Here is a 57,671-nt window from a genome sequence, read left to right as displayed (position 1 = left end):
AATGTCTTTGTTCGTCAACCATTAAACCTTAATAATGAAAATCGTTATGGTTTTGAATTTACGGCTAACTATAATCCTCTAAAAACAATACAGTTTTCGGGAAGTTTCAATTTTTTTAGATTTAAAACTGATGCTTTTTCATTTGACTACTTACCTCCAGATGGAAGTACTCAGACTATTAGTTTAGAAGAAGTAAATGAAAGTACTTGGTTTGCTCGTTTTAATTCACGTGTTACCCTTCCATGGAAAATACAATGGCAAACACGTTTAATGTATAGAGGGCCTAGAGTTTCGGCTCAGTCTGATCGTAAAGAAATGTTCATAACTAACTTAGCCTTTAGTAAGGATTTATTTAAAGATAAGGCAACATTAGTATTTAATATAAGTGACTTATTCAATTCTCGTAAACGCGAAAGTACAACATATAACCCCAGTCGATCAGCACCAACAAATATAGCTGAGCAATCTTTCCAATGGAGGGAACGTCAAATATCATTAAGTTTTGTATATAGGTTTAATCAAAAGAAAAAACGTCAACGGCAAGGAGGAGAAAATAACCGTGATGAAGGTGGTGAAGAATTTGGTAGTTAACATTAAAAATAAGTTAATTTATTTTTCGTTACTCTAATACTATGCAAGAATTCTTATTTTTGCAGTTTCATTTAAATTTCTAATGAAAAGAGAAGTAAGAGTACAAAAAAAATCAAGATTAAAATTACTACACCAGTATTATAGCTATACTGGTTTTTATAGTTTTATTGGTAAAAGCCTAAAAAAGGCTGTACTTCCAGTTGTTGGTATCATTACAGTTTTGATCCTATTTAACAACTACGTTTATGACATCAACAATGGATTGCAAAAGATTACTGAGATTTATCCTACAAATGGTATTTTGAGTATTTTCTTTGTCTCAGAATCTTTTCTTGGTTTAATACCTCCAGAAATTTTTATTGCCTGGTCTAAAAAAACTTCCAATCCCGTTTTTTATCTATCTATATTGGCCTTATTATCATATACAGGCGGTATTATTTCTTTTTTTATTGGTAAGGCTGTTTTGCGAATTCGCTCTGTTAAGAATTACTTAGAAACTAAAATGGCTAAACACCTAAAAAACACCAAAAAGTGGGGTGGTTTTTTAATATTAACAGGTGCTCTTTTACCTATTCCTTTTTCAATTACCTGTATTGCCGCCGGCATGATAAAATATCCGTTAAGAGGTGTTATGACCTTTGGTTTATTTCGATTCTTACGATTTGCAATTTATGCCCTTGCAATTTTTCAATTCGTACAGTAAAGCTGGCATGTTTCAATAGCTATTTTGTAACTTTGTGTTCCTTAAAAACAAAGCACAAATCATGGAATACAGAATAGAAAAAGACACAATGGGCGAAGTCAAAGTGCCTGCTGATAAATACTGGGGAGCCCAAACTGAAAGATCTCGTAATAATTTTAAAATTGGCGCTGCTGCTTCTATGCCTTTAGAGGTTGTATACGGATTTGCTTATTTAAAAAAAGCTGCAGCTTATACCAATTGCAAACTAGGTGTTTTAGCGGAAGAAAAACGTGATTTAATTGCTAAGGTATGTGATGAAATACTTGCCGGAAAACATGATGACCAATTTCCGTTGGTAATTTGGCAAACAGGTTCAGGTACGCAAAGTAACATGAATGTAAATGAGGTTATAGCCAATAGAGCTCATGAAATTGCAGGAAAGAAAATTGGAGAAGGTGAAAAAACCATTCAACCAAATGATGATGTAAACAAGTCACAATCTTCTAACGACACTTTTCCTACCGGAATGCATATTGCTTGTTATAAGATGCTAGTTGAAACTACAATACCAGGAGTAGAAAAGTTAAGAGATACTTTAAAAAAGAAGTCTGAAGAGTTCAAGAATGTTGTAAAAATTGGACGTACGCATTTAATGGATGCAACACCGCTAACGGTAGGTCAAGAATTTTCAGGTTATGTTTCGCAATTAGATCATGGATTGAAAGCTTTGAAAAACACTTTAGCACATTTATCAGAATTAGCTTTGGGGGGTACTGCTGTTGGTACAGGGTTAAACACGCCTCAAGATTATGATATAACTGTTGCCAACTATATAGCCGAATTTACCGGATTACCTTTTATTACAGCTGAGAATAAATTTGAAGCTTTGGCAGCTCATGATGCCATTGTAGAATCTCATGGAGCTTTAAAGCAGCTAGCAGTTTCGTTAAATAAAATTGCAAATGATATTCGTATGATGGCTTCTGGCCCACGTTCAGGAATTGGAGAATTAATTATTCCTGCCAATGAACCAGGTTCTTCTATTATGCCTGGCAAGGTGAATCCTACTCAAGCGGAAGCATTGACTATGGTATGTGCGCAAGTAATGGGTAATGATGTAGCTATTACCATAGGAGGCACACAAGGGCATTATGAACTCAATGTATTTAAGCCTATGATGGCGGCTAATTTATTGCAATCAGCAAGATTGCTAGGTGACGCTTGTGTTTCTTTTAATGACAATTGCGCCGAAGGTATTGAACCAAATCATGCTACCATTAAAGAATTATTAAACAACTCTTTAATGTTGGTTACGGCTCTAAACACCAAAATAGGATATTACAAGGCTGCTGAAATTGCGAATACGGCTCATGCCAATGGAACTACTTTAAAAGAAGAGGCAATTAGGTTAGGTTATGTTACTGAAGAGCAATATGATGCATGGGTAAAGCCCGAAGATATGACGGGCTCGCTAAAATAATCTTTGATACTTACTTAATTCTTTATTAAACTATAGGATTGTTTGGCAATCTCCAATTCTTCATTAGTAGGAATCACTAAGAGTTTTACTTTAGAAGCATCAGCCTGTATTTCAGTTAACCGATCAATTTTAGTATTATTCTTTTCTTCATTTAAGTGAATACCAAGAAAATCAATATCAGCGCATATAAGCTTTCTCATATTTGATGAGTTCTCCCCTATTCCAGCCGTAAATACAATGGCATCTAAACCATTCATAGCTGTTGTGTAAGCACCAATATACTTTTTAATTCTATAGACATTCATATCTATAGCAAGTTTACACACTTTATTTCCTTCATTTGCCTTTGCCTCTATATCACGTAGATCATTATAGCCAGTTAAACCTAGCATACCACTTTCTTTTTGAAGCAAAGTATTTACTTCCTCTAACGTGTAATCTAAATTATTGACCATATGAAAAATGATGGCATGATCTATATCTCCACTTCTGGTACCCATAATCAATCCGGTAGCGGGTCCAAAACCTAAAGAATGATCAATACTTTTTCCATTTTTAATGGCTGTTATGCTACAACCATTTCCCAAATGAATTGTAATAACCTTAGAGTTGTTGATATTTAGGTGCTCAATAGCTTTTTCTGAAACATACTTATGGCTAGTACCATGAAATCCGTATAATCTTATCTTGTGATCATTCAATAAAGAATTTGGTATGGCATATTTATATGCTTTTGCCGGAATAGTTTGATGAAAGGCGGTATCAAAAACAGCTACTTGCTTGGCCTTAGAAAAGATTTTTTCAGCTACAACAATGCCCTCATAATTGGCTGGATTATGCAAAGGTGCTAATGAAAATAATTTTTTGATCTGTTGTGTGACTTCTTGATCAATAACTGTTGTTTCAGAAAAAATACTTCCACCATGTACTACCCTATGCCCTACTATCTGAATCTCTTTTGTACTTTGTATCACTCCAATCTTTGCATCTAGTATAGAATCAACCATTTTTTGCAACCCAACATTATGATCTGGAATAGGCAATACTTCTTCATGAGTGTTTGAGGCAGATTTATAAACAAATTTTGCATTTTGACCGCCAATACGCTCTACCAAACCTTTACAAAGAACTTCTTGCTCAGGCATTTGAAACAATTGAAATTTAATAGAAGAGCTACCCGAGTTTAAAACTAGAATTTTCAATTTTATTTAGAATAAAAATTAGTATTAAGTGGTCATTTCCTGAGCCTGAATCGCCGTGAGGATTACTGTATTAAAAATATCATCGGTTGTACATCCACGACTTAAATCATTTACAGGCTTGTTTAATCCTTGTAGCATAGGGCCTATGGCCAAAGCTCCTGTTTCTCTTTGAACTGCTTTATATGTATTATTTCCCGTATTTAAATCAGGGAAAATCAAAACATTCGCTTGACCAGCAACTTCAGAGTTGGGTAATTTACTTTTACCAACTGACATATCTACTGCCGCATCATATTGTATAGGTCCTTCTACTTTTAGATCAGGTCTCTTCTCTTTCACAATTTGAGTTGCTTTTTTTACAATCTCTACATCTGCTCCTTTACCCGATGTACCTGAAGAGTAAGAAAGCATTGCTATTCTGGGTTCTATTCCAAAATTTGCGCTAGATTCAGCTGAAGATATAGCTATTTCTGCTAACTGCTCGGCTGTTGGGTTTGGATTAATTGCGCAATCGCCAAACACCGAAACCCTATCTTCTAAACACATAAAAAAGATTGAAGAAACTACTGATACTCCTGGCTTTGTTTTTATGAATTGTAATGCAGGCTTGATTGTATGCTGTGTAGTATGCACAGCTCCAGAAACCATACCATCGGCTATTCCCTTGTGAATCATCATCGTTCCAAAGTAAGAAACATCTGCTATTAAATCTTTAGCCATAGCAGTAGTTAGACCTTTATGTTTCCGCAACTCATAAAGTGTTTCGAAAAAGTCTTCATAATAATCAGATTCAATGGGGTTAATAATGGTTATTTTATTTACATCCAAATTTAGTCCTAAACTCGCAATAGTGCTTATAATCTCATCTCTATTCCCCAGTAAGGTAATATCAACAATTTCGATGTCAATCAACCTACTAACAGCGGCCAAAATACGTGTATCATTACCTTCTGGAAGTACTATATGCTTTCGCTCTTTTCTTGCTCTCTTTAATAAATTGTATTGAAACATTTTAGGAGTAATATGATTACTCTCAAAGGTTACAAGTTTTTCATTAAGCTTATTTATTTCAATATAATTATCAAAAACCTGCAGTGATTTTTCAATCTTTTGCTTATTATCAGCATACATGTGCGAACGAACGGCGGCTATTTTAGATGTAATATCAAAAGTAGCGTCATCAACCAACATGATTGGAATCACTTGAGACAGACCTTCTATTAGTTTAAGAATAGGAGCCTCAGGAAGAATACCTCCGGTAAGTACAATACCAGAAATTGAAGGGTAATTGGAAGAAATATTAGCTTGAAGCGCCGCCAAAATAATATCAGATCGATCACCGGGTGTAATAATCAAGCAATTTTCGTCTAAATAAGTCAAGTGATTATGCATCTGCATGGCACCTACTTTAAAGCTTGCCGTTTGGTTGTTTATATGCTCCTTACCAAATAAAATTTTAGCTTGAATTTTTTTTGCTATTTCTTTGATAGTAGGATTATTTAGAGAGGACATGAATGGCAATACATTTACCAATACATCTTTGGGTAGGCTATCTTCCAAACCTGTCTTTACCAGATTAATACTTTTCTCTTGTACCTTGTTGGCAATGATAGCCAAGACTTCAACCTCTTTTTCTTTAAAAGTGTCATAAGCCAGATACAAACCACCAATAAATTTATCTAAAGTTTTGTCAACTCCACTAGAAACTATGATTGTAGGTATGCCTAAATTTTTAGCAATCAATATATTAACATCTAATTCAATGGCTGTGCCTTCACCAGAAAAATCAGTTCCTTCAACAAGCACGAAATCATTTTCTTCTTCTAAAGACTTATACTTCTCAATAATCTTATCAAAAATCTCACTTTCCTTTCCTTTATTCCTTTTCTTAATAAATTCACTTCTAGTAAAAGCATAGGCATCATTATGTGCAATATTCAAATCAAAGTGTGATATCACTGTATGAATATGATTGTCTTTTTCTCCTTCTTTTAAGTCATCAATAATTGGTCTAAAGTAGCCTACTCTTGCAGTTTTACCCAATAATGTAGCCATAAGACCCAAAGTAACTATTGACTTACCGCTATTGGCTTCACTCGTTGCAATATATATTGCTTTGTTCATCATCATAATTTTATGCAAAATTACTCTATTTGTAATCAAAAAAATAGTAAAACAAATAAGCAATAATTATATTTATAATGCCGATGATATTTATCAATAGTTCGTTTAAATTTCCTTACATTTAATTCAGTTTATCCTTAATTCAAAGAACACAAATACTATATAATGAAAACACATCAGGAATATATGAGTGAAGCAGTAAAAGCCGCTTTAAAAGGTATGCATTCGGACGAAGGGGGGCCATTTGGTTGCATTGTGGTAAAAGAAGGGGAAATTGTTGGGCGTGGTAATAACAAAGTAACTTCAACCAATGACCCAACTGCGCATGCCGAAGTAACCGCTATTAGAGATGCCTGTAAAAATCTTAGTACGTTTCAATTAGATGGTTGTATTGTATACACATCTTGCGAACCTTGCCCTATGTGTTTAGGAGCCATTTACTGGGCCCGCCCAGATAAAGTATACTATGGAAGCAGCCAAGAAGATGCAGCGGCTATAGGATTTGATGATGCATTTATTTATAAGGAAATTCCTCTGCCTTATGAAAAGAGAAGTATTCCTTTTGAGCAATGCGCGCGTGAAACTGCTTTACAAGCATTTAAACAATGGCAGGAAAAAGAAGATAAAATAGAATATTAATATTCTAAATTTCCTTGCGCTCTAACTGATTCTAAATACTCTAAATAGTTTTTGTACTCTTTTAATTTAGAAATAGTGTACTTATCTTTTTTGTAAGGACTAAATCGTTTTTTTCTTTTCTTTTTCTTAGGCTGAGATTCTGTTGAGTCAAAGTCTCTTTTCATGTTTAGCTGGTTTGATTAACAGTATAATAACGTGTTAAAAATGTGATTTAGTATGATTCATATACCAAATGCAATTCGTTACCTTTACCACAAATTGATCAATGAAAACATTAATTACCAATATAAAAGAGTTACTTCAGGTTCGTGAGCCTCATATTTTAAAGGTTTCCGGAAAGGAAATGAATCAACTTCCAACTATAAAAAATGCCTTTTTAGAAATAGAAGATGATTTGATTGTTGACTTTGGCAGGATGGAAGATCTTAATACTAAAACTGGAGATTCAGTTATTGACGTTTCAGGAAAAATAGTGCTTCCTAGTTGGTGTGATAGTCATACGCATCTGGTATATGCTGGTAATAGAGAGGGTGAGTTTGTTGACAGGATTAATGGACTGTCTTATGAAGAGATTGCTGAAAAGGGAGGCGGTATTTTAAATTCGGCAAAAATACTGCAACGGACTAGTGAAGATGATTTGTATATGCAATCAGCCAAGCGTTTAAAAGAAGTTATGGCATTGGGCACAGGTGCCATTGAGATCAAATCAGGTTATGGGCTTACAATTGATTCCGAATTAAAAATGTTACGTGTAATTAAGCGTCTGGCAGAAAATTTTCCTATTGAGATAAAAGCTACCTTCTTGGGTGCGCATGCCTTTCCTGCTGAATATAAAAATAATCAGGATCTATATATTGATTTACTCATTGAAGAAATGCTGCCTAAAGTGGCAGAAGAAAACTTAGCTGAATTTATAGATGTTTTTTGTGAGAAAGGATATTTTTCGAATCAACAGACAGATAGAATTCTAGAAGCTGGTGTAAAACACGGATTGACACCTAAAATCCATGTAAATCAATTTAGTATTAGCGGTGGTATTCAAATAGCTGTTAAACACAATGCATTGTCTGTTGATCATTTAGAAGTTTTAGACACCAATGATATATTTTCTTTACAAAAAGGCAAAACAATACCTGTTGCACTTCCTTCCTGTTCTTACTTTTTAGGAATTCCTTATACACCTGCAAGAAAAATTATAGAAGCCGGCCTTCCTCTTGCTTTAGCTACCGATTATAACCCAGGTTCCACGCCAAGTGGGAACATGAATTTTGTGGTAAGTACTGCCTGTATCAAAATGAATATGACACCAAATGAAGCTATCAATGCTGCCACTATTAATGGTGCCTATGCCATGAACTTATCAAAAACACATGGCAGCATTACAAAAGGAAAAAAGGCGAATCTTATTATCACTAAAGAAATTCCTTCTTACAATTTCTTACCTTATGCTTTTGGTTCTAATCATATTGATGCCGTTTACCTTAATGGAAAGATTCTAAACTAAAGAACCAGATAGTTTTTGTAATAACTACCTGGTTCTTCTGGAGGAGAAAGCATCCTCTTTAAGATTTTTTTTGTGGAAAAAATGCCCTCTACTATTAAAACGAGTAGAAAACTTTATTTTCTATAGAAAAATGATCTTACTTTTTTTCAATATCTAATAACTCTACTTCAAACACCAAAGCATCAAAAGGTCTTATCTTACCTCCTTGCCTTGGAAAAGCTCCATATGCTAATTCTTGAGGGATAAAGAATTTGTACTTTGAACCAACAGGCATCAACTGTAAACCTTCTGTCCAACCTTTAATCACTCTATTGGCTAAAAATTCCTGTGGAGTACCTCTATCAACTGAACTGTCAAAAACGGTACCATCGGTTAACATACCATGGTAATGCACCTTTACTTTATCAGTTGCAACAGGCTTAGCGCCATTACCTTCTTTTAGTACTATGTACTGCAGGCCGCTATCTGTAGTTTGAACGCCATCTTTTGTTTTATTTTCAGCCAAAAATGCTTCTCCGGCTTTCTTCACTTCGCTAAATTCTTCTTCGGCTTTCTTTAAAGCCTCAGCTTGTTGCGCTTCACGTTGCTTAGCTTGCTTCTCCATCATATAACTTCTGATAACATTCATCACCTCTGCATCCTCTATCATTAAGTTGCTAGAATCTAAACCGTTTCTAAAACCCTGAACGTATAAATCTTTATCTATTTCATTAAAGTTAGCTTTAAATTGCTTTGCAGTACTTAAACCCATGGCATAGCTTACAGAATCTAATTCTGTTGTTAACTCTTTTTTCGCAACTCCTTGTCCATTACATGAACTCAATACTGCAATTACTAAAACTGCAGCTAAAACTTGTAATCCTTTCATTTAATTTGTTTTTAATAAGCGCCAAAAATAGAAAAATAAAAGTGATTGATTTCATAAAACAATTTTAAATTTGAACAACAATTTTTTGACTATGCAAAAACAACTGATAGAGTGCGTCCCAAATATTAGTGAAGGGCGTGATACTGATAAAATACAGGAAATAGCTTCAATGGTTGAAACTGTTGAAGGTGTAAAATTATTAGATGTAGATCCCGGTAAAGCAACAAATAGAACAGTGATTACTTTCGTTGGAGAACCTGAACCTGTTATAGAAGCAGCATTTCGGTTGATCGAAAGAGCTGCAGAGCTTATTGATATGAGCAAACATTCGGGTGAGCACCCACGTTTTGGTGCTACTGATGTGTGTCCATTAGTTCCAATTTCAGGCATTACTTTAGAGGAGACAGCAAAATATGCTCATAAATTAGGGGAACGCATAGGAAGTGAATTAGGCATTCCAGGTTATTTTTATGAAAATGCCGCTAAAGAAGAAAAGCGAAAAAATTTAGCCAATTGTAGATCAGGAGAATATGAAGGTTTACCTAAGAAATTGTCAAGCTCCGAATGGAAGCCAGATTTCGGCCCTGTAGAGTTTAATGAATCTGTTGCTAAAACTGGAGCAATTGCAATTTCAGCACGTGATTTTTTAATAGCCTATAACATCAACTTAAATACTACTTCAACGCGTCGTGCTAATGCTATTGCATTTGATATTCGTGAAGCAGGGCGCATCAAACGTGAAGGGAATCCAATTACCGGGAAAAAATTAATGGATGAGCATGGAGAGCCCGTTCGTATACCAGGTAAGTTAAAAGCAGTAAAAGGTATTGGATGGTATATTGAAGAGTATGGCATTGCTCAAATTTCATATAACTTGACTAATATTTCAGTTACCCCCATGCATGTGGCATTTGATGAAAGTTGTAAAGCAGCCGAGGAGCGTGGTCTGCGTGTAACTGGTTCTGAATTAGTAGGGTTGGTCCCGTTAAAAGCAATGTTAGACGCTGCTGATTTCTTCTTAAACAAACAAGGACGTTCTTTAGGTATAGCGGAAAGTGAGAAAATAAAAATTGCTATAAAATCATTAGGGCTAGATGATCTAAAACCTTTTAATCCAAGTGAAAAGATCATAGAGTATATGTTAGAATCTGATTCTAAAAGGCTTGTTGATTTTAAACTTGATGATTTTGCAGATGAAACGGCTAGTGAATCTATGGCACCTGGTGGTGGATCAATCTCGGCTTATGTTGGTGCATTAGGTGTTTCATTGGGTACTATGGTTGCCAATCTTTCAGCTCATAAACCAGGATGGGATGATAAATGGAAATTTTACTCTGAATGGGCCAAAAAAGGACAGGTATATAAAAACAAGCTACTCTTTTTAGTAGATGAAGATACTAATGCATTCAATCAAATCATTCAAGGATTTAGAATGCCAAAAAGTACGGATTCAGAAAAGAAAATAAGATTAGAAGTTATAGAAAGTGCTACAAAATATGCAACTGAAGTTCCATTTCAAGTGATGCAAACAGCACATGATTCTATGGAAGTTATGGAAACCATGGCAAAAGAAGGCTTGCAAAATTCACTTTCAGATGCAGGTGTTGGTGCTTTATGCGCCAGATCAGCTGTTATTGGCGCATATTTTAATGTACGTATTAATGCAAAAGATATTAAAGATAGAGCATTTGCAGAAGATGTACTTCAAAAGGCTAAAGCAGTTTATGAATCTGCACTTTCTAGAGAAAAAGAAATCATTGATTTTATAGATAGCAAAATGTAATTATCACTACTCTCTTTGATAATATTCAAACATTTTGTATATTTACATAAGTACTTATATAAATATTTATGTTATGAATGTACAAGACCAATTAGTTGCATATAAAGAATTAGCAATGGGCTCACGCTTGAAGCGATTAAGCGATCTATTAATGAAAGAAACATCCATTGCATATAACAAGTTAAACATAGATTTTGACCCTTACCATATGCCAATTTTTAAATTGGTAAGTGAATATGAAAACTTAACTATAGGCGAAATAAGCACTATTCTTAATGTTACTCAACCAGCTGTTACACAGTATGTTAATTCGTTAATAAAAAAAGAGTTAATAATATCAAGTATAGGAAAAATAGACAAACGAAAGCGAAAAATAGCCTTATCAACTAAAGGGCGTGAAATGTTAAAACGATTGCTTCCTTTTTGGGAAGTTGTAAACAAGGAGGTGCTAAAAATGACCCGTAACCCTAACAATAAAACCTTGCTGGATCACATAACACATGTAGAAATGGAACTCAAAAAAAAATCTCTAAGCAAGAGAATTCTTGAAAATTTTCAGGAAAATGCCATGGTAGAAATCGTATCTTTTAAGGAAAAATATGCTGAAGCCTTTCATGACTTAAACATTGAGTGGTTAGAAAAGTATTTTTATGTGGAGGCACATGATAGAGAAGTATTAGAAAATGCTAAAACTTATATTATTAATAATGGAGGTTATATCTTTTTCGCACTATATAATGGTGAGGTAGCAGGAACCGTTGCCTTAATAAATGAACCGGAAGGTTATGAACTTAGTAAAATGGCTGTTTCACCCAGATTTCAAGGAAAAAAAATTGGACAGCTACTTATGCAATACTGTATAGATTTTGCCAAAGAAAAAAAGTGGGACAAGCTTCTTCTCTACTCTAGTACGGTTTTAGAAAATGCCATTTATATTTACAGAAAGTACGGTTTTAAGGAAGTATCAATGGAAGAAGACAAACCCTACGAAAGAGGCGATATAAAGATGATTTTAGAGCTTTAGCCGATAAAATAGCCAATAGCCAATTCATAGCCTTTTAACCCAGCACCTACAATAATGCCAGCAGCATGAGGAGATACATATGAATGATGTCTAAACTCTTCACGAGCATATACATTTGAAATATGCACTTCTATAACTGGAGTTTCAATGGCCTTAACCGCATCACCTATACCAACGGATGTATGTGTATATGCGGCCGCATTCAGAATAATGCCATCATACCCAAACCCTACTTCATGTAACTTATCAATGATTTCACCTTCTATATTTGATTGGTAGTATGTCAATTCAATATTAGGAAACGCTCCTTGAAGTTGTTTAAAATAATCTACAAAAGTGATATTTCCATATATTTCAGGCTCGCGCTTACCTAATAAGTTTAAGTTTGGTCCATTGATGATGAGTAACTTCATAAAATAAAAAGCAGAAGCATCTATGCTTCTGCCTCCAAATGTAAAAAATATATTATTAATTAAATTTATATCCCACACCTAGTTGAAAGGTGCCTAGGTTGGTGTCAAAAAAGTTACGATCAGATAAATTGGCAAAACCAAGGTTATATCTACTTGTAAAAAACAAACCTATATCAACCAGTTCATATTCTGCACCTAGAGCAGCGCCAAAATCAAATGACTTAGTCGTATCTTCAATGAACTGATCGCCAGAAACACGAATACCAAGTTGCGGGCCAGCCTGTAGGCTTAAACCTTCAATAATATAATATTTACCTACTCCTACAACCCTAATAAAATTAGCTTCAAGATCCTCAGAACCTTCTCCAGAAAATATGATTTCTGGCTGAATATGAATATCATCTGTAATTGGTATATCGGCTATGCCTCCAACGTAAAAACTGACTCTTGGATCAGCATCAAAATCTTGTCCGAATTTTGAAATATTAAGTCCAGTCTTAACTCCAAAAGTAATGCCTTGAGCAGAAATATTAACACAAAACAATGCAATAGCTGCCGCTAAAATTAATTTTTTCATGGTAATTTAGAATTTAAGTTATACTGCAATTTAGGTAAAACTTCCAAATCTGACACTTAGTTAAATTTATAAATTAAACCTAATTGCAACATGTTTGTGCGTAGGCTAGGGTCAAGTGTTGGCAGGCTTTCCGTAATAGCTTCATCAATCCTGTTGTTCAACCCTATATTATATCTAGCCTCTATACCAAGCTTATTACTTATATCGTATCCAGCTCCAAATCCTAAACTATAACCTGCGCTATCTACAAAATCTTCAATATCATCTGGTATATCAAATACTAGGTCAAACTGAGGGCCTAATTGTACATTAAAACTATCAGCAACATAATATTTGAGCATCAATGGAACAATCAAAACACTTTCCCCCGCTCCATTGGCATATAATACTTCTGGTTGCACATTTAAACCATCAATAATCCTTACATCAACTAAAAAGCCAATATAAAAACCACCACCATCTAGAACCTCTAGGGCATTCTCATCAAAACCAAATACTTGCAAAACTGTACTTATATCTGCTCCATCTAAGGAGACGTTGGCATTCCCATAAAAAAGACCTCCGGCAACACCAAAACTTACCCTCTTTTGTGCTTCTACATTTGATAATCCGAAAAGGATAAAAACAAGAATGAGATATAATTTTTTCATGCGTTTAAATTTTAACTATTTTAACGGCAATATACCAAATAAGGCATTAAAGAATAGATGAACTGGCAGCAGACACTTAAAGAGTACCAATTATATTTGAAGATAGAACGAGGGTTATCACAAAATTCTATAGATAATTACAGTAGAGATGTGCAGAAGTTAATTAATTATCTTGAAGAAAATGAGATTAGCTTTAACCCCAAAAATATTGTTTCAGATACCATTCATCAATTCATTTATGAAGTGGCAAAACAGGTGAATGCCAGATCGCAATCTAGAATCATATCAGGTTTACGAAGCTTCTTTGACTACTTGATTTTTGAAGATATAAGAAGTGATAATCCCACTCAATTGATAGAAGCGCCAAAGATTGGTAGAAAACTTCCTGATACTTTGTCGCAAAAGGAAATAGATCAAATTATTAACCACATAGATTTAAGTCATCCTCAAGGGCAACGCAATAAAACAATTTTAGAAACTTTATATAGTTGTGGATTGCGAGTTACTGAATTAATTACACTGCAATTGTCTGATCTCTTTTTTGATGAAGGATTCATTCGCGTACTTGGCAAAGGAGATAAGCAACGTTTTGTGCCTATTAATTCACAAACGCAAAAATTGATTTTAATTTATATCAATCAGGTAAGAAATCACATTAGACCTCAAAAAGGTTTTGAAGACACCTTATTTTTGAATAGAAGAGGAAAACAGTTAACCCGCAATATGATCTTTTTGATTATTAAAGGCTTTACAGAAAAAGCGGGCATAAAAAAGAAGGTAAGTCCACATACCTTTCGGCATTCGTTTGCTACCCATTTACTGGAAAACGGTGCTGACCTACGTTCTATTCAACAAATGTTAGGTCATGAAAGTATTACAACAACTGAGATTTACATGCACTTAGATAAGGCCTTTTTAAAGGAAGTTGTAGAAAAATATCACCCTAGAAGCTAAGTACTATTTAGCAATATTAACAGCTCTCGTTTCGCGAATAACTGTAACACGTACCTGGCCTGGGTAGGTCATGTCATTCTGTATCTTTTGTGATATATTGAATGAAAGTTCTGCAGCTTTGATATCATCTATTTTTTCACTTTCAACTATCACACGTAATTCTCTACCTGCTTGAATAGCATAAGCTTTTTGAACACCAGTGAACCCAAAAGCAACATTTTCTAAATCCTTCAATCGTTGAATATAAGAATCTAATACCTGTCTTCTCGCTCCAGGTCTAGCTCCAGAAATGGCGTCGCAGACCTGAACAATAGGTGATATTAATGATTTCATTTCTATTTCATCATGATGAGCGCCAATGGCATTGCATACATCAGCCTTTTCTCCATATTTCTTAGCCCACTCCATGCCTAATAAAGCATGAGGTAATTCACTTTCCGTTTCAGGTACTTTACCTATATCATGCAATAAACCAGCACGTTTTGCCACTTTTGGATTTAACCCTAATTCAGCAGCCATTAATGCACATAAATTAGCCACCTCACGAGAGTGTTGCAGTAGATTTTGCCCATAAGAAGAACGGTATTTCATTCTTCCAACAACTTTGATCAGTTCAGGGTGTAGACCATGAATACCCAAGTCTATAACGGTACGCTTCCCAACTTCAATAATCTCTTGATTAATCTCTTTTTTTGTCTTGGCTACTACTTCCTCAATCCTTGCCGGGTGTATTCTACCATCCGTTACAAGCTTATGCATAGATAATCGTGCAATTTCCCTACGAATAGGGTCAAAACAAGAAAGGATAATCGCCTCAGGAGTATCATCCACAATAATCTCAACGCCCGTTGCTGACTCCAAAGCACGAATATTACGCCCTTCTCTACCAATGATTCGCCCTTTCACATCGTCAGACTCCAAATTAAATACCGACACGCAATTCTCAATAGTTTGTTCAACCCCTACTCTCTGTATCGTGTTTAAAACAATTTTTTTAGCCTCCTGTTGTGCAGTTAAGGTAGCCTCTTCCATTGTTTCTTGAATAAAAGCCATAGCATCAGTCTTAGCTTCCTCTTTAAGAGACTCTACTAACTCCTTTTTTGCATCTTCAGCAGAATAGCCAGAGATAACTTCTAACTGCTCCACCTGCTTTTTATGCATTTTTTCTGATTCTATACGCTTCTTTTCTAAAAACTCAAGCCTGTAATTATAGTCGTCTTCTTTCGCTTTAAGTGACTTATTAAGTTTGGTATTTTTATCTAGTTCTTGTGAAACCTTAGACTCTTTATCACGTATACGTTTTTCAGCATCAGAAGCTTTCTTATCTCTACTTAAAATTACTTTCTCGTGCTCAGCTTTAAGTTCAATAAATTTCTCTTTGGCTTGTAAGATTTTATCTTTTTTTAAGGCTTCACCTTCGGCTTTTGCTTCTCTCAAAATAGTAGAAGCTTGTTTTTTGGCTTCCTTCAGCATCATAGATGCTTTGTTTTTTTCAAGTATTTTTGCAATAACAAAACCAATTGCTGCACCTGCAACAATACTTATAATTATTGGCAGTATATATCCGTCCATCATTCAAATTTTATATATAAAAAAAGCCCACATTAGTTTGGGGTTTTATAAACTCCGAAATAACAAGTTTAGGGCTAACTAGTTGGTCAATAATCCGCACAATGCGGCACGCTTTAACAACTAAAACTCACCCTTTTTAATGAAATAATGTTGAGTTTATTAAACAAATAACTAATGTAGGCAGTAATTGTTTTTATTTTAAAGAACTTACTTGAGATGCGTATCTAAAATAGTATTCATCTCTTTTAATTTATGCTCAATTTTCGTTGCGTCTTGCGAATTAAATACACTTTTCACCTCCTGTAAAGATGCAAACTGCAAGGCACACATAGCTAACACATCTTGCTTGTCTCTTACCTCATAATTCTCTTCAAACCTTTTTATAAGGTCGTTTATCTTCTTTACCGCTTTACGAACACCTTCTTCTTCACCTTCACTTTTTATGGTTAGAGGGTAAACTCGATCTCCAATTGTAACTTTTATTCTAAGCTTTTCGTCCATCTAAAGTTTACTCTCCTAAGTGAGCTATGCATTTATCAATTTCACGTATTAACGCATTAATTTTTAACTTGGTTAAGTGTTTATCATCTTTGCTGCCTACAATTGCATTTGCAACTTTTAATGACTCGTATTCTTGTTGTATTTGAGTACTCGATTCTTTTTGAGATGACAACTCATTTAACAAATGATTACTTTTTTCTAACAATTGTTGATTTTCTATTTGCAACAATTCATATTTAGAAAGTAATTTACTTAGTTTATCCTGCAGAGAATCAACTATTTCTAAAACATTACTCATCAATACAAAGATTCTAAACCTTTTCAACAAATTTAAGATTACTGAGGCAATTAAACAACTGTTTTACTAATTTATGTTAATAACTCATTACAAATATTTGATTGTTAATGGCTTAATTTTTGATTTTAAATATTTAATTGCAATCATTAATTTATCGCGTATTATGGGGAGAATACTGGTACTTTTTCTATTTTTTTCAACACATTTTTATTCACATGCACAGGCTTCTTATCCAGCTGATTATTTTGAAAAACCGTTAGACATTCCTTTAATTCTGTCGGGCACTTTTGGCGAGTTGCGAAGCAATCATTTTCATTCAGGTCTTGATATTAAAACTCAAAAGAGAGAGGGGTTAAATGTCTATGCTTCTGCGGAAGGCTATGTGTCAAGAATAAAAGTATCACACTGGGGATACGGTAAGGCTCTATACATAACACATCCTAACGGATATGTTACGGTATATGGTCATTTAAAAAAGTTTGCTCCTAAGATAGAAGCCTATGTAAAAAAACACCAGTACCAAAAGGAAAGTTTTGAGATTCAGCTCTTTCCGGAAAAGGATGAACTTCAAGTTGAAAAGCAAGAAATTATAGCCTATAGTGGTAATACAGGCGGCTCTGGAGGTCCACATTTACATTATGAAATTAGAGATGCCAATGCAAAGCCCATAAACCCCATGTATTTTGGTATTGAAGTAGCTGACACCAAAGCACCTCAAATACGAGCTGCGGTGGCCTATTCTTTTGGCGATACATCTCATGTAAACAGGTCTAACAAAGTAAAAGAATTAATATTTAAAGTTCAAAAAGACGGAAGCTTACTGGCTAATACTATTGAAGCATATGGAACTATAGGCCTTGGCATTAATACCGTAGACAAACAGGATGCTGCACTTAACAATAATGGTATTTTTGATCTGAAAATGGAAGTAAATGGAACTACTGTTTATCAGCACACAGTAAACACGTTTAGCTTCAATGAAACGCGCTATCTAAATACACTTATTGATTTTGGAAGATATCGTAAAAAAAGACAGCGCATCCAAAAAACTTTTGTAGAGCCCGCAAATAAATTGAGCATATACAAGAACTTAAAACAGAAAGGTTTTCTTACTATAGAAGATGGTGCTTCTTATAATGTGAAGATTACAGCTACAGACTTTAAAGGCAATAGCAAAAGTTTAACGATACCAGTAAAAGGAAAGAAAGATTCTATTTATATTAAAAATGAGGTGAAAAAAACGCCTTATTATTTTAAAAGAAATGAGTTTAACAAAATTAATGATGGTAACGTTACAATTGCCTTTCCAAAGAATAGCTTTTATAACGATTTATATTTTGATTTCAAGCAAGAAAAGAATGTAGCAATTTTACATGATGACAGTGTGCCCTTACATAAAAGCTTTACGCTCACTTTTGATGTAACGGATTATCCAGCGGAAGACCTAGAGAAATTATTTATTGGCAGAATAAACAAAAAAGGTAGACCTATTTATTCAAGAACTAAAAGAAAAGAGAAGAAATTATATACATTAAATAAAACATTAGGTAATTACGGTTTATTTTCTGACAATCAGAGTCCTAAAATACGACCAATCAATTTTAAAGATAAGCAGTGGTTATCAAAATACAGATATCTTAAAGTAAGATTATCTGATGATCTTTCCGGCATCAAGTCTTATAGAGCAGAAATTGATGGGCAATGGATTCTAATGGAATACGATGCTAAAAATAGATTGTTACAATATGATTTTAACGACAAGGAGCTATCTGGCAATGAACACACACTAAAAATAATTGCAGTTGACAATGTTAACAATTCTAATACGTATATTGCGACATTTTTCAGAAAAGACTAAGTACTGAATTGTTGAAAACCCAGATTGCAATATTTTTCTTTCTCTTCTCAAGCTATTTAATTGCACAAACAGGAACTGTAAAAGGAGTAGTAAAGGATGAAAAAGGCCTACCTATTGAAAATGTAAATATTACTACAAGCGGTAAAGGCACAGTGACCAATAAAAACGGTGAATATCTCATGGTAATTGCGGCTGGAAAAAATCAAACCATTACATTCAGCCATATATCCTATAAGACTTACAATAAGCGCCTTAGAGTAGGTAAAAAAAGGGTAATACTTTTCTCGCCTACTTTATTCCTCAAAACTGAAAAAATTGACAGTGTAATCATAGAGAATAACCGTGATAAAGCTGAAGGGATAGATAAAATAGATATAAAAACCACTCAAAAATTGCCTAGTGCTAATGCCGGTATTGAGGGTGTATTAAAAAATATTGGTTTAGGTGTAAGTAGCAATAACGAATTAAGCACCCAGTACAATGTACGCGGTGGTAATTATGATGAAAATCTGGTTTATATAAACGGTATTGAAGTTTATAGACCCTTTTTAGTTCGATCTGGACAACAAGAAGGCTTAAGTTTTGTAAATCCAGATCTTACAAAGAATGTGAAATTTTCTGCTGGTGGTTTTCAAGCTAAATATGGTGACAAACTATCTTCTGTGCTGGATATTACTTACAGAAAACCTCAAGAGTTTAGTATTACTGCTAATGCCAGTTTTTTAGGTGCTAGCCTCACTATAGAAGATCTACTCTTTAACAAAAAACTCTCTGCGGTTATTGGCGGGCGTTATAGGAACAACACTTTGTTTGTTAATAGTAAAGATATTGAGACCAATTTTAAACCCAATTTTACAGATGTTCAAAGTTATTTATCTTATGAATTTTCCGAAAGATTTAGTTTAGATTTTTTAGGCAATTTTTCTTTAAATAATTATGAATATACACCTGTTACCAGACGAACTAATTTTGGTACCGTGGCAGATGCACAGGCGTTAGTGGTTGATTATGACGGTAGAGAAAAAGATCAATATCTAACATTGTTTGGAGCCCTTAAAGCAACTTATAGAGTAAATGATAATTTAGCATTTTCGTTCACTACCTCTACATATAATGCCCAAGAAGAAGAGTATTTTGATATTTTAGCCCAATATAGCATTGGAGAAGTGAATGCTGATTTTGGTAGTGACAACTTTGGCGATATTGAGTTTACACAAGCTATCGGCTCTCAGTTAGATCATGCTAGAAATGATCTAGATGCTTTAATTTCTAATGTGCAACTCAGGTCGGTCATTAGAAAAGATGAAAACCTTTTTGAAGTAGGAGTAAAATATCAAATAGAAGATATTAAAGACCGAATTATTGAGTGGCAAGTCATAGATTCTGCTGGTTTTTCAATAAGACCTCCTAATTTACTACCTCGTAATGATGAACCTTACGAGCCCTTTACCGGCCCTATTGTACCGTTTATAAGCACCCGTGGGTTTAATGAAGTAAAGACGAACAGAATTTCTGGATATGCGCAATGGAGTAGAAATTTCTTTATCAAAGATCATAAACTATGGGTCAATGCTGGTGTGCGAGCTCAAAACTGGGAAGTAACCGGAGATAATATTCAATCAGAAAGCCAAACTGTCGTAAGCCCAAGGTTTCAATTGGCCATTAAACCTGATTGGAAGCGAGAGATGCTTTTTAGAGCATCAGGCGGATATTATTATCAACCTCCGTTTTATAGAGAACTTAGAGATTCGTTGGGCATTGTGCGTCCTGAAGTCAAGGCACAAAAGTCTATTCATTTTGTTTTGGGTAATGACTATAGCTTTAAGCTATGGGGAAGGCCTTTTAAACTTGTTTCTGAACTCTATTATAAAAAACTGACTGATGTAAATCCGTTTACTATAAACAACGTGCAAATACGCTACCGAGCTAGGAACAATGCCGAAGCTTATGCTTTTGGCTTTGATAGTAGAATTAATGGAGAATTTGTACCTGGAACAGAATCTTATTTTACATTTGGGTACTTACAAACTAAAGAGAATATAGATAATAGAGGATATATCTCACGCCCTACTGATCAGCGCTTAAAGTTTGCCATCTTATTTCAAGATTATGTACCTAGTAATCCTAATTTAAAAATGTACTTAAACATGGTCTACAATACAGGGGTACCAGGAGGATCTCCTTCATATGCGGACCCCTATATTTTCCAAAATAGGTTAAAAGATTATTTTAGGTCAGATATAGGTTTAAGTTATGTACTTGTTGATCAAAAAAAGAAAGCTAAAGCTGACTGGCTCAAAAAATTTAAAGAACTTTCTTTTGGTATTGAACTCTTTAATATGTTTGATGTACAGAATACCATTACCAATACCTGGGTTCGCGATGTTTCCTCGCAAAACTCACTAGCGGTACCTAATTTTTTATCAGGTCGCGTCTTAAATGTAAGATTAAGTGCCAAATTCTAAAGCACTATTAAACCTTTTCTTTCGTTTATAGTCTTAGATTAAAAATTGCCGAATTAAGTGACTGAGGAATATGTACTTATTGCACAATTAAAGAATGCTAAAACGCAAGATCTGGCATTTAGAGAGCTTATGTCTCAATATAAAGAGCGTTTATATTGGCATATCCGCAAAATTGTGATCTCACATGATGATACTGACGATGTTCTTCAAAACACATTTGTAAAAGTGTATAGAAATATTGGCAATTTTAAGGCTGAGAGTAAATTGTATTCTTGGATGTATCGCATTGCCACCAATGAAGCTATAACATTTATTAAAAAACGCGCCAAAGAGCAACATGCTGATGTGAGCGAAATACAATATAAAATGGCAGAAAATTTAGAAGCTGATGTTTATTTTGATGGCGATGAAATCCAATTAAAATTGCAAAAGGCTATTGCAGCATTACCACAAAAACAACAGTTGGTTTTTAATATGAAATATTTTGATAATATGAAATATCAAGATATATCAGAAATACTGGAAACATCGGTAGGAGCATTAAAAGCTTCCTACCATCATGCAGTTAAAAAAATTGAAGTTATACTAACACAAACCTAGTTTAAACCTTTTAGTACTTTTACAGTCAAATGGATGAATGAAAGATAATAGTTTAGACATATTAAAAGAGAAAGGAAGCGGTTTTAAAGCTCCTGAAGGATACTTTAACACTGTTGAAGAGGATGTATTTGCCAAGCTAAAGACAGAAGCGTTTCCCAAAAGTGGTGGATTTAATATCCCTGAAGGTTATCTTGAGTCTATTGAAGGCTATGTAATCAATCAACTTGATGTAAAACCGAAAAAGGAATCCAATTTTGGTGTACCAGAAGCGTACTTCGATAACTTTGAGGATACAGTTTTTGAGCGCTTAAAAGCGGAAGAAGAAATTAATACACCTAAGGTAATCAACTTTAGAGAACGAATTTTAAAAATTGTAATACCAACAGCTGTTGCTGCATCATTACTATTATTTTTCTTCTTTCAATATTCAAATACTACTACTGAAAGTATAGACTGGAATACATTGGCAGACACTGAAGTTGAAAACTGGATAAATGACGATCTTATCTCTTTTAGTTCTTATGATATTGCGGAAATATTTGAAGATGTGAACTTAGAAGAAACCATTAATAATGACTTAGATTTTGAAAGTGAAGATGTAGAAGACTATTTAGATGGCACGGATGTTGAAAGTATATTACTAAATGATGAATATTAGTAGCATGAAAAAGATATTGACAATGATCATTTTTCTGTGTCTTATGTCTGCTCAGACCTTTGCACAAAAAAATGACAATGAGCGTATAAAGGCCTTTAAAACAGCTTTTATCACTAATGCGTTGGAGCTAACAGCTAAAGAAGCTGAAAAATTTTGGCCTATCTATAATCAATATGATGAAACTATACATAATGAACGTATAGTAAAGAGAAGACAATTAAACAGAAGAGCTCGTGCCAAAGGTGGTTTAGAAGGATTAAGTGAAGGTGATGCCAAACAATTATTAGAAGAATTGATTGAAATAGATTTCAATATAGCGAACGCAAAAAAACAATTACTTAAAGATTTAGAAGGTATTATTTCTTCAAAGAAAGTTTTTAAATTATTTAGAGCTGAGCAGAACTTTAATAAAGAATTATTGAAGCGTCTTAGAGCCAATAAACGAAAATAGTCTTTCTACTACAACAAAATAAATTGCTAAAATTTTCGTTCTTTCAGAAAGACCAAAAAATACCGAAATGAAAATGAAGAAGTTGATTTTAAGTTTTTTAGGCTTCGGAGCTTTGTTTAGCACCGCTAGCTTACAAGCACAAAAAGTTTCAGATAAGAGCAAGATTACCAAGTCTGAAACCATACAAACCAAAGAAAAAGAGATTAAAGAAGTTACACATAAAGGTGTTACATACTATATTTTTAATGGTATGTGGCATACCAAGTTAAAAAACAGATATGTGTTTAGAACCCCTCCAAAAGGTGTTGAAATAGACTTCAAACCCGAAGGTGGTCAATATGTTACTATGCACGGCAAAAAGTACTACAAATGCGCTGGTGTATTCTATAAAGAACTTAAAGATAATAACTACCGTGTAGTTAGAATCTAGTGATTATTTAAATGATTAAAGAACCTGCTTAAGGCAGGTTTTTTTGTATATACATATTTGTTATTTTTGTAAAATTCAAAAAATCAACACCTTGGAAAATTTTTTACTCTTTTTTGAACAAATGCCTTCTTGGCAAAAGCTGTTATGGATATTTGCATGCCTAAGTGTAAGTTGGGTATTTGAAGGAAGTTTTCCTTTGTTTAAGTTTGATTATAAAAAATGGCGGCATGATGGTGTTAACCTTATTTTTCTATCTACCAGTCTAATTATAAATATATTGTTTGGCTTAGCCACAGTAGGAGTTTTTGCATTTATTGCCACAAATAAATTAGGACTATTGCACTTATTTGAGTTGCCTATCTGGGTTGAACTTATAATAGCTATCCTTTTTTTAGATTTTGTAGCCCAATATATTGTACATTACTTACTACACCGAGTAAAGTGGATGTGGAAATTTCATATGATACACCACAGTGACACCAAAGTAGATGCAACAACGGGTACACGCCATCATCCTGGAGATTATGTGATACGAGAGCTATTTGCACTATTGGCGATTATTATTTTAGGAGCTCCATTTGCTTTCTATGTAGTATATAAAATAGCCACTATCTTTTTTACCTATTTCTCGCATGCTAATATCAATATGCCTGTATGGTTAGATAAGATATTAAGCACAGTATTTATTACACCAAATATGCATAAGTTTCATCATCATTTTGAACGCCCTTGGACGGACACAAACTTTGGTAATATTTTTTCTTTTTGGGATCGTATTTTTGGAACCATGGTGTATGATGATCCTAAGAAAGTAGTCTATGGTTTAGATGTGTTAGATGACAGTCTAGATGAAGATCTGGTCTATCAATTTAAAGTTCCTTTTGATAACACTATCAAAACTGACTACTAGTTATATTTTCTTTTTCTCTTTAGCTTCACGCTCTTCCCTCCTATTTGGAAAGTTTAATCCTGTACTATTGTACGTGCTACCATAGGTATATGCAGCTGTATAAACTTGTTGGATAGCATCTAATACCTGTGCTTTTTCAAGCTCCTTTAAAGGATGGATAAAAACAGACCACAATAAATCATCTGAAATAGCATATTTAACATCTAACGCAGTATGAAAATTAGCTTCCATCACTTTTAGCATATCTGTATAAGCTAGTTTCTTTTGCTCAACAATAGGTGACATTATGCGCATTCTGTTATTATTTTCATCTGTTATACAGATCAACAATCGGTCTTTGATCATAAATTGCCAATTTCCTTCCTTACCTCTTACGCTATCGGCAACAACATATATAATCTCATCAAGAATATTGTTATTCATATCTTGAGAAAAAACAGTTGATGAAGGAATAAATAACGATAAAACAACAGCAATTTTTAGCAATGTATTCATAATAGGATTTATAATTTTTGACTCAAAGTATGTGTATTCCTTACTAAGATACATTATTTTTAAATTCCTAATTTTTACTTCGCACATAAATTATTACTTTTGACAAATCTTAATTGAGCAATGCAATTCAAGCACCCGGAAATTCTTTATGCCTTATTTCTGCTCCTGATTCCACTCATTATCCATTTATTTCAATTACGAAGATTTGAGAAAGTAGCATTTACCAATGTTGACTTTTTAAAGAAGATAGAATTACAGACACGTAAAAGTTCAAAACTTAAAAAATTTTTAGTGCTTTTATCGCGATTATTATTATTTGCGACTCTAATTATTGCCTTTGCACAGCCTTATTTTAGTAATCTTTCAAAACATGAACAGCAAAATACCTATATCTATTTAGATAATTCATTTAGCATGCAGGCTAAAGGGCCCAGAGGCGAACTGTTTAAAAGGGCTGTGCAAGATATTATAGAAAGTAATCCTGATGCTACGAATATTAGCCTTTTTACCAATAATGCAGAATGGCATAATTTGGATGAAGAATTGTTAAAAAACAATCTGCTTTCTCTAGATTATTATCCTGTGCAACAGGATTTAAAATCTATTTTTCAAAAAATAAAAAACAAAACAGACAATTCTAAAAATGGTTTAAATACTGTTTTTTTAATATCTGACTTTCAGGATTATAAAATAAATAAAGAAATCCAAAAAGACACCTCACTTGCTTATAATATTGTACAATTGACTCCAAATAAGTTATCTAATGTTAGTATAGATAGTGTTTATATTGATAATCAAAATAATGAAACTATAACTGCAAAAGTTAAGGTTAAAAATCACTCAAAAAATGATGCCAATATTTCATTATCGTTATATAATGAAACGGTCCTTTTAGGCAAGTCTACTTTAGAAATTTTTAAAGAAGATAGTGCTGAAAGCACATTTTCTATTCCAAATAATGCTTTAATAAAGGGTAGGCTGATTATTTCAGAAGATAATATCACTTTTGATGATGAGTTGTTCTTTACAATTAATCAAGCTAAAAAAATAAATGTACTTAGTATTGGCAGTGACAATAGCTTTTTATCTAAAATTTTCACAGAAGATGAGTTCAATTTGAATGCTACAGAATTGAATACATTAGATTATAGTGTGCTTAGCAATCAAAACCTGATTATTCTTAATGAGCTTGAAAGCATTCCAAATTCATTAGTTAATACCCTGAAAGAAGCTCTGAAAAATGGGGTAGATCTTACTATTATTCCCCATAAGAATAGTCAAATTGCGTCATATAACAATTTGCTAAGTAGTCTAAATATTGGAGGTGTCACCGCTAAGGATGAGAACAAACTAAATATTACATCCATTAATTTTTCACATCCTTTTTTTAAAAATGTATTTGAAAAACAGATTGACAATTTTCAATACCCTTCAGTAAACACAAGCTTTAATACCACTTTACGAAATAGTTCACCTATCTTACAATTAGAAAATCAAGAACCTTTTGTCTCTCAAATAAATAGTAGTAATAATATTTATTTATTTTCTTCTGCCATCAGTAAAGAAAATTCAAACTTTAAAAATTCTCCCTTAGTAGTTCCTTTATTCTATAATTTTGGAAAATTAAGCTATGCCAATACCGCTTTAAATTACACCATAGGTAATGTCAATGAAATTGAAGTCAAAGCTTCTCTTTCTAAAGATCAAATTTTAGAATTAGCTTATGACGAAGAAAGTTTTATTCCAATACAACAGGTGGGCAATACATCCGTTAAAATCACTACTGAAGAACAACCCTTAAAAAGTGGATTCTATGATGTAAAGAGTAAGGAAAAAGTTCTAGAAAATTTAGCTTACAACTACAATAGATCAGAGAGTAGTTTAGAGTATGCAGATGTTCAAAGTTTATTTCAAGGTAAAAATATAAAACACTTTAACAATACTAAAGATGCCTTTACCAACTCATATGACGAATATAAAACTAGTAGTTTTTGGCACATATTTTTGTTACTATCACTACTATTTTTACTCACTGAAATTGGTTTATTAAAATTTATGAAACCATGAATATCTTCATAAAATCAGCCACCATAATAGATGAACGAAGTAATCTAAATGGTAAAACAAGAGATATACTTATTGAAAATGGGAAAATTTCTAAAATAGCCGCCAGGATTGAAAATCCAAAGCACTATAAAGAAATAAAATTAGAGAATTTACATGTTTCTTGTGGATGGTTTGACACCAGTGTTTCATTTGGCGAGCCTGGGTATGAAGAGCGTGAAACTATTAAAAATGGACTCGTAACAGCTGCAAAGAGTGGGTTTACGGCTGTGGCAGTAAATTCTAATACTTACCCATTTATTGATAGCAAAGCAACAGTTGATTTTTTGATTAACAGTGCAAAAAACAGTGCAGTTGAACTGTACCCAATTGCCAGCCTAACCAAAAAATCAAAAGGTCAAGAAATAGCTGAGCTTTACGATATGCAAAATGCAGGAGCAGTTGCTTTTGCAGATTATAATAAGGCTATAAGTAATGTCAATCTTATGAAGATAGCTCTACTTTATGCTCAAAATTTCAATGGCTTAATCATGAGCTTTCCTCAAGATAATACCATTGTTAATTCTGGAGTGGCCAACGAAAGTGAAATTACTATGAGCTTAGGCCTAAAAGGAAATCCCTCCTTAGCAGAAGAGTTGCGCATTGCTCGAGATTTGTTTCTTTTAGAATATACGGGTGGTAAATTACATATTCCAACGATTTCTACAGAAAAGTCAGTAAAATTAATAAAGGAAGCAAAGAAAAAAGGATTGGATGTAAGTTGTAGTGTAACTGCGCATCACTTATCACTAACTGATGAAGAACTCGCCTCTTTTAATGCTAATTTTAAGACCTTGCCTCCTTTACGTACTCAAAAAGATGTCAATACACTTAGAAGAGCCGTAAAAGATGGTACTATAGATATGATTACCTCTGATCATAATCCTATTGATATAGAAAATAAAAAACTTGAGTTCGAAAATGCGCTATATGGTACTATAGGTTTAGAAAGCCTTTTTGGCTCCTTAACACCACATCTATCACTTGAGAACATAGTAGACTGCCTTACAACAAACCCCAGAAGGCGTTTTGGATTAGAAGAAATCCAAATTAAAGAAGGAGAGAAAGCCAATTTAACATTGTTTAACCCCACAACGGAGTACACATTTACTGAAGAGCACATTCTATCTTCCTCAAAAAACGCAGCATTTTTGGGTAAAAAGCTTAGAGGTATTGTCTATGGAATTTTTACCAATAACAAGTTAGTGCTACACTAAATTTTGTAATTTTACCTCAACTAAATCAACTTTAAAATTATGGAAAACGTTACTGTAAAAGAAGGAAAACCTGCAGCTATCATAGCTTACTTATGGGCTATAGGTTTGGTTATTGCCTTTTTAATGAATAGCACAAAGAAAAACCCTTTTGCTTCGTTTCATATTCGTCAAGCTATTGGATTAATACTTATTCATTTATTGATACAAGTACTTGATAGGTTTTTAGGAATGGGTATTCTAACATGGATTTTCGATATTGGATGGCTTATCTTGGTCTTTTTAGGTATCTGGAGTGCTATTAAAGGTGAAGAGGAACCTGTACCGCTTTTAGGAGAACAATTTCAAGAATGGTTTAAAGGTATAGGATAAAACATTTTATAGGCTTATTTTTGAATCGTGCTATTTTAGCACGATTTTTATTTTTAGACTATGCAAGAATTATCTTTAGATTATTTAGTACGGTATCCGAAAAAACCTATTGAAAGTCCGCCATTGCTTATTTTACTGCACGGCTATGGAAGTAATGAACAGGATTTATTTTCCTTTTCAGAAGAATTACCTGACGAATTTTTGATCATCAGTGCAAAAGCGCCTTTAACAATAATGTCTGGAAGTTATGCATGGTATAGTATTTATTTTGATGCTTCAGATGGTAAATTCTCTGATGTTCCTGAAGCTAAAAAGTCAAGAGACCTGATTGCTAAGTTTATTGATGAAGTAAAGGAAAACTTCAGAGTAGATAAGAATAAAACGTTCTTATTAGGTTTTAGCCAAGGTACAATCTTAAGTTATGCTGTAGCACTGAATTATCCCGAAAAAGTAAATTATATTGTTGCCTTGAGCGGATATATTAATGATGAGTTATTACCAGAAAATCTAAATAAAGAGACTATAAAAAATCTTGATTTTTTCATATCTCACGGCTCAGTAGATCAGGTATTGCCTGTGGATTGGGGTAGAAAGGCAAAACCATTTTTAGATAATTTAGAAGTTCAAAATATTTATAAAGAATACCCAGTGGGGCATGGTGTAGCACCACAAAATTTTTATGATTTTAAACAATGGATAGAAGAACGGTTATGATCAAAAAATATCTTTTGTGTGTTCTTTTCTTAATGAGTACAATAACTATTGCTCAAAACGACAATATCAATTGGAGTTCTGTGCAGTTGCAAACTAAGCTCTCTGAGAAGATTACTTTTAATATTAAACCTATATTTAGGTTTAACGAAGATATTTCAAACTTTCAAAATGCCTCAATAGACATTTTCGCCAATTATAAGTTAGGTAAAGGGTGGTCAACACAATTAACTTCTAGAACCTGGTTTATACCCGATGAAAAACCACGTCAATTTATCTGGCCAGATATTGCTTATGGTTTTAGTTTAAAAGATATTAAAATAGACAATAGATTACGCTATCATTTGGCTTTAGACGTTAACGATCGTGAAGATCCTGACTTTATACGATGGAGCTTGCGTTTTATGTATAACAAAGGTAAAGTGAAACCTTTTTTTGGTATTGAACCCTGGTTTCGTTTAAATGGCGTAGAACAATTGCAAAGAGTACGTTATATGCCCGGTATAAATTGGAAACTAAATGACACTTATTCTCTATCATTTATTCTTTGGAAAGAAGAGAGCATTAATCTTGAACCAAAAGCAAGTAATAATATCTGGTTGTTGAATTTACTTATTAAAATTTAAGGTAAATTCTAAAAAGTTCCTACCAATCCTATTCTGTTTGCACCTACATTTAATCGCCAAGAGATTTTATTTTTCTTTTTGATCTGGTATTTATTATTATCCTTTAGATAATTATCTACGCTATTAACAACCACTACGCTAATAGCCATACTTAAGGCCACATCTGTTAACCAATGTGATCCTTCCCATAATCTGGAAACAGGCGAAATCATACCTACTGCATAAATAGGGGCTTTAACCCACCAACTGTCAAACTGCCGTGCAATGGCATGTGCCATAGTGAATGACAAAATGGTATGTCCACTAGGAAATGAATGATAGGCTCCTTCATTACTAAATGGCTCAAATGAACCCCTACCTTCAAGAGCCGTAGGTCTTGCCCTACCCACAACAGTTTTACTAATAGATTGTATGAGTCCGGCCACTGTTGCCGAAGTAACAATCAATACACCAGTATGTCGTATTTTTTCATTTCTAGTTAAGAGTCCCAGCCCATAAATACCGGCTGTAAGCATATAACTATTTTGAGGCGCACCAAAATACCAACCAAATTCTTGCAATATTTGCGGGGCATCTTCCTCTTGATTTATAAAATATTCAGAACTTTCTTCATCAAAAGTATATAGAATATAAGTTCCTAAAGCAATGCCTCCCAATGTTAAAAAATCATCACCTTGCCAATGTAAAGGTCTGGTGAATGCATGTTTAAAACCTCCAAAGGCAGTAACGCCATCATACTTCATCATTTGCCAAATGGTCTGCCTCTTAACAGAATCTTGTTCCTGTTCCTGAGCAGTCAGACTTAATGCGAAAAGAACAAGACAGGCTAACAGTATATTTTTTATAAATCTTATCATAAAATAATTAAAAGTAGTATTAAACGTTTATTTGAAGCCCATCGTATGCCAGATGAACATTTTTAGGAAGACTTCTCTCTACTTGGGCATGAAAACCCAATAAATGACTTATATGTGTAAGATAAGCCACTTTAGGTTGTATTTCTTCAATAAATGCAAGTGCTTCTTCTAAATTTAAATGTGTTGGGTGCGACTGAATACGTAATGCACTTAGTATCATCACGTCTAAACCTTCCAATTTTTCTTTTTCGTCATTTTCAATAGATTTAAAATCGGTTAAATATGCTAAATTCTCTACTCTGTATCCAAAAATAGGGATCTTTCCATGCATATACTCAACAGGTATTATTGTTTTATCTCCTAAAAAAAATGGCTTGTTATATACAATTTGAATGTCAGCCCTGGGCGCGCCTGGATACCGATTTACCTTTGTGAAAATATAGAAAAAACGCTGTTGCAGATTATCTGTCATACGTTCAGGAACAAACAAAGGAACATCTCCCATTCTATAAGCAAATTGACGTATATCATCTAAACCTGCAGTATGGTCAGCATGTTCATGTGTAAAGAGTATTCCATTGATCTCAGTTACCCTCTCACGCAACATTTGTTGCCTGAAATCTGGGCCGCAATCAACAATAAACCTATAAGCATCCCATTCAAGCATAATAGAGCTTCTTAGCCGCTTATCTCTGAGGTCATCCGATAGACATACTGGATGATCACTACCAATAACAGGAATTCCTTGTGAGGTTCCGGTACCTAGAAAAGTGACTTTCATTGCAAACATTTCGTCAAAAATAACGTTAAAAAATTTAATAAAAGTCAGTAATGTTAGTACATTTGTAATAATCAAAAAGCTATAAAATGTCTGTTACCCTCAAGGGAGATAAAGAAATAGAGAATATCCCCTCCATTAAACGAAAAGCACTCAGAATAAATCTTAATGATAATATTTATGGAACCTTTGCTGAGATTGGTGCAGGTCAGGAAACCGCACGTAATTTCTTTCGTTCTGGTGGAGCTTCGGGTACTATAGCTAAAGCGATGTCTGCTTATGACAAAGATTTCTCAGATGCTATTTATGGAATTGAAGAAGACAGACGCTATGTAACAGAAACACGCTTAAAGCGGATGCTTTCTCATGAGATTGAATTAATGGAAGATCGATTGAGTAGAGATAAGCATCCTGAAAAGTTATTTTTCACCTACGCAAATACAGTTGCCACAATTGATTTTGCAAAGAAATTTAAGGGACATGGCTGGGTAGGTATTAAATTTCAGTTAGATCCTCTTGAAGATTATAATGAAATAGTACTGCATATTCGTTTTAAACAAACCGAAGCGCGTCTACAACAAGAAACGCTAGGAACACTAGGCGTAAATCTTATTTACGGAGCTTTTTACATGTATGACAGACCAAAAGATTTACTAAAATCATTTTATGATCATATAGATAAAGATACCATAGAGATTGACATGATTAATTTCTCAGGACCAAGATTTATGTATGTAGATAACCGATTGATGAGTTTGCAATTGGTAAAAAATGAAATGACCAATGCTGTAATGTTTGGACCTGATGGAAATAACCTTTTACCGGCTCAGGAGTTATATAAGAAGAATATACTTGCGCTGCGTGGTAGTTTCAGACCTGTAACAAAGGTGAACATGGATATGTTTGAAAAGGCTCATAAAATGTTTCTAGCTGAAAAAACGGTTAATAAAGATAAATCACAAGTTATTTTTGAAATTACATTGGCTAATTTAAGAGCTGAAGGAAAAATAAACGAGCGTGATTTCTTAGATCGTGCCGAGTTGTTGTGTTCTTTAGGGCAAACAGTCATGATCACTAACTTTCAGGAGTATTATAAAATAGTTGAGTACTTCTCTGAATTTACAAAAGAACGTATGGCACTGGCCATGGGTGTTTATAACTTGGTACAAATATTTGATGAAAAATACTATAGACATTTAAGTGGAGGCATTTTAGAGGCCTTTGGTAAATTGTTCTTTAAAGACTTAAAAGTGTACCTATATCCATTAAAAGATCAAGAAAGTGGTGAGTTTATTACCAGTGAAAACCTCAAAGTACACCCTCGCATGAAAGAATTGTACAAATTCTTTAAGTACAATGGTAAAATGCTTGATATTGAAGACTTTAACCCTGATATTTTAGATATTTTTTCTAGAAAAGCATTGCAAATGATCTCAGAAGGTGAAGAAGGTTGGGAAGATATGTTACCCGATGGTGTAGCTGACATTATTAAAGATCATCGACTCTTTGGATTCTCTAGAAGAAGATTGGTTGGGAAACGATAAGATAAAAAAAAGGCTATCTGAAAAGCCAAAAAAATAAAATTTGTCATTCTGAGCCTGTCGAAGAATCTTAATTATCAACATGTTAGATATTTCGACAGGCTCAATATGACATTAAAATTTACCTTTCAGACAGCCTCTTTTTTATTCGCTCAAAATTTGAGACGTATGTTCCTTAGTTTTAACTTTTAAAATGATATCTTCAATCACACCATTTTCATCAATTACAAATGTTGTGCGGTGAATACCGTCAAACTCTCTACCCATAAACTTTTTAGGTCCCCAAACACCATAGGCTTCAATTACTTCTTTATCCACATCTGCTAATAATGGAAAAGGGAAATCGTGTTTGTTAATCCAATTTTGTTGCTTTCTGGCCGTATCAGCGCTGACACCCAGCAACTCATATCCTTGCGATTGAAATCTTTGATAATTATCACGTAGATTGCACGCTTCTTTGGTACAACCTTCAGTATTTGCTTTAGGGTAAAAAAATAAAACTAGTTTTTTACCTTTATAATCCTCTAATTTTCTGGTTACTCTGGAGTTATCGCTTACTGCAAAATCAGGTGCTCTATCTCCTATTTTTAATGTTGTCATTATTTGTATTTTTAGCTTCGCTAAGGTACTAACTTATGACAAAAAGAGAACGTGTAGATTTCATTATAAAAACGTTAAATGAATTATTTCCTAATCCACCTATTCCTTTAGATCACAAAGACCCATATACTTTATTGATATCTGTACTGCTATCTGCTCAAAGTACAGATGCAAGGGTAAATACCATTACCCCATTGTTATTTGCAAGAGCTGATAATCCATATGATATGGTAAAACTAAGTGTAGATGAGATTAGGGAAATCATAAAACCTGTGGGCTTATCACCTATGAAATCAAAAGGTATTTATGGGCTTTCAAAAATTTTGATAGAAAAATATAATGGAAAGGTTCCTGCGGATATTGATGCTTTGGAAGAATTACCAGCTGTTGGTCATAAAACGGCATCTGTAGTAATGAGTCAGGCATTTGGAGTACCTTCTTTTCCTGTAGATACTCATATTCATCGATTAATGTATCGCTGGAATCTAAGTAATGGTAAGAATGTTGTACAAACAGAAAAGGATGCAAAACGTCTCTTTCCTAAAGAAACCTGGAATATATTGCATCTTCAAATTATCTATTATGGTCGTGCATATTCTCCAGCAAGGGGCTGGAATTTGGAAGACGATATTATTACAAAGACAGTTGGGAGGAAAAGTGTGATTGAAGAGTATTATAAAAATAAGAAAGGCTCCTGAATAAATCAGGAGCCTTTCTTAACTAATTCAAATGTAACATAATTGGTTTTCTTTTTTTACTCTTAACTACTGTAAATGACTTAGAGTAGTTAAGTAAAAATGAAACCGTTTCTTTTTTAGGGGCGAGTTCCTCATTGAGCAACTCTTCAGAGTAAAATTTTTCCATAAAAATTCTTTATTTGTTGGGGGTTAATGTATAAAGAACGTGGAAAAACTTACTTTATTGTTAATTTGTTAAAATTATTTTATTCTTCTCAATAACCTTTCTCAAATTAATTAATGCATAACGCATTCTACCCAGTGCAGTATTAATACTAACACCTGTCTGCTCAGAGATCTCTTTAAAACTCATATCTCTGTAAATACGCATCATTAATACTTCTTTTTGATCTTCAGGTAATTCATCTACAAGATTACGAACATCCATATGGATTTGCTCTTTGATCATTGACTTTTCAACATTTAAAGATGAATCACTTAGTACTGAAAAAATATCAAACTCCTCAGTATTCTTGAATGAAGGCATTCTGTTATCTTTTCTAAAATGATCAATTACCAAGTTGTGCGCTATACGCATCACCCAAGGTAAAAACTTACCTTCTTCATTGTAACTACCACGCTTAAGCGTATTAATTACTTTGATGAAAGTATCTTGAAAAATATCTTCAGAGATATCTCTATCAAGAACTTTAGAATAAATAAAGCTGTAAATTCGTTGTTTGTGACGGTTGATTAAAATTTCTAATGAACGCTCACTTCCAGCAATGTAGTTACTAACTAAAACACTGTCGTTTAATTGATTGATTTGCATAATTCCCTTTTTTTTATAACGAAGCTATGAGACTTCTTTGTTAATTATAAAAGTAGAACTATACTATAAGCGAAAATTTTAAATTTAAGAGGGGAAACTAGTTCCTTTTTGTTTTTAGCCACTATGAGATGACCGATGCAAATATAAAACCAAACTTTTTAATTAAACAAGTTTTTTTCAAAAAAATTTTATTTAACCCTTAATTTTTTTTCAGAAATTAAGTAAGTATCTTTGCATTTATTCATATTTTAAAGGGCTTCCGTGAAGATAGACAACTTAGATCCAAAAGAGTATATTATTATAAAAGGAGCGGCATTGCACAACCTAAAAAGCATAAACGTCGCCATTCCTAGAAACAAATTAGTAGTTATAACCGGCTTATCTGGCTCTGGAAAATCAAGTCTAGCCTTTGATACTTTGTATGCAGAAGGGCAACGAAGATATGTAGAAAGTCTTTCATCATATGCGCGTCAGTTTTTAGGAAAATTGAATAAGCCCAAAGTAGAATATATTAAAGGAATTGCACCAGCCATTGCGATTGAACAAAAAGTTAATAGTACCAATCCTCGCTCTACTGTTGGAACATCAACCGAGATTTATGATTATCTAAAGTTATTGTATGCACGTATTGGCAGAACCTACTCTCCTATTTCTGGTCATGAAATCAAAAAACATCAGGTTACAGATGTTATAGAGCATATAAAATCTTTTGAGCAAGGTGCCAAACTGTTATTGTTAGCTCCTATTGTATTAGATAATGGCCGTAAACTAGATAAAGTTCTGGAGTTGCTAGCTCAACAAGGCTATTCAAGGATTAAAGTAAATGATGATGTTCTCAGGATTGACGATTACGCGGTAAATAAAAAGGATAAACTCTTTTTAGTAGTTGACAGAATCGTTGTAAAAAAAGATGAAGATTTCTTTAACCGAATAGCAGATTCTGTTCAAACGGCTTTTTTTGAAGGTAAAGGAGAATGTATTATTGAAAGTTTATCTGATAACCAACAAAAAATATTCAATAGTAGATTTGAACTGGATGGGATGACCTTTTTAGAACCTAATGTGCATCTATTCAGTTTTAACAATCCTTATGGCGCATGCCCTTCTTGTGAAGGTTATGGTAATATTATAGGTATAGACCAAGACCTGGTGATTCCAAATACATCGTTATCGATCTATGATAATGCTGTAGTGCCATGGAAATCAGAATCGTTTGCAGAATATAAAGATGCATTGGTGGATAATGCTTTTAAGTTTAATTTTCCAATTCATAAACCTTATTATGAGCTTACCGAAGAGCAAAAACAATTGCTTTGGGAAGGCAATGACTATTTTCACGGATTGCATACCTTCTTTAAACATCTAGAAGAAAAAACGTATAAAATTCAATATCGTGTGATGCTTTCTCGTTATCGTGGCAAAACAAAATGTACCACATGTCATGGCAAACGATTGCGTGAAGAAGTTAACTACGTAAAAATTGGTGGTAAAACCATTACTGATTTAATTGAATTACCTATCAATGAAGTTTCAGAGTTTTTTCAAAAGTTGCAACTTTCTGAACATGATTTAAAGATTGCTAAACGATTACTAAAAGAAATCAATAGTAGACTACAATTCTTAATGGACGTTGGTCTGAGCTATTTGACCTTGAATAGGGCTTCCAATACTTTATCAGGGGGCGAAAGTCAACGTATCAATCTGGCCACCTCACTAGGCAGTAGTCTTGTAGGCTCTATGTATATTTTAGACGAACCAAGTATAGGTTTGCACTCCAGAGACACGGAACGACTCATAAAAGTTCTTAAAGGCTTACGTGATTTAGGAAATACAGTGATTGTAGTTGAACATGATGAAGATATTATGAAAGCCGCTGATCATATTATTGATATAGGTCCTGAAGCAGGTACTTTTGGCGGTGAGCTTGTTGCTGAAGGTAATTTTAAGGATATCTTAAAAAAGAAAACATTAACCGCTGGTTACTTAAATGAGAGTTTACAAATTGAAGTGCCCAAAAAACGGAAAGCTTCTAAAAAATTCATAGAAATAAAAGGGGCCCGTGAGCATAACTTGAAAAATATTGATGTAAAATTCCCATTAAACACCTTAACCGTTGTTACCGGTGTATCCGGAAGTGGCAAGAGTACATTAATAAGAGAAATATTATATCCTGCCCTACAGAAAAAGTTATTCAATTATGGAAATAAACCAGGGCAATTTACTGAGTTAAACGGCGAAATCTCTGCAATTAGCAACATTGAATTTGTTGATCAAAACCCCATAGGAAGGTCTAGTAGATCAAATCCGGTAACCTACATCAAAGCCTATGATGATATTAGAGCATTATTCACAATACAAAAGTTAGCGAAGTTAAGAGGGTATAAAGCCAAACACTTTTCATTTAATGTAGATGGAGGGCGCTGTGAAACCTGTAAAGGTGATGGAAAAGTAGTTATAGGAATGCAGTTTATGGCAGATGTACATCTTACTTGCGAAACTTGTGGAGGTAAACGTTTTAAGAAAGAAATCTTAGAAGTAAAATTTGAGACAAAATCTATTGATGATGTATTACGTTTGACAATTGACGAAGCTATCGCATTTTTTAAAGAAAACGAACAAAAGAAAATTGTTAATAGGCTTCAACCTCTTCAAGATGTTGGGCTGGGCTATGTGCAGCTAGGGCAATCCTCCTCTACTCTTTCGGGTGGTGAAGCGCAGCGCATTAAACTGGCTTCTTTCCTTGTAAAAGGATCTACAAAAGATAAAACTCTATTTATTTTTGATGAACCTACCACAGGATTGCACTTTCACGATATTAAAAAATTATTGGCTTCTTTCAATGCTTTATTAGATAAAGGGCATTCTATTATTGTCATTGAACATAATATTGACCTTATTAAATGTGCAGACTATATTATAGATTTAGGAAAAGAAGGAGGTAAATATGGTGGTTCTCTTTTATTTGAAGGCACTCCGGAAGAATTGATCAATTCAAAAGAATCGTATACCGCTAAGTATTTAAAAGAAAAGTTATTAGTATAAAAAAACCGAAGGAGTTGCTTCGGTTTTTCTTTATAAATTTTTCAGGTCTGTCATCCTGAACTTGATTCAGGATCCATTTTTGATAGTAGGTTATCCTTTATTCTCTTCTGCCTTTTTTCCTTGTTTAGCAGCTTCTAAATTATCAATCGCCAATTTGAACTCAGGTTCCAACGTGATGGCCTGCTGAAAACTAGCTTTCGCAGCTTCCAAATCATCCATATTAAACTGGATTAATCCTTTTAAATTAGCAATGGCCGATTTTAAAGATACCTGCTGATTCAGGTTTTTATTTATAGGTGTTGTAATTTTGATCTTACCACTGTCTGTTAAAGATTCAGCTTTTTTGATAGCATTTAATGCTTCCTTATCTTTCTTCAGCGTATAGTAAATGTTTGCTAATTTATATGCGTGGTAATTATTATTTGATTTCACCACTAATTTAGCATAAGATTGAGCAGCCTTGTCTAATACGCCTAAGCTTTCTAATGACACTGCTTGCATCTCTAAAATATCTTGTTTAGCACTATTTCTACTTAAGATATCAGAGCATACCATAAAACACGATGAAAAACGTCGCCCATTAAAATACAAATAGGCGAGACTATCTTTATAGCTACTATTTACTCCTTCTTTTGCAATAATATTATAAATACTGTTGGCTGCAATAGAATTGTCGCCATACGCTAATGCCTGACGCATCACTTGTTTATCTAGTGATGTGTCTTTTTGATCTTGTGCCGAAACGGCTATAACAGTTAGTAATAATGTGACTCCAAAAATATAATTCTTCATAATCTTGATTTTCTTATAAACGCCTGCAAATTTATTTAAATAATTGAAAATTAAAAGGTAAAGTTATCACAATAAAAAAACCCAACTGTTAAGGTTGGGTTTTGGGTGGAAGACCGGTTTCGAACCGGCGACCTCTAGAACCACAATCTAGCGCTCTAACCAGCTGAGCTACAACCACCATTTTAAGTTGTTAATGCTCTAACCTCCCGATAGCTATCGGGATGAGCTACAACCACCATTTGAATTGCGGATGCAAATATAATCTATTTACAAATGTTGGCAAATAAAAAATAAAAATATTGCTACTTCCAAACAGTAGTGGGTTAGGTAAATACTTATCTCAAATAGTATTTATTCCTCAATTTTTAAAAACTTGGTAGAGTTCACCCATAAAACATTTTCTTTACCTTCATGAAATTCAAAAGTGAGTTCATGTCCATCCTTTAAGTCAACAAATTTAAGTTCATCTGTTTGTATTAAATCAAAAATATTATCAGTAAACGTATCAACAATTTTAAGTTTGCTTTTTTCAATGGAAACTTCAATTACTATATTTTCAATCCCGTTCATATGAGCATCCAGCTTATATTTTCCAACTAATTCTCCAAGATTATCACTAGATGGTTCGGTTGCTTTTTTTATTACTTTTTGATACTTAACTCCCCATTTATAGTATTTAGAAACGGAACGTAGAATCTCCTCAATTAAATTACCTCCATTATCAGAATTAGTCATTATAACTATAGCATCACCTTTATTAGCAAATGAAATTAACTCACTTGTAAAACCTGCATTTCTTCCCCCATGTCTAAAAATTAAAGAATCCCTTTCCCATTGTAATGCTGGTCCAAGTCCCCAACCATTTTTATGCTTGATTAGCATCTTTTCCGCAGATTCTTTAGATAAAATTTTATTCTTACCATTTGCTAATATTTCTTGAATCTGTATACAGTACTTAGCTAAATCTGTTGGAGTAGTCCATAAACCAGCAGCTGCCTTTTCGGGATAATTGTGCCAAAAACCTTTTATCAAGCTGCCTTGACTATTATAAGCTGCACTTGCCTTACTATGATATTTTGAGTTTAATGGTTGCTCAAATGTGCTATTATTCATTTTCAATGGATGCAAAACATTCATTGACATATACAGGTCAAAAGGTACTCCACTAATATCTTCTACTAGCTTCTGCACTATTGTATACCCTCCACCGGAATACCTCCAAATACTTCCTGGTATCGTGTTTACTTCTATTTCAGGCGTGTTCCCTTTACCGTTTAATACATCTATTATAGAAGGAAATGAATCCGTTTGTTTATATCCCGGAAATCCTGAAACCGTAGTTCCTGCAGTATGTGTAAGTAATTTTCTGGTGGTGACACTTTTAACCTCAGTAAATTTATTGATTGGAACTTTCCATTCTTTTAAATAAGAGTTCACATCTTTATCGATATCTACTTTTCCTTCCTCCATCAATTTCAAAACGGCTATTGCTGTCAACGGTTTACTTATTGAAGCAGCCTGAAACATGGTCTCAGAATTCACCTTTACTCCATTCTTTATATTTGAAATGCCATAGCCTTTTGACCATTTAATATTGCCATTATGAACCACTGAAATGCTAACCCCGTGAACCCCATAGTGTTTCATTCGATCTAGTAGGCTATAAACCTCAGGCTCTTCTCCTAGAATATGAACAGGTGGTAAAAGTCCGTTCTCAATAGTTTTAATTTCATTAAGTAAAGCATGATCTGTTTGACCATTCTTACATGAAAAAAAACTAAAAACTAAAACCAAACAAATAACAGTTTTCTTTGCCATTGTTTTGTAGTTATTATTCGTCACCTTTTACGAATAATAACGTCTCCATTTAAGGTTTTGAACAAGAACTCAGGGCCTCCCCCATTAATTGTGCCGTAGGTCCATTTATCAACGTTCACTTTATAGACATTAGATTTTCTAGTCTTTTGTACATCGGCCTTTTTATCAATGATCTTTAGTTCAAAATCTGTATAAATAGCACCATTGTCTGTCTTGGCTTTTACATCGGCCGCCAAACTATTTGGAAATGTTACATCTATATTTCCGTTTAAACTGCTGAACGCCATTGATTCATTTTTAAAAATCTCATCAAATGTGATGACAATGTTTCTATTCAATGCATCTGCAATTACAGAACCACTAACATTTTTCATATCAATCTTGCCATTGGTATTACTGACTTCCATTTCTCCATTGATGCCTTCCACATAAATATGACCATTGTTCGTTACATTTAACCTTAAACTAAAGTTCTTAGGTACTAATATTTCAAAATCTGTAACGGTATTGATATTCTTAGACTTTACATATACCTGATTATCCAACTCTTCAACTGAAAATCGAACGGCATTGGCATTAATTCTTCTGAGGCCATTCTTGGTTGTAACATTAGAGTTCTTACCTGAGTTCCTTGTATTTGCCTTCACTATTACATCTTTATTGTTATGACTGATAACGCTGATGGAACCATTCAATAAATTCATTTTCAGTTTTCCTTTTGCTCCGGGGTTACTCAAAGGAACAACTACTTCTTCTTGTTGTGCCTGAATAAAGAGTCCCGAAAAAACAAATACTAGTATAAAAAATATGTGTAACCAAATTTTATAATTCTTCATAACCTACATTTTAATGGTGGCATCACCGTTTAACAAATCAAAGCTTAGCTTTGTTCCTCCGCTACCAATTTTAAAGCGTTGCTTGGCATTTAACTTATACTTTACGCCTCTTTCTTTTTTATGCTTGTCAACAGAAGTAAGAGGTTTCATGTTTGAAGTGGAAAGATTTGTATAAAATCCTCCATTCAATGTTTTAAAGGAAACATCAGCATTTAGTTTCTCTTTAATGGTGATATTTATATTTCCGTTGAGAGATTTAAAAGTAGAGCCATCTACAGGTTTTGTCTTGTAAGAAATATTAATATCTCTATTCAATGCATTCGCATGTGTTTTTCCTGAAATGTTTTCTAAAGTAATCGGTCCGTTGATATTATTGACTATAATATCACTAGCATGAACATTATTCACCTTTACAGAACCGTTATTTACTGCCTTTAATTCAATATTCGTATTATATGGTACTTTTATTTTAAAGTCTAATGTATATGAATAATTGCGCCTAGAATTATTCTCATGATGGTTGTAGCGTCCTGTTTCTTTATGAAAACGTGTATAAGGGGTGTTTAAATAGACGTAAATATAATTATCTACTTCTGCTATGGCAAGGTCAACTTCCTTTTTGCCTTGTTCCAATGCCCTTTTATTATAGGCATTGATAGATTTATTCGCTTCTATCTTAATGGTATTTCCATTATAGCCTTCAACTTCAATAGAGCCGAACACATTATCTACCACTAACAAATTTTCATCTGACTGTGTTTTAAATTGCACTTCTTTCTGAATTGTTTCCTTAAACTCTTGTGCCACCAGAGCTATTGGAAACAAGAAAGTAAATAATATATGTATTAGTGTTTTCATCTTTTTATTTTTTTTAAATAATTTCTTTAATAGATTTATTTACTTTTTCTTTTACTGCTTCATTTAAATTGGGTTGTTGTATCAACTCCTTTAATGGATCTAAAGCATTTTTATCCTGTAAGGAAACCATCACATCAGCTAAGGCTACTTGTACCAAAGGTGAATCTTGATTACTAATTGATTTGATTAGACCTTGTCGTACCATGGGCTTGTCTGAATAACGCATTAATGACTCTATCGCCGCCAGGCGAACATTCACATTTTCATCATTATTGAGTGTAATAAATAAGGCTTTGATCACCTGTTCTGTAGCGTCATTTAATTTGCTTGCTTCATTAACGGCTCTTAATCGTTTGTTAGCAGATGGTTGCTCAATAAGCTCCAACACCAACTGCGATCGCACTTCTTCTGTCTCAGCGGTTGCATATTCAATATTCTTTAAAGGTTGCTCAACTGTACTATCAAATTGCCTTCCTAAAAATAAACCCAGCGTAAGGATGGCTAAACCATACACCAACTTGCCTGGTACACTTTTTAGAGAAAACCAAGACTTTAATGTATCTAAAAGAGAAATTTTCTCATGTATAGCATTGGATTTCTCCTTGTTTAAAAAGGTATAGAATTTATCATCCATGCGCTCTTCGGTATCCGCAGGAATATCCACTGAATCAAATGCCAATAATAATTTCAACTCATCTATTTCTTCAATTAATTTAGGATGCTTGGTAAGGTATTGCTCAAATACAACTTCCTTTTCATCACCTAATTTACCAAGGATGTAATCCGTTTTTAAATTTTCAAATTCTTGATGATCCATAGTATTATTGTTTATCTAATTCTAAAAAAATAGTTCTTAAATCATTGAGCGCCCTATGTGCTTTTGTTCTGGCAGCGCCTTCACTGCAACCTAAAATGGAGCCTATTTCACTATATTTTAATTCCTGAAATCTACTTAACAACAGTATTTCCTTTTTATCCTGGGGTAATTTGTTTAATGCTAACTGTAAATTAGAAGCGTCCTCCTCATTTACAATTTGTTCATTAATATCATGACCATCTTCCAACTTGTCAGATAGCGCATTAACATCCTCATTGAATCGACTTTTTTTGTTCTTTCTAAAATGATCATAATTAATATTTCTGGCTATTTGAAACATCCATGAAATAAAATTACTTTCTTCAGTAAAGGTGTGTTTGTATTTCAGCATACGTTCAAACACACTTTGTACAAGATCTTCACTCAAAGAGGCATTTTTATTCATCTGGTAATAAAAACCAAATAATCTTTTTTTGTGCCGTTCGTAAAGCAATCCCAGTTTTTCTATATGCCCTGTACTGACCTGGAGCATTAAAGAACTATCAGATAATTTGTCCAATTTTAGTACTGTTGATTTGTCGATTCATAAAGGTAAACTTTGCTTTTTAAAAAACGTTACAGAATTTTTAAGTTTAAGTGAAATTGCAATCAAAACATATTGAATAACTACTTTTGTAGCAAAGTAAACCCCTTATGAATAAGATTACCCATTTTATATATGACCTTTTACTCAAAGCAGGTGTTAACGAGACAACTGCTAAGTATCTAAATATGCTAGCACTTTTATTGGTAGCATTCATCATCATATTTCTTATAGATTATGTTGTGAGACGTATTTTAAGAGCTGTTTCTTCAAGAATAGCTAAACGTTCTAAAACCAATTTTGACGATATCTTAATCACTAATAAAGCCCCAAGGAATGTAGCACATATTATCCCTTTAATATTAGCCTTAGAATTTGTTCCTGTCATTTTCAAAGATTTTCCCTATTGGGAAAATATCATAGAAAAAGGGCTTGAGGTTTTTGGTATTGTATTAACACTTTGGATTGTAAGAAGCGTGCTACATTCAATTAAAGATTATCTGAAAACCCTACCCAATTTAAAAGATAAACCCATTGCCAGTTATATACAGGTCTTTATGATCTTTGCCTGGATGGCAGGGTTTATATTAGCATTTGCTATCATCACCGGGCAACCTATTTGGAGTTTCTTTACGGCATTAGGAGCTGCTTCGGCTATTATTATTCTAGTGTTTAGAGATACCATTTTAGGTTTTGTTGCCAGTATACAGGTGTCTATTAATGATATGGTGCGCATTGGCGATTGGATCACTTTTGAAAAGTATGGCGCTGATGGAGATGTTATTGAAATAACATTAGCCACTGTTAAGGTACAGAATTTTGATAAAACTATTACTACCATACCAACCTATGCATTGATTTCTGACTCCTTTAAGAATTGGCGCGGTATGACAAATTCGCAAGGACGTAGAATCAAAAGGTCACTTAATCTTAAAATGGATAGTATTAAATATTTGACTGAGTCAGAAGTTGATAAACTTAAGGGCATTCAACTAATTTCAAACTACTTAGAAACACGTCAGGGAAAAATTAAAACCTACAATTCAGAAAATAATATTGACAAAGCATTGCTATTAAATGGTAGAAACCTAACTAATATTGGTGTTTTCAGAAAATATGCCGAGGCTTATATTAACAATCATTCTGCCATTAACAAAGAAATGATGATCATGGTACGTCAGTTAGCGCCTACTACACAAGGAGTACCCATAGAAATTTATGCCTTTAGCGCAGATAAGCGCTGGGAAAACTATGAATATATTATGGCTGATATTTTTGACCATTTGTTAGCAGCTGTTAAATATTTTGATTTAGAGTTGTTTGAGTTGCCAACAAAAATTCACGCAGAATAACCTGACCTTGTCATTCCGTCCCGATAGCTATCGGGATTGATCCGGAATCCAGATTTATGGATCCCCGCATTCGCGAGGATGACAGGTTAAACCAATGTCCCCAAACTTCCTACCGCTACATAGCGCTCTGCCGTAAAACCTTCAGCATAATCCACACCTATTAAACGGCCCAGATCTCGTGCCCTGTATTTAATGCTATCTAAAAAGTTTTTACTAGAAATAGGTGAACTTGGTTCTTTACTTGTAGGGTCGTAAAACTGCGAACTGTAAGCTTTCACTGCTTCCATTTTCTTATTTATGAATCCAGAAACATCCACTACAAAATCTGGCTCTAGGTTTTTCCATTGAATATAATGATATACTTGTTTGGGGCGCCAGTGTACTTGTTTTTCATCATTTAATTCAGTTTCAATACGACGCAGGCCAGATAGAAAACAAGCATCGCTTACCAATTTACTTCCTTTACCATGATCAATATGACGATCATCAATCGCGTTACATAGTACAATCTCTGGTTGATATTTACGTATCATTTTAATGACCTCTAATTGATGTGCTTTGTCATTTCTAAAAAAACCATCAGCAAATGCAAGATTTTCTCGTATAGCAACGCCCAAAATCTTGGCAGCATTTGCAGCTTCTTGGTCTCTAATTTCAGCAGAGCCACGCGTTCCTAACTCTCCCCTTGTAAGGTCAAGAATGCCGACGTTTTTTCCAAGTGAAATTTCCTTGGCTATGGTGGCCGCGCAACTCAGTTCTACATCATCTGGGTGCGCACCAATGGCAAGTATGTCTAGTTTCATTTATTACAAGTATGAATAAAAAATTCTTTTTCTCGATACAACCCCAACCCCAACTATTATTGGGACGGAATTACTCGAAATGACACTTTTTTGTTTTATATCTTAAACCAAAGATACTATAAGTATTTTTTTAACAAAACTTTAATTAGTTGCATATACAACAAACTTGGATTTCACCATATTTTTGCACTCGTGAAGTCATGTTCCCAGAAAAAAGACTTAGATGATACGATAGCGCCATGGTTAGGTAAAACTATGAAAATGGTTGATTACCATGTTCAAGAAGCTATGCGTTCAAAGGGATTTAATCTCACCAAAGAACAAATGGTGGTTCTAAAAAAATTGCATAACACTGATGGGCTTCCTCAAAGTGAACTGGCATTTTTAACACTCCGCGATAAATCTACTTTAACACGACTACTAGTTAAAATGGAAAAAAAAGGGTACATAATTAGAAAACAAAGCTTAGAAGACAAACGCATTAATCATGTGTATTCCACCTTATTAGGTAAAGAAGTTTTTTCTAGAACCAGACCTATCATTGAGGATTTTGTTGAAACAATGGAAAAGAATATAACAACGGATGAAAAGAAGCGCATGATAAAAATTTTAAAAAAAATACAATCAAATCTTATTTCAAAAGAAGTAACACTATAAATCAACTATGAGAAAATATCTTATTGTAGCCGGAGCTGCTGCCATTTTATTAGGAGCTTTTTTATTGTCAAATTATTTTAAAAATAGTAAGAAACCTCCGGTTCAGCGTATTAACAAAGTTCAGAAAGCAGTATTTGTACAGTCGGTACAAAATGCTGCGGTACCTATCACTATAACCGCTAATGGTAACTTGATTGCCAAAAACAAAGTAGAACTCTATTCAGAAGTGCAAGGTGTTTTAAGGCCTACAGGTAAAGATTTCAGAGCCGGTGTGTCTTATAGAAAAGGGCAAACACTTTTGAAAATAGATAATAGAGAATTCTATGCCTCCATTCAGTCTCAAAGAAGTTCTTTACAAAATCTCATTGCTTCTATTATGCCAGACATCCGTCTAGATTATCCTGACTCTTTTGATACATGGAACAACTATCTATCAAATTTTAATATCAACAAATCAGTAGCTGCTTTACCAGAATCAACTTCTGATAAAGAAAAATATTTTATTACCGGTAAGAATATTTATACAACGTATTATAATATTAAAAATCAGGAAGCGCGCTTGGCAAAATATTATATAAAAGCACCATTTAATGGTGTTTTAACCGAAGCCTTAGTAACAGATGGTACCTTGGTGCGTTCAGGTCAAAAAATGGGTGAATTTATTGATACTAGCGTTTATGAACTTGGTCTATCCGTCAATGCGGAGTTTGCCAATATCTTAAAAGTTGGTAAAACCGTACAACTGCATAACCTTGAAAAAACAAAATCATGGACAGGTAAAGTATCACGCATAAATAGTAGAATAGATCAGACATCTCAAACCATTCAGATATTTATTGAAGTAAGAGGAGAAGGATTGAGAGAAGGTATGTATCTAGAAGCCAATGTTCCCGCAAAGGAAGAAACCAATGCCTATGAAATAGATAGAAAATTATTGGTTGAAAATAAAGCTGTATTTATCGTAAGAGATACCATTTTAGATTTGGTTGATATCAACCCTGTTCATTTTAATAATAATACGGTGGTTGTAAAAGGTTTGCAAAACGGCACACAACTCGTTTCAAAACCTATAGCAGGTGCTTATACTGGAATGGCCGTAACGGTTATTGATAATACTAGTGATACCTCAAAAACCGAATAATTCATGAAAAAGGTCATTGCTTATTTTATAAAGTACCCTGTTGCCGTCAACATTATTATTATTGCCTTTGTAGTCATGGGATTTTTAGGTTATTCTAATTTAAAATCCTCCTTTTTTCCTTTAACAGATTCTAAATTCATCAATATAAGTATCGCGTATCCGGGCGCCTCTCCACAGGAAATGGAAGAAGGTATTGTACTAAAAATTGAAGATAACTTAAAAGGCCTTGTAGGAGTAGATAGGGTTACTTCTACCTCATCAGAAAACTCAGCTGTGATATCAGTGGAAATTCTTAAAGGATATGATATCAATGATATTCTATCTGATGTTAAAAATGCTGTTGATAAAGTACCCAATTTTCCAACAGGTATGGAACCACCTGTAGTTGCTAAAATAGAAAGGGTTGCTGAAACTGTGAGTTTTGTAGTTACAGGAAATAATATTCCTTTAACAACATTAAAACAAATCACCAGAGATGTTGAAAATGACCTTCGTAGAATTGACGGTATTTCGCAAATTACAATTTCTGGTTATCCTGACGAAGAAATAGAAATCGCGGTACGTGAAAATGACCTGCTGGCCTATAATTTAACCTTCCAGCAAGTAGCAAATGCCGTGTCTACGGCTAATATTTTAACTACCGGAGGATCTATAAAAACAGAAGCTGAAGATTATCTTATCAGGGCGAATAATCGCTCCTATTACGGTGATGAATTGGATAATTTAGTGGTGCGTGCCAATGCATCAGGAAATATTATTAGGTTAAAAGATGTAGCTACTGTTAGAGACAGATGGAATGAAACACCTAACAGGAATTATCACAATGGTAATCTGGCGGTACGTGTACAAGTGAGCAATACAAATGATGAAGATTTACTCTCATCTGCTGAGAAGATTAATGAATATATAGACAAATTTAATGAAGAAAGAGACAATGTAGAAATTGCCATTACCCGCGATTCGGCGATTCCATTAAACCAACGTACACGATTGCTGTTTAAAAATGCCTGGCAAGGTATGTTATTGGTCATGTTATTTTTATCATTCTTCTTACGACCTCGTCTTGCCTTTTGGGTAGCGGCAGGATTGCCGGTTGCCTTTTTTGGTATGTTTATGCTTGCTGGTTATTTTGATGTTACTATTAATGTACTTTCACTTTTTGGAATGATTATCGTGATTGGTATATTGGTAGATGATGGTATTGTGATCTCCGAAAATATTTATCACCATTATGAAAAAGGAAAGAATCCTATAAGGGCTGCAATAGATGGCACTATGGAAGTAGTACCTCCTATTATTTCAGCTATTACTACTACGGTATTGGCCTTTTCAGTTTTCTTCTTTTTAGATGGAAACATAGGGGAATTCTTTGGTGAAGTAGCTACCGTAGTTGCTTTGACACTCATTTTATCTTTGGTAGAAGCTCTTATCATTCTACCAGCACATGTTGCACATTCAAAGGCCTTAGATAGAAATCAAAAACTATTCAAGTTCAATAAATATGCTGAGCAATTCATGGATTTTATGCGTGATAAAATCTATGCTCCTACACTAAAATTTGTATTGCAAAACAAATTCTTCGGCTTGGTCATTCCCATTGCTTTTTTAATGATTACCATGGGAGCATTTCAAGGAGGTATTATTAGAGGTACTTTTTTTCCCACAATTGCAAGTGATCGAGTGTCTATAAATTTAACAATGCCACAAGGAACGAATGAGAAAATAACAGACAGCATTATTTCTGCCATTGAAGATAAAGCTTGGTTAGTGGGTGAAGATTTTAATAAAAAATATAGTGAAGACGACAAACCCGTTATTGAAAATATTTTAAAGCGCATTGGGCCGGGTTCAGCCAATGCATCCTTAAATATAAACTTGCTTCCTGGTGAAGAGCGTACATTTAGCTCAAGAGAAATTACCAATGCCATTCGTGATGAAGTTGGTGAAGTCTATGGTGTTGAAAGCCTCACATTTGGTTCTGGTGGTAATTTTGGAGGTAGCCCTGTTTCAGTATCCTTATTGAGTAACAATATTGCCGAACTGAAAAACGCTAAAACAGAGTTAAAAGTTGAGCTCTCAAAAAATCAGGAATTAAAAGATATTACTGATAATGACCCGCAAGGTATTAAAGAGATAAAACTAAAACTTAAAGATAATGCGTATTTGTTAGGGCTTACTTTAAACGGTGTAATGTCTCAAGTACGGAGTGGATTCTTTGGCTTTCAAGCACAGCGTTTTCAACGTGGGCAAGATGAGATAAAAGTTTGGGTGCGTTATGATAAAAATGAACGTTCCTCTATCAAGAATTTGGATGATATGCGCATTAGCACACCTAATGGAACAAGAGTGCCATTATCGGAGATTGCCACTTATGAAATTGAGCGAGGTGAAATTTCTATTAACCACTTAGAAGGGCAACGAGAAATAAAAGTGGAAGCTGATATGAAAGATGGGCAAGCAAGTGCTACGGATGTATTAGATGATATCAGAAATCGTATTATGCCTGAAATTGTAGCAAAATACCCTTCTGTTACTGCCTTATATGAGGGGCAAAACAGAGAAGCGTCTAAAGTTTCATCTTCCGCTGCTATTGTGGGGCCTATTATCTTACTGCTGATATACATAGTAATCGTATTCACATTCCGCTCTTATGGACAGCCTTTTATGCTCCTACTCATGGTACCTTTTAGTTTGATAGGTGTAGCCTGGGGGCATTGGATACATGGATTCGCTGTTAATATTCTTTCGTTATTAGGAATTATTGCTTTGATAGGAATTATGGTCAATGACGGTTTGGTATTAATCACCAAATTCAATAGTTATCTGAAACAAGGAATGGAGTTTGAAGAAGCACTTTTCGCTGCAGGAAAGTCAAGGTTTAGGGCTATCTTTTTAACCACCATTACAACGATGGCAGGTTTAACCCCTTTAATATTTGAAACCAGTAGACAAGCGCAATTCTTGATTCCCATGGCCATTTCTATTGCCTATGGTATATTCATTGCTACCTTCTTGACACTTTTAACCTTACCCGTATTACTTTCTATTTCCAATTATTCAAAAGTATATACTAAATGGTTATGGACCGGCAAAAGGCCTAAACGAGAAGTGGTAGAAAGAGCCATTATTGAATTGAAAGCAGAAAGTGATGAATTTAAGTAAAATATTAGCACATCTGAGATGATATATTACATAACATTTAAAAAAATAACCCCGGTAGTTCTTACCTTATTAACCGTTGTTCATCTAAACGCCCAGGAATTCTTGAGTAAGGAAAAAGCACTGGAAATTACTTTAGAGAATAATTATGATATCAGGGTAACAAAAAACAATTTGGCAGCGGCCAAAAACAACACCAGCATCTTTAATAGTGGTTATTTACCTTCCGTTACTGGAAATGCTGGTGCTAATTACAGTAATACCGATTCAGAAGTAGAATTTCCTGATGGGAGTACAAATAATGTAGAAGGCGCAGAATCAAGAAATTATAATGCCTCAGTTGGTGTAAACTATACCCTATTTGATGGTTTTAACCGAAGAAATGCTTTTAAACGCCTAAAGGAGGCTTATAACTTAAGTGAATTACAGGCCAGACAAGTTATTGAGAGCACGGTAACTACTTTATTTATAGCTTATTACGAAGTGGCCAGATTAACAGAAAATGAGATCAACCAGAAGGAAACACTTGAAATTTCTAAGCAACGTTTAAAGCGTGCTAATTATGGTTTTGATTATGGACAGAACACCAAATTAGATGTACTCAATGCAGAGGTAGATGTAAATAATGACAGTATTAATTATTTAGATGTGAAACGTCTATTGGCAAATGCCAAGCGTGATTTAAATGTGGTTTTGGGGAGAGATGTCAACACCAATGTTTCTGTTGACACCACGGTTAATTATGCCATAGGTTTAACTCTAGAAGACCTTTTGAACCAATCATCTGCAAAAAATGCCTCTTTACAGCAAGCTCAAAAGAGCATAGAACTTAGCGAATATGATATAAAAATCAATAGAGCCGGATGGATGCCTAATGTTGCACTTACCGGATCGTATGCCTGGAATAGAAGTAACAGTGAGCCAATAAATCCATTCAGTCCTGTTAATTCTACACAAAAAGGTATTAATGGCGGAATCAGCCTTTCCTGGAACATCTTTGATGGCGGTAGAACAAAAACCAATGTGCAGAATGCCAAAATTACCTTAGAAAATCAAGAAATTTTAAAGAAACAACAGGAAGAGCTATTGAATAGAGATGTCAATAATGCATGGGAAACCTATCAAAATGCCTTATTTACTTTAAATGTACAACGCACCAACTTAATGACTAACAAGCGTAATTTTGAAAGAACCAATGAGCAGTATAAACTAGGGCAAATCAATTCTATTGACTTCCGTCAAGCGCAAATAAACCTTATCAATGCTGAACTGAATTTAAGTCAAGCCAAGTACAATGCCAAAAATGCCGAATTGCAATTACTGCAATTAAGTGGTACTTTATTAGATCAAAATTTTTAATGCTAGAACATTTCTTTCAATGCCCTTATTGTTGGGAAACCATTTCTATGTTGTTAGATACTTCTATCTCTAAAACCTCATATATTGAAGATTGTGAAGTGTGTTGCAGGCCCATTCAAATAAGCTACAATACAGAAAACAACGAGTTATTAGCATTTAATGCAGAAGACATAGATCAGTAACGTCTTTACGAGGAGCAAGAGTATTCTTGTGACAAAGTAATCTGTTTATTAGAAGTAGTCGATTGACAGATTGCGTCTCCGCCTTCCGCGGATCGCAATGACACTAATTATTATGTAATGCCTGCTCAATATCAGCCATTAAATCTTTAGCCTCCTCAATACCTACAGAAAAGCGAATCAACTGATCACTAATACCAATTTCAGCACGCTGCTCTGGTGTTAACAAAGCATGCGAAGCCATTGAAGGAAATATAATGGTAGATTCCACTCCTGCTAAACTCATAGAAGGTTTTATCAATTGAAGTTTCTTTTTAAATTCTAAGGCTTTTACAGAGGGGTCAAGTTCAAATGATAACATTCCTCCAAATCCGTTCATTTGTTCCTTTGCAATTTCATGGTTTTTATGGTTGGGTAAACCCGGGTAGTTCACCTTGGTAATCAAATCATGAGCCTCTAAAAATTCAGCTAGAAGAAGTGCATTCTTATTATGCTGTGCTACACGAATGCCTAATGTTTTAATACTTCGTTCTAAAAGATAACACATAAAATCACTTAGGTTACCTCCTAAGTTTTTTGATTTGTTCCAAATCTTATCAATGTTTTCAGCGGTGGTTGCTACAGCACCAGCACAAATATCGCTGTGCCCGCCTAAGTATTTGGTTGCAGAATGCAATACAATATCTACTCCAAAGTCAATGGGGTTTAAGTTTACCGGTGAAGCAAAAGTATTATCAATAGCAGATAGTAATCCATGTTTTTTTGCCAAGTTCGCCACACCTAGTACATCTACAATTGTCAATAATGGGTTTGAGGGTGTTTCAAAATAAAGGATCTTGGTGGTTTCTTTAATCTCAGCTTCAAAATTAGTCACTTCTACTCCATTGGTAAATGAATACTCAATGCCCATTTTTTCAAATTCTTCAATGATCAAGTTAAACGTGCCTCCATAGATTTCATTTTGCAATACTACATGATCACCTTTCTTTAAAAAAGTTAATAAAGTGGCACTTATAGCAGCCATTCCTGAGGTAAAGACCAATGCACCTTCGGCATGCTCTAAAGCGGCTATTTTTTTAGCTACAGCTTGTTGATTGGGTGTATTAAAATAACGTGGATAACGCTTCTCTTCCACATCCATATAAGGGTATGAGCTCGTCATATAAATTGGCGATACAGCACCTCCAAATTGCTCATCTTTCACACTACCCACATGGGTACAAATGGTGTTTAAGCCTAGGGTATTTTTAGTCATGAATACAAGTCTTAATGCGCATCTAAAATACTAAACAAAATGGAGTGATGAACAATGCTGAAAAAAATACACACTTTTAGGTGACTTGTTAAAAATTAATGTGTCTTAACATCCAAAGAACGTAGAAGAAAAAGATTTGAAAAGGGAAAATTGCTCTAAAAAGGATTGAATGCGGCAGGTGTTTAAAACACCGAGGTTATTAGGGGCCTCATGCCGCATTCTTAAACCTCAAAGTAAGGGCTTTGGGGTTTATTTTATAGATAAATCCACATCAATTATAATCGTTATCGCCTGAGCAGCACTTAAAGACGCAATCTTAAACCTTTACCTTTTTCCATTTCCCTTTTTTAAACCAGATCATACCAATGATGGCCAATAAGGTTTCTGCTAAAACAATTGCCAAAAACACCCCAAAAGGACCGGCCTTAAAAGTGATTGATACCAAATACGCAAATGGTATTTGAAACAGCCAAAAAGCAACAAAGTTGATCCATGTTGGAGTCTTTGTATCACCAGAACCATTAAATGCCTGAATGACTACCATTCCGTAGGCATAAAACACATAGCCAGCTGCTATGACTTGTAAGCACAGGGTACCATATTTAATAACATCGGGTTCTTTACTAAACCAAGACAAAATATCATGTGCAAATACAAAATAAGCAATGGAAACAATGACCATAAAAATGGCATTATATTTACCGGTTACCCATACAGATTTTTCCGCCCGATCCGGTTTTCCGGCACCCAAGTTTTGCCCTACCAGTGTAGCAGCTGCATTGCTCATCCCCCACGAGGGCATAAAGGTGAACATCATCACGCGGATTGCAATAGTATAGCCTGCCAGCACTTCACTACCAAATTCTGACATGATGCGCATTAAAAATACCCAGCTGGAAGTACCAATAATAAACTGACCTATGCCACCTAGGGATACTTTTATCAGGTTGATCATTACAGCGGCCCTCAATACAAGATCTTTAACCGCAACCTTAATCTTGCCCCATCCGTAAAACAAAATTCCTAATTGAAATAAAACGGCTGATCCTCTACCAATAGTAGTAGCAATGGCAGCCCCTTTAACCCCAAATTCCGGAACCGGGCCTAAACCAAAAATAAAGATAGGGTCGAGTATAATATTAAGCCCGTTTGATACAACTAAAGTCCACATGGCAATGGAGGCATCTCCGGCACCGCGAAAAATGGCATTGATTAAAAAGAGGAGCATAATAGTAATATTACCTCCTAATAAGATCTGAGTATAGCCATACCCTTCTGCAATCAGATCAGGTTCACCGCCCATGAGTCGTAAAATATCCTTGGCATAAAAAATACCAATAAAGCTCACAATAATAGAAACAGCTACACCTAAAAAGATGACCTGAACGGCCGCCTGATTGGCTCCTTTAATATCTTGTTCTCCTACCCTGCGCGCCACAACCGCTGTTGCCGCCATACTAAAGCCAATAGCCACTGCATAAACCAATGTTAAAACTGATTCTGTTAAACCAATAGTAGCTACAGCATTGACGCTAACTCGTGATACAAATATGATATCTACCAAGGCAAAAATGGATTCCATGAGCATTTCTAAGATCATGGGAATAGACAACATAAAGACCGCTTTACGGATACTGCCTGATGTAAAATTCTGCTCTTTGCCTTGTATGGCTTGCCAGAAATAGTTGAAAAATTTTGATATACTAATTGAGGATGACATGATTGTTAAGTTAAGTAATGAAACAGAAGTGATAGCTTTCGCTATGCTCTTTAAAGGAACAACCATCCGTACGTATCAGGTAGGGATCATTGTTTAAATGGAATTGGTACTTAATCAATCATGGGGCAAATGTAGGAAAAAATATAAAGATTCGTTAAAAAGCTAAATATCGGCATTCAGTAACATCACATTTATTAAGTTTATAGGGTAAAATGTATCTTCATGAGAAAAATTACTACACTGCTATTACTTTTTGGTTTCTTCAACATATCAGCACAAGATCAAGCTATCACGAATCAAAAGGCTACGGAATCTATTGAAGGGGTAGTCAATGAAATGTTGCATATTATTTCGGGTAAGGAAGGAAAAGTAAGAAACTGGAATAATTTCAGAAATCTATTCTTACCATCAGTTCGGTTTAGCTTGGTCTATCATAAAACCGATTCTATGGCTGTGCCTTATGAAAGCATATCGCTGGATGATTTTGTAGAATTAATGCAAGACGAATATTATCAAAAAGGATTTGAAGAAATTGAATTGGGTAAAGTAGTCAATGAATATAACGGTATTGCCAATGTATTTCAGAGTTTTTATACCAAAGACTCAGAAGGTGACGAAGGCAAAGGCGTTACCAGTTACCAGTTGGTTTATGTTGACAATCGCTGGTGGATAGCCGATGTATTATGGACCACCAATTCAAATGGGGTTGACATCCCTAAAAAATATATACGTGACTAATACCTTAGTGATAGTAAGGATTAGTATTACAAATCTTTCTTTTAAAATATTGCCCAATAAAGGAATACCCAACTTAATTATTTAGCTTATACGTAGAACCAATACGTTCTATTTCACTTAATAAACGATTGAAGTCATCTCTAGTAGTTAAAGGATTCATCACGGTACATCTTAAATATCTTTTACCATGAATGACCGTTTGTACAATGTAAAATTTACCGGATTCTATCAGTTCTTTCCGAATAAAACCATTCAAGTCATTCAATTCCTCTAGCTCTAGAGGATGTTCTGGCACATACCTAAAATTTACAATATTAGCTTCAGGAGCTATGGCTAGCTCAAAGTTTGGGCGTGCTTCTATCAAAACCGCCAAATTCTTTGCGGAATCATATAAATGATCTACATTTTTCTCAAAAATACCTGTACCGTAGGTTTTTAAAACAACATAAGTACGGGCCGAAAGTAAGGCTTTGGTACATTCAAAAGTGCGTTTGGCAGAATGATACCATTCTTCAGTTTCAGGGGCATCCCAAAGATATTGCGCTTTTTGAGCAAAGGTTTTATAGCTTTCGTTCCCATTTTTAAATACCAACCCTGTATTAAGTGCTGGAGTCATCAACATTTTATGATAATCTATCACAACTGTATCTGCTTTTTCTATGCCTTTTACCAGATGCTTGTATTTTTTAGAAAATATGACACCTCCACCGTGTGCCGCATCAACATGAAACCAAAGATTGTTTGTTTCGCAAAAATCAGCCATTGCTTCTAAATGATCATAGGAACCTGTTGCTGTAGAACCAGCACATCCAATGACACAAAATACGTGTAAACCTTTACTTTTAGCTTTTGCCAAATATTCAGGCAACAGCGAAGTTTTGATTTTAAACTGTGCATCCACCGGCACTTTAATAATGCCTTCATCCCCTAATCCTAGTATCCTAGCTGCGCGGTCTATACAATAATGTGCTTCCTCAGAAACCAAAACGGCTAATTTTTCATGATGGCCATCTTCCCAAACATCGCTCGGCGCTTTGGCTTTTCTTGCCGCTAACAAGGCTGTAAGATTAGCTAATGAACCGCCTGAAGTCATAAACCCAGCAGCATCTGTAGTATAGCCTACATGTTTTGCCGTAAAATCGATAATGGTTCGTTCCATGGCATTGGATGCTGGACCCATTTCATAAACACCGGTTCCATTATTTAAAAAGTCAGCTAATAATCCAGCGAAAGCGGTAATTGGTACAGGACACGCAGTTTGGTGACCAATAAAACCAGGATGCTGCAATTGAATTGAACGTTCTAAGATCGTCTTAAACGTCTCAAAAGGGTCAGAAGTGACTTCCAGATTTTCCTTAAAATAAGCTAGCTGATCATTGGGTTCAAGATGCGGATATACAGCTTGTTTTGTATCTGTTTGTACCTTCTCTAATTGATCTGCTAATAGATCAACCATCTGATGCCCTAGTTCTCTAAAACTACTTGGGTTATAAATATCCGAAAATGTGGTAGTTGTATGTTC

At 34.3% G+C, this 57,671-nt stretch carries 56 protein-coding genes, 1 tRNA gene and 1 other RNA gene (2 of these 58 running past the window's edge); 30 read left to right on the top strand and 28 right to left on the bottom strand.

All coding sequences use genetic code 11. The annotated features are described in order from the left end of the window. The 3 genes from AC1EU5_RS09265 to fumC form a co-directional block, all read left to right on the top strand. Positions 1 to 591: the end of a TonB-dependent receptor gene (locus AC1EU5_RS09265; protein WP_480192099.1), read on the top strand. It extends 1,872 nt beyond the left edge of the window; the window shows 591 of its 2,463 coding nt (coding positions 1,873-2,463); its start codon lies beyond the left edge, outside the window; the stop codon is at positions 589 to 591. Between the two features lie 82 nt (positions 592 to 673). After that, positions 674 to 1,294, top strand: a complete 621-nt coding sequence (locus AC1EU5_RS09260; protein ID WP_480192098.1) for a YqaA family protein — start codon at positions 674 to 676, stop codon at positions 1,292 to 1,294. 61 nt (positions 1,295 to 1,355) lie between these two features. After that, positions 1,356 to 2,753, top strand: coding sequence for a class II fumarate hydratase (fumC, locus tag AC1EU5_RS09255; protein ID WP_480192097.1), 1,398 nt, complete (start codon positions 1,356 to 1,358; stop codon positions 2,751 to 2,753). A gap of 14 nt (positions 2,754 to 2,767) precedes the next feature. Here fumC and AC1EU5_RS09250 read toward each other — a convergent pair whose 3' ends face one another. Then, entirely contained in the window at positions 2,768 to 3,955 is a 1,188-nt protein-coding gene (locus AC1EU5_RS09250; RefSeq protein ID WP_480192096.1) for an acetate/propionate family kinase, read from the bottom strand. Positions 3,956 to 3,979: 24 nt separating this feature from the next. Then, positions 3,980 to 6,079: a phosphate acetyltransferase gene (gene pta / locus AC1EU5_RS09245; protein ID WP_480192095.1), complete on the bottom strand. Its 2,100-nt coding sequence runs from the start codon at positions 6,077 to 6,079 to the stop codon at positions 3,980 to 3,982. Between the two features lie 165 nt (positions 6,080 to 6,244). On the opposite strand from pta, the gene AC1EU5_RS09240 reads away from it, so the two are divergent. Next, complete coding sequence (locus AC1EU5_RS09240) at positions 6,245 to 6,718, top strand: nucleoside deaminase (protein ID WP_480192094.1); 474 nt, start codon at positions 6,245 to 6,247, stop codon at positions 6,716 to 6,718. Here the strand turns inward: AC1EU5_RS09240 and AC1EU5_RS09235 are convergent. After that, positions 6,715 to 6,882, bottom strand: coding sequence for a hypothetical protein (locus tag AC1EU5_RS09235; protein WP_480192093.1), 168 nt, complete (start codon positions 6,880 to 6,882; stop codon positions 6,715 to 6,717). The genes AC1EU5_RS09240 and AC1EU5_RS09235 overlap by 4 nt on opposite strands. Before the next feature lie 101 nt (positions 6,883 to 6,983). Here AC1EU5_RS09235 and hutI point away from each other — a divergent pair, with 101 nt between their 5' ends. Then, positions 6,984 to 8,222 (top strand): imidazolonepropionase, encoded by a 1,239-nt coding sequence (gene hutI, locus AC1EU5_RS09230; protein ID WP_480192092.1) that lies wholly within the window; start codon positions 6,984 to 6,986, stop codon positions 8,220 to 8,222. Between the two features lie 136 nt (positions 8,223 to 8,358). On the opposite strand, the gene bamJ is transcribed toward hutI, so the two are convergent. Next, complete coding sequence (bamJ, locus tag AC1EU5_RS09225; RefSeq protein ID WP_480192091.1) at positions 8,359 to 9,090, bottom strand: BamJ family beta-barrel-assembly machinery protein; 732 nt, start codon at positions 9,088 to 9,090, stop codon at positions 8,359 to 8,361. A 91-nt stretch (positions 9,091 to 9,181) separates the two neighbouring features. Here bamJ and ftcD point away from each other — a divergent pair, with 91 nt between their 5' ends. Further along, on the top strand, positions 9,182 to 10,873 hold the full coding sequence (ftcD, locus tag AC1EU5_RS09220; protein WP_480192090.1) for a glutamate formimidoyltransferase: 1,692 nt from the start codon (positions 9,182 to 9,184) through the stop codon (positions 10,871 to 10,873). 73 nt (positions 10,874 to 10,946) lie between these two features. Then, positions 10,947 to 11,897 carry a bifunctional helix-turn-helix transcriptional regulator/GNAT family N-acetyltransferase gene (locus AC1EU5_RS09215; protein ID WP_480192089.1) on the top strand — a complete coding sequence of 317 codons (951 nt, stop codon included), beginning with the start codon at positions 10,947 to 10,949 and terminating at the stop codon, positions 11,895 to 11,897. Here the strand turns inward: AC1EU5_RS09215 and aroQ are convergent. The 3 genes from aroQ to AC1EU5_RS09200 are packed head-to-tail and all read right to left on the bottom strand — an operon-like array spanning position 11,894 to position 13,537. Next, positions 11,894 to 12,310: a type II 3-dehydroquinate dehydratase gene (aroQ, locus tag AC1EU5_RS09210; RefSeq protein WP_480192088.1), complete on the bottom strand. Its 417-nt coding sequence runs from the start codon at positions 12,308 to 12,310 to the stop codon at positions 11,894 to 11,896. The genes AC1EU5_RS09215 and aroQ overlap by 4 nt on opposite strands. 55 nt (positions 12,311 to 12,365) lie before the next feature. Then, the gene (locus AC1EU5_RS09205) at positions 12,366 to 12,887 is read right to left on the bottom strand and encodes a porin family protein (protein WP_480192087.1); all 522 of its coding nucleotides are present in this window, start codon (positions 12,885 to 12,887) and stop codon (positions 12,366 to 12,368) included. 56 nt (positions 12,888 to 12,943) lie between these two features. Next, entirely contained in the window at positions 12,944 to 13,537 is a 594-nt protein-coding gene (locus tag AC1EU5_RS09200; RefSeq protein ID WP_480192086.1) for a porin family protein, read from the bottom strand. A 57-nt stretch (positions 13,538 to 13,594) separates the two neighbouring features. Here AC1EU5_RS09200 and xerD point away from each other — a divergent pair, with 57 nt between their 5' ends. After that, positions 13,595 to 14,491, top strand: coding sequence for a site-specific tyrosine recombinase XerD (xerD, locus tag AC1EU5_RS09195; RefSeq protein WP_480192085.1), 897 nt, complete (start codon positions 13,595 to 13,597; stop codon positions 14,489 to 14,491). Between the two features lie 3 nt (positions 14,492 to 14,494). On the opposite strand, the gene rny is transcribed toward xerD, so the two are convergent. From rny to AC1EU5_RS09175, 4 genes are all read right to left on the bottom strand, one after another. Further along, a complete protein-coding gene (gene rny / locus AC1EU5_RS09190) occupies positions 14,495 to 16,063 on the bottom strand; it encodes a ribonuclease Y (protein WP_480192084.1) in 1,569 nt (522 codons plus the stop codon). A 49-nt stretch (positions 16,064 to 16,112) separates the two neighbouring features. Continuing rightward, a non-coding RNA gene (gene ssrS, locus AC1EU5_RS09185) (6S RNA) lies at positions 16,113 to 16,219 on the bottom strand. Between the two features lie 51 nt (positions 16,220 to 16,270). Next, positions 16,271 to 16,564 (bottom strand): cell division protein ZapA, encoded by a 294-nt coding sequence (locus tag AC1EU5_RS09180; protein ID WP_480192083.1) that lies wholly within the window; start codon positions 16,562 to 16,564, stop codon positions 16,271 to 16,273. A gap of 7 nt (positions 16,565 to 16,571) precedes the next feature. Further along, positions 16,572 to 16,862 (bottom strand): hypothetical protein, encoded by a 291-nt coding sequence (locus AC1EU5_RS09175; protein ID WP_480192082.1) that lies wholly within the window; start codon positions 16,860 to 16,862, stop codon positions 16,572 to 16,574. Positions 16,863 to 17,025: 163 nt separating this feature from the next. Here AC1EU5_RS09175 and AC1EU5_RS09170 point away from each other — a divergent pair, with 163 nt between their 5' ends. The 7 genes from AC1EU5_RS09170 to AC1EU5_RS09140 all read left to right on the top strand — a co-directional run bounded on the left by AC1EU5_RS09170 (position 17,026) and on the right by AC1EU5_RS09140 (position 24,234). After that, positions 17,026 to 18,720 carry a M23 family metallopeptidase gene (locus AC1EU5_RS09170; RefSeq protein WP_480192081.1) on the top strand — a complete coding sequence of 565 codons (1,695 nt, stop codon included), beginning with the start codon at positions 17,026 to 17,028 and terminating at the stop codon, positions 18,718 to 18,720. A gap of 11 nt (positions 18,721 to 18,731) precedes the next feature. After that, a complete protein-coding gene (locus AC1EU5_RS09165) occupies positions 18,732 to 21,185 on the top strand; it encodes a TonB-dependent receptor (protein WP_480192080.1) in 2,454 nt (817 codons plus the stop codon). 57 nt (positions 21,186 to 21,242) lie between these two features. Beyond that, positions 21,243 to 21,785: an RNA polymerase sigma factor gene (locus AC1EU5_RS09160; protein ID WP_480192079.1), complete on the top strand. Its 543-nt coding sequence runs from the start codon at positions 21,243 to 21,245 to the stop codon at positions 21,783 to 21,785. A gap of 37 nt (positions 21,786 to 21,822) precedes the next feature. Further along, positions 21,823 to 22,443: a hypothetical protein gene (locus tag AC1EU5_RS09155; RefSeq protein WP_480192078.1), complete on the top strand. Its 621-nt coding sequence runs from the start codon at positions 21,823 to 21,825 to the stop codon at positions 22,441 to 22,443. 4 nt (positions 22,444 to 22,447) lie between these two features. Beyond that, the gene (locus AC1EU5_RS09150) at positions 22,448 to 22,894 is read left to right on the top strand and encodes a sensor of ECF-type sigma factor (RefSeq protein ID WP_480192077.1); all 447 of its coding nucleotides are present in this window, start codon (positions 22,448 to 22,450) and stop codon (positions 22,892 to 22,894) included. A 67-nt stretch (positions 22,895 to 22,961) separates the two neighbouring features. Then, the gene (locus AC1EU5_RS09145) at positions 22,962 to 23,324 is read left to right on the top strand and encodes a DUF6515 family protein (protein WP_480192076.1); all 363 of its coding nucleotides are present in this window, start codon (positions 22,962 to 22,964) and stop codon (positions 23,322 to 23,324) included. A gap of 91 nt (positions 23,325 to 23,415) precedes the next feature. Then, positions 23,416 to 24,234, top strand: coding sequence for a sterol desaturase family protein (locus AC1EU5_RS09140; RefSeq protein WP_480192075.1), 819 nt, complete (start codon positions 23,416 to 23,418; stop codon positions 24,232 to 24,234). Here AC1EU5_RS09140 and AC1EU5_RS09135 read toward each other — a convergent pair whose 3' ends face one another. Continuing rightward, positions 24,235 to 24,729, bottom strand: a complete 495-nt coding sequence (locus AC1EU5_RS09135) for a hypothetical protein (RefSeq protein ID WP_480192074.1) — start codon at positions 24,727 to 24,729, stop codon at positions 24,235 to 24,237. Positions 24,730 to 24,849: 120 nt separating this feature from the next. Here AC1EU5_RS09135 and AC1EU5_RS09130 point away from each other — a divergent pair, with 120 nt between their 5' ends. Genes AC1EU5_RS09130 through AC1EU5_RS09110 form a run of 5 tightly spaced genes read left to right on the top strand, consistent with a single transcriptional unit; the run spans position 24,850 to position 29,755 of the window. After that, positions 24,850 to 26,796, top strand: coding sequence for a BatA domain-containing protein (locus AC1EU5_RS09130; protein WP_480192073.1), 1,947 nt, complete (start codon positions 24,850 to 24,852; stop codon positions 26,794 to 26,796). Then, positions 26,793 to 28,049: a dihydroorotase gene (locus AC1EU5_RS09125; protein ID WP_480192072.1), complete on the top strand. Its 1,257-nt coding sequence runs from the start codon at positions 26,793 to 26,795 to the stop codon at positions 28,047 to 28,049. Before AC1EU5_RS09130 ends, AC1EU5_RS09125 begins: the two co-directional genes overlap by 4 nt. Before the next feature lie 39 nt (positions 28,050 to 28,088). Next, positions 28,089 to 28,418: a hypothetical protein gene (locus tag AC1EU5_RS09120; RefSeq protein ID WP_480192071.1), complete on the top strand. Its 330-nt coding sequence runs from the start codon at positions 28,089 to 28,091 to the stop codon at positions 28,416 to 28,418. A gap of 60 nt (positions 28,419 to 28,478) precedes the next feature. After that, on the top strand, positions 28,479 to 29,132 hold the full coding sequence (locus AC1EU5_RS09115) for an alpha/beta hydrolase (protein ID WP_480192070.1): 654 nt from the start codon (positions 28,479 to 28,481) through the stop codon (positions 29,130 to 29,132). Next, on the top strand, positions 29,111 to 29,755 hold the full coding sequence (locus tag AC1EU5_RS09110; protein ID WP_480192069.1) for a DUF2490 domain-containing protein: 645 nt from the start codon (positions 29,111 to 29,113) through the stop codon (positions 29,753 to 29,755). The genes AC1EU5_RS09115 and AC1EU5_RS09110 overlap by 22 nt, the downstream gene beginning before the upstream one ends. 8 nt (positions 29,756 to 29,763) lie before the next feature. On the opposite strand, the gene AC1EU5_RS09105 is transcribed toward AC1EU5_RS09110, so the two are convergent. After that, the gene (locus tag AC1EU5_RS09105; RefSeq protein ID WP_480192068.1) at positions 29,764 to 30,612 is read right to left on the bottom strand and encodes a phosphatase PAP2 family protein; all 849 of its coding nucleotides are present in this window, start codon (positions 30,610 to 30,612) and stop codon (positions 29,764 to 29,766) included. A gap of 19 nt (positions 30,613 to 30,631) precedes the next feature. Next, on the bottom strand, positions 30,632 to 31,393 hold the full coding sequence (locus AC1EU5_RS09100) for an MBL fold metallo-hydrolase (RefSeq protein ID WP_480192067.1): 762 nt from the start codon (positions 31,391 to 31,393) through the stop codon (positions 30,632 to 30,634). Positions 31,394 to 31,479: 86 nt separating this feature from the next. Between AC1EU5_RS09100 and AC1EU5_RS09095 the strand changes: the two genes are divergently transcribed. Beyond that, positions 31,480 to 32,934 (top strand): TonB-dependent receptor, encoded by a 1,455-nt coding sequence (locus AC1EU5_RS09095; RefSeq protein WP_480192066.1) that lies wholly within the window; start codon positions 31,480 to 31,482, stop codon positions 32,932 to 32,934. A 141-nt stretch (positions 32,935 to 33,075) separates the two neighbouring features. On the opposite strand, the gene bcp is transcribed toward AC1EU5_RS09095, so the two are convergent. Then, positions 33,076 to 33,531 (bottom strand): thioredoxin-dependent thiol peroxidase, encoded by a 456-nt coding sequence (bcp, locus tag AC1EU5_RS09090; RefSeq protein WP_480192065.1) that lies wholly within the window; start codon positions 33,529 to 33,531, stop codon positions 33,076 to 33,078. A 35-nt stretch (positions 33,532 to 33,566) separates the two neighbouring features. Between bcp and AC1EU5_RS09085 the strand changes: the two genes are divergently transcribed. Beyond that, positions 33,567 to 34,229, top strand: a complete 663-nt coding sequence (locus AC1EU5_RS09085) for an endonuclease III domain-containing protein (RefSeq protein WP_480192064.1) — start codon at positions 33,567 to 33,569, stop codon at positions 34,227 to 34,229. A 22-nt stretch (positions 34,230 to 34,251) separates the two neighbouring features. Here AC1EU5_RS09085 and AC1EU5_RS09080 read toward each other — a convergent pair whose 3' ends face one another. After that, positions 34,252 to 34,395 carry a hypothetical protein gene (locus AC1EU5_RS09080; RefSeq protein ID WP_480192063.1) on the bottom strand — a complete coding sequence of 48 codons (144 nt, stop codon included), beginning with the start codon at positions 34,393 to 34,395 and terminating at the stop codon, positions 34,252 to 34,254. A 60-nt stretch (positions 34,396 to 34,455) separates the two neighbouring features. Further along, complete coding sequence (locus AC1EU5_RS09075; RefSeq protein ID WP_480192062.1) at positions 34,456 to 35,040, bottom strand: RNA polymerase sigma factor; 585 nt, start codon at positions 35,038 to 35,040, stop codon at positions 34,456 to 34,458. A 261-nt stretch (positions 35,041 to 35,301) separates the two neighbouring features. On the opposite strand from AC1EU5_RS09075, the gene uvrA reads away from it, so the two are divergent. Then, positions 35,302 to 38,082 carry an excinuclease ABC subunit UvrA gene (uvrA, locus tag AC1EU5_RS09070; RefSeq protein WP_480192061.1) on the top strand — a complete coding sequence of 927 codons (2,781 nt, stop codon included), beginning with the start codon at positions 35,302 to 35,304 and terminating at the stop codon, positions 38,080 to 38,082. 90 nt (positions 38,083 to 38,172) lie between these two features. On the opposite strand, the gene AC1EU5_RS09065 is transcribed toward uvrA, so the two are convergent. From AC1EU5_RS09065 to AC1EU5_RS09035, 7 genes are all read right to left on the bottom strand, one after another. Continuing rightward, positions 38,173 to 38,874 carry a hypothetical protein gene (locus tag AC1EU5_RS09065; RefSeq protein WP_480192060.1) on the bottom strand — a complete coding sequence of 234 codons (702 nt, stop codon included), beginning with the start codon at positions 38,872 to 38,874 and terminating at the stop codon, positions 38,173 to 38,175. Positions 38,875 to 38,977: 103 nt separating this feature from the next. Next, a tRNA-His gene (locus tag AC1EU5_RS09060) sits at positions 38,978 to 39,053 on the bottom strand. 172 nt (positions 39,054 to 39,225) lie between these two features. Next, the gene (locus AC1EU5_RS09055) at positions 39,226 to 40,692 is read right to left on the bottom strand and encodes a serine hydrolase domain-containing protein (protein ID WP_480192059.1); all 1,467 of its coding nucleotides are present in this window, start codon (positions 40,690 to 40,692) and stop codon (positions 39,226 to 39,228) included. A gap of 20 nt (positions 40,693 to 40,712) precedes the next feature. Then, positions 40,713 to 41,528, bottom strand: a complete 816-nt coding sequence (locus AC1EU5_RS09050) for a DUF4097 family beta strand repeat-containing protein (RefSeq protein WP_480192058.1) — start codon at positions 41,526 to 41,528, stop codon at positions 40,713 to 40,715. A 3-nt stretch (positions 41,529 to 41,531) separates the two neighbouring features. Further along, entirely contained in the window at positions 41,532 to 42,386 is an 855-nt protein-coding gene (locus AC1EU5_RS09045) for a DUF4097 family beta strand repeat-containing protein (RefSeq protein WP_480192057.1), read from the bottom strand. Positions 42,387 to 42,399: 13 nt separating this feature from the next. Continuing rightward, positions 42,400 to 43,203 (bottom strand): hypothetical protein, encoded by an 804-nt coding sequence (locus AC1EU5_RS09040; RefSeq protein ID WP_480192056.1) that lies wholly within the window; start codon positions 43,201 to 43,203, stop codon positions 42,400 to 42,402. A 4-nt stretch (positions 43,204 to 43,207) separates the two neighbouring features. Further along, positions 43,208 to 43,762 carry an RNA polymerase sigma factor gene (locus AC1EU5_RS09035; protein ID WP_480192055.1) on the bottom strand — a complete coding sequence of 185 codons (555 nt, stop codon included), beginning with the start codon at positions 43,760 to 43,762 and terminating at the stop codon, positions 43,208 to 43,210. Between the two features lie 134 nt (positions 43,763 to 43,896). On the opposite strand from AC1EU5_RS09035, the gene AC1EU5_RS09030 reads away from it, so the two are divergent. Further along, on the top strand, positions 43,897 to 45,138 hold the full coding sequence (locus AC1EU5_RS09030) for a mechanosensitive ion channel family protein (RefSeq protein WP_480192054.1): 1,242 nt from the start codon (positions 43,897 to 43,899) through the stop codon (positions 45,136 to 45,138). An 86-nt stretch (positions 45,139 to 45,224) separates the two neighbouring features. Here AC1EU5_RS09030 and bshB1 read toward each other — a convergent pair whose 3' ends face one another. After that, positions 45,225 to 45,941 (bottom strand): bacillithiol biosynthesis deacetylase BshB1, encoded by a 717-nt coding sequence (gene bshB1 / locus AC1EU5_RS09025; protein WP_480192053.1) that lies wholly within the window; start codon positions 45,939 to 45,941, stop codon positions 45,225 to 45,227. A 192-nt stretch (positions 45,942 to 46,133) separates the two neighbouring features. Between bshB1 and AC1EU5_RS09020 the strand changes: the two genes are divergently transcribed. The 5 genes from AC1EU5_RS09020 to AC1EU5_RS09000 are packed head-to-tail and all read left to right on the top strand — an operon-like array spanning position 46,134 to position 52,439. After that, positions 46,134 to 46,598 carry a MarR family winged helix-turn-helix transcriptional regulator gene (locus AC1EU5_RS09020; protein WP_480192052.1) on the top strand — a complete coding sequence of 155 codons (465 nt, stop codon included), beginning with the start codon at positions 46,134 to 46,136 and terminating at the stop codon, positions 46,596 to 46,598. A 7-nt stretch (positions 46,599 to 46,605) separates the two neighbouring features. After that, complete coding sequence (locus tag AC1EU5_RS09015) at positions 46,606 to 47,739, top strand: efflux RND transporter periplasmic adaptor subunit (protein ID WP_480192051.1); 1,134 nt, start codon at positions 46,606 to 46,608, stop codon at positions 47,737 to 47,739. 3 nt (positions 47,740 to 47,742) lie between these two features. Next, on the top strand, positions 47,743 to 50,901 hold the full coding sequence (locus AC1EU5_RS09010; RefSeq protein ID WP_480192050.1) for an efflux RND transporter permease subunit: 3,159 nt from the start codon (positions 47,743 to 47,745) through the stop codon (positions 50,899 to 50,901). Between the two features lie 18 nt (positions 50,902 to 50,919). After that, positions 50,920 to 52,257, top strand: coding sequence for a TolC family protein (locus AC1EU5_RS09005; protein WP_480192049.1), 1,338 nt, complete (start codon positions 50,920 to 50,922; stop codon positions 52,255 to 52,257). Beyond that, positions 52,257 to 52,439, top strand: a complete 183-nt coding sequence (locus AC1EU5_RS09000; RefSeq protein ID WP_480192048.1) for a CPXCG motif-containing cysteine-rich protein — start codon at positions 52,257 to 52,259, stop codon at positions 52,437 to 52,439. The genes AC1EU5_RS09005 and AC1EU5_RS09000 overlap by 1 nt, the downstream gene beginning before the upstream one ends. A gap of 103 nt (positions 52,440 to 52,542) precedes the next feature. Here the strand turns inward: AC1EU5_RS09000 and AC1EU5_RS08995 are convergent, their stop codons facing one another. Both AC1EU5_RS08995 and AC1EU5_RS08990 read right to left on the bottom strand, forming a co-directional pair. After that, complete coding sequence (locus tag AC1EU5_RS08995; protein ID WP_480192047.1) at positions 52,543 to 53,691, bottom strand: trans-sulfuration enzyme family protein; 1,149 nt, start codon at positions 53,689 to 53,691, stop codon at positions 52,543 to 52,545. Positions 53,692 to 54,007: 316 nt separating this feature from the next. Beyond that, entirely contained in the window at positions 54,008 to 55,411 is a 1,404-nt protein-coding gene (locus AC1EU5_RS08990; RefSeq protein WP_480192046.1) for an MATE family efflux transporter, read from the bottom strand. Positions 55,412 to 55,633: 222 nt separating this feature from the next. Here AC1EU5_RS08990 and AC1EU5_RS08985 point away from each other — a divergent pair, with 222 nt between their 5' ends. Next, the gene (locus AC1EU5_RS08985; protein WP_480192045.1) at positions 55,634 to 56,149 is read left to right on the top strand and encodes a hypothetical protein; all 516 of its coding nucleotides are present in this window, start codon (positions 55,634 to 55,636) and stop codon (positions 56,147 to 56,149) included. Between the two features lie 73 nt (positions 56,150 to 56,222). On the opposite strand, the gene AC1EU5_RS08980 is transcribed toward AC1EU5_RS08985, so the two are convergent. After that, positions 56,223 to 57,671, bottom strand: partial view of a pyridoxal phosphate-dependent decarboxylase family protein gene (locus AC1EU5_RS08980; RefSeq protein ID WP_480192044.1) — the 3' portion only. The gene runs 12 nt beyond the window's last position; only the last 1,449 of its 1,461 coding nucleotides appear in the window; its start codon lies off the right edge, out of view; the stop codon is at positions 56,223 to 56,225.

This window comes from Maritimimonas sp. 2405UD52-3 (genome assembly GCF_056591715.1).
This window is presented reverse-complemented; position numbering and strand designations above follow the sequence as displayed.

Bases quoted from the DNA above. Each gene is read 5' to 3' on its own strand.
- AC1EU5_RS09055 (WP_480192059.1), bottom strand. From the start codon at position 40,692: ATGGCAAAGAAAACTGTTATTTGTTTGGTTTTAGTTTTTAGTTTTTTT.
- AC1EU5_RS09110 (WP_480192069.1), top strand. From the start codon at position 29,111: ATGGATAGAAGAACGGTTATGATCAAAAAATATCTTTTGTGTGTTCTT.
- aroQ (WP_480192088.1), bottom strand. From the start codon at position 12,310: ATGAAGTTACTCATCATCAATGGACCAAACTTAAACTTATTAGGTAAG.
- AC1EU5_RS08990 (WP_480192046.1), bottom strand. From the start codon at position 55,411: ATGTCATCCTCAATTAGTATATCAAAATTTTTCAACTATTTCTGGCAA.
- AC1EU5_RS09045 (WP_480192057.1), bottom strand. From the start codon at position 42,386: ATGAAAACACTAATACATATATTATTTACTTTCTTGTTTCCAATAGCT.
- xerD (WP_480192085.1), top strand. From the start codon at position 13,595: ATGAACTGGCAGCAGACACTTAAAGAGTACCAATTATATTTGAAGATA.
- ftcD (WP_480192090.1), top strand. From the start codon at position 9,182: ATGCAAAAACAACTGATAGAGTGCGTCCCAAATATTAGTGAAGGGCGT.
- bamJ (WP_480192091.1), bottom strand. From the start codon at position 9,090: ATGAAAGGATTACAAGTTTTAGCTGCAGTTTTAGTAATTGCAGTATTG.
- AC1EU5_RS09180 (WP_480192083.1), bottom strand. From the start codon at position 16,564: ATGGACGAAAAGCTTAGAATAAAAGTTACAATTGGAGATCGAGTTTAC.
- AC1EU5_RS09085 (WP_480192064.1), top strand. From the start codon at position 33,567: ATGACAAAAAGAGAACGTGTAGATTTCATTATAAAAACGTTAAATGAA.
- AC1EU5_RS09095 (WP_480192066.1), top strand. From the start codon at position 31,480: ATGTCTGTTACCCTCAAGGGAGATAAAGAAATAGAGAATATCCCCTCC.
- hutI (WP_480192092.1), top strand. From the start codon at position 6,984: ATGAAAACATTAATTACCAATATAAAAGAGTTACTTCAGGTTCGTGAG.
- AC1EU5_RS09030 (WP_480192054.1), top strand. From the start codon at position 43,897: ATGAATAAGATTACCCATTTTATATATGACCTTTTACTCAAAGCAGGT.
- AC1EU5_RS09155 (WP_480192078.1), top strand. From the start codon at position 21,823: ATGAAAGATAATAGTTTAGACATATTAAAAGAGAAAGGAAGCGGTTTT.
- AC1EU5_RS08995 (WP_480192047.1), bottom strand. From the start codon at position 53,691: ATGACTAAAAATACCCTAGGCTTAAACACCATTTGTACCCATGTGGGT.
- AC1EU5_RS09000 (WP_480192048.1), top strand. From the start codon at position 52,257: ATGCTAGAACATTTCTTTCAATGCCCTTATTGTTGGGAAACCATTTCT.
- AC1EU5_RS09235 (WP_480192093.1), bottom strand. From the start codon at position 6,882: ATGAAAAGAGACTTTGACTCAACAGAATCTCAGCCTAAGAAAAAGAAA.
- AC1EU5_RS09065 (WP_480192060.1), bottom strand. From the start codon at position 38,874: ATGAAGAATTATATTTTTGGAGTCACATTATTACTAACTGTTATAGCC.
- AC1EU5_RS09150 (WP_480192077.1), top strand. From the start codon at position 22,448: ATGAAAAAGATATTGACAATGATCATTTTTCTGTGTCTTATGTCTGCT.
- AC1EU5_RS09120 (WP_480192071.1), top strand. From the start codon at position 28,089: ATGGAAAACGTTACTGTAAAAGAAGGAAAACCTGCAGCTATCATAGCT.
- rny (WP_480192084.1), bottom strand. From the start codon at position 16,063: ATGGACGGATATATACTGCCAATAATTATAAGTATTGTTGCAGGTGCA.
- AC1EU5_RS09205 (WP_480192087.1), bottom strand. From the start codon at position 12,887: ATGAAAAAATTAATTTTAGCGGCAGCTATTGCATTGTTTTGTGTTAAT.
- AC1EU5_RS09105 (WP_480192068.1), bottom strand. From the start codon at position 30,612: ATGATAAGATTTATAAAAAATATACTGTTAGCCTGTCTTGTTCTTTTC.
- AC1EU5_RS09100 (WP_480192067.1), bottom strand. From the start codon at position 31,393: ATGAAAGTCACTTTTCTAGGTACCGGAACCTCACAAGGAATTCCTGTT.
- AC1EU5_RS09260 (WP_480192098.1), top strand. From the start codon at position 674: ATGAAAAGAGAAGTAAGAGTACAAAAAAAATCAAGATTAAAATTACTA.
- AC1EU5_RS09040 (WP_480192056.1), bottom strand. From the start codon at position 43,203: ATGGATCATCAAGAATTTGAAAATTTAAAAACGGATTACATCCTTGGT.
- AC1EU5_RS09135 (WP_480192074.1), bottom strand. From the start codon at position 24,729: ATGAATACATTGCTAAAAATTGCTGTTGTTTTATCGTTATTTATTCCT.
- AC1EU5_RS09130 (WP_480192073.1), top strand. From the start codon at position 24,850: ATGCAATTCAAGCACCCGGAAATTCTTTATGCCTTATTTCTGCTCCTG.
- AC1EU5_RS09215 (WP_480192089.1), top strand. From the start codon at position 10,947: ATGAATGTACAAGACCAATTAGTTGCATATAAAGAATTAGCAATGGGC.
- AC1EU5_RS09115 (WP_480192070.1), top strand. From the start codon at position 28,479: ATGCAAGAATTATCTTTAGATTATTTAGTACGGTATCCGAAAAAACCT.
- bshB1 (WP_480192053.1), bottom strand. From the start codon at position 45,941: ATGAAACTAGACATACTTGCCATTGGTGCGCACCCAGATGATGTAGAA.
- AC1EU5_RS09050 (WP_480192058.1), bottom strand. From the start codon at position 41,528: ATGAAGAATTATAAAATTTGGTTACACATATTTTTTATACTAGTATTT.
- bcp (WP_480192065.1), bottom strand. From the start codon at position 33,531: ATGACAACATTAAAAATAGGAGATAGAGCACCTGATTTTGCAGTAAGC.
- AC1EU5_RS09175 (WP_480192082.1), bottom strand. From the start codon at position 16,862: ATGAGTAATGTTTTAGAAATAGTTGATTCTCTGCAGGATAAACTAAGT.
- AC1EU5_RS09080 (WP_480192063.1), bottom strand. From the start codon at position 34,395: ATGGAAAAATTTTACTCTGAAGAGTTGCTCAATGAGGAACTCGCCCCT.
- AC1EU5_RS09200 (WP_480192086.1), bottom strand. From the start codon at position 13,537: ATGAAAAAATTATATCTCATTCTTGTTTTTATCCTTTTCGGATTATCA.
- AC1EU5_RS09010 (WP_480192050.1), top strand. From the start codon at position 47,743: ATGAAAAAGGTCATTGCTTATTTTATAAAGTACCCTGTTGCCGTCAAC.
- AC1EU5_RS08985 (WP_480192045.1), top strand. From the start codon at position 55,634: ATGAGAAAAATTACTACACTGCTATTACTTTTTGGTTTCTTCAACATA.
- AC1EU5_RS09240 (WP_480192094.1), top strand. From the start codon at position 6,245: ATGAAAACACATCAGGAATATATGAGTGAAGCAGTAAAAGCCGCTTTA.
- fumC (WP_480192097.1), top strand. From the start codon at position 1,356: ATGGAATACAGAATAGAAAAAGACACAATGGGCGAAGTCAAAGTGCCT.
- AC1EU5_RS09170 (WP_480192081.1), top strand. From the start codon at position 17,026: ATGGGGAGAATACTGGTACTTTTTCTATTTTTTTCAACACATTTTTAT.
- AC1EU5_RS09005 (WP_480192049.1), top strand. From the start codon at position 50,920: ATGATATATTACATAACATTTAAAAAAATAACCCCGGTAGTTCTTACC.
- AC1EU5_RS09145 (WP_480192076.1), top strand. From the start codon at position 22,962: ATGAAAATGAAGAAGTTGATTTTAAGTTTTTTAGGCTTCGGAGCTTTG.
- pta (WP_480192095.1), bottom strand. From the start codon at position 6,079: ATGAACAAAGCAATATATATTGCAACGAGTGAAGCCAATAGCGGTAAG.
- AC1EU5_RS09015 (WP_480192051.1), top strand. From the start codon at position 46,606: ATGAGAAAATATCTTATTGTAGCCGGAGCTGCTGCCATTTTATTAGGA.
- AC1EU5_RS09125 (WP_480192072.1), top strand. From the start codon at position 26,793: ATGAATATCTTCATAAAATCAGCCACCATAATAGATGAACGAAGTAAT.
- AC1EU5_RS09075 (WP_480192062.1), bottom strand. From the start codon at position 35,040: ATGCAAATCAATCAATTAAACGACAGTGTTTTAGTTAGTAACTACATT.